The 57,671-nt window shown below is 71.3% G+C and carries 48 protein-coding genes, 1 tRNA gene and 1 pseudogene (1 of these 50 running past the window's edge); 8 read left to right on the plus strand and 42 right to left on the minus strand.

What is annotated here, in order from left to right:
- Positions 1-41: 41 nt before the first annotated feature.
- The 7 genes from ispG to H489_RS21565 form a co-directional block, all read right to left on the minus strand.
- Positions 42-1,196, minus strand: a complete 1,155-nt coding sequence (ispG, locus tag H489_RS21540) for a flavodoxin-dependent (E)-4-hydroxy-3-methylbut-2-enyl-diphosphate synthase (protein ID WP_171907786.1) — start codon at positions 1,194-1,196, stop codon at positions 42-44.
- A 56-nt stretch (positions 1,197-1,252) separates the two neighbouring features.
- Positions 1,253-1,813, minus strand: coding sequence for a cysteine hydrolase family protein (locus H489_RS21545; protein ID WP_017885726.1), 561 nt, complete (start codon positions 1,811-1,813; stop codon positions 1,253-1,255).
- Complete coding sequence (locus tag H489_RS21550; protein WP_017885727.1) at positions 1,810-3,306, minus strand: purine-cytosine permease family protein; 1,497 nt, start codon at positions 3,304-3,306, stop codon at positions 1,810-1,812. Before H489_RS21550 ends, H489_RS21545 begins: the two co-directional genes overlap by 4 nt.
- A gap of 25 nt (positions 3,307-3,331) precedes the next feature.
- On the minus strand, positions 3,332-4,660 hold the full coding sequence (locus H489_RS21555; RefSeq protein ID WP_017885728.1) for a M50 family metallopeptidase: 1,329 nt from the start codon (positions 4,658-4,660) through the stop codon (positions 3,332-3,334).
- Between the two features lie 128 nt (positions 4,661-4,788).
- A complete protein-coding gene (gene dxr / locus H489_RS21560; protein WP_017885729.1) occupies positions 4,789-5,901 on the minus strand; it encodes a 1-deoxy-D-xylulose-5-phosphate reductoisomerase in 1,113 nt (370 codons plus the stop codon).
- 2 nt (positions 5,902-5,903) lie between these two features.
- A complete protein-coding gene (locus tag H489_RS0118210) occupies positions 5,904-6,875 on the minus strand; it encodes an FKBP-type peptidyl-prolyl cis-trans isomerase (protein WP_017885730.1) in 972 nt (323 codons plus the stop codon).
- A 6-nt stretch (positions 6,876-6,881) separates the two neighbouring features.
- The gene (locus H489_RS21565) at positions 6,882-7,391 is read right to left on the minus strand and encodes an OsmC family protein (protein WP_017885731.1); all 510 of its coding nucleotides are present in this window, start codon (positions 7,389-7,391) and stop codon (positions 6,882-6,884) included.
- Positions 7,392-7,425: 34 nt separating this feature from the next.
- On the opposite strand from H489_RS21565, the gene H489_RS21570 reads away from it, so the two are divergent.
- Positions 7,426-8,418 carry an asparaginase gene (locus tag H489_RS21570; protein ID WP_051067348.1) on the plus strand — a complete coding sequence of 331 codons (993 nt, stop codon included), beginning with the start codon at positions 7,426-7,428 and terminating at the stop codon, positions 8,416-8,418.
- A gap of 47 nt (positions 8,419-8,465) precedes the next feature.
- On the opposite strand, the gene H489_RS21575 is transcribed toward H489_RS21570, so the two are convergent.
- From H489_RS21575 to H489_RS21675, 23 genes and pseudogenes are all read right to left on the minus strand, one after another.
- Positions 8,466-9,221, minus strand: coding sequence for a hypothetical protein (locus tag H489_RS21575; protein WP_017885733.1), 756 nt, complete (start codon positions 9,219-9,221; stop codon positions 8,466-8,468).
- Between the two features lie 65 nt (positions 9,222-9,286).
- Entirely contained in the window at positions 9,287-11,014 is a 1,728-nt protein-coding gene (locus H489_RS36565; RefSeq protein WP_200860505.1) for an FHA domain-containing protein, read from the minus strand.
- 123 nt (positions 11,015-11,137) lie between these two features.
- Positions 11,138-11,206, minus strand: a pseudogene (locus H489_RS38800) (zinc-ribbon domain-containing protein); the annotation flags it as partial.
- Entirely contained in the window at positions 11,203-13,680 is a 2,478-nt protein-coding gene (locus H489_RS21585; RefSeq protein WP_017885734.1) for a DUF3488 domain-containing protein, read from the minus strand. The gene H489_RS21585 and the pseudogene H489_RS38800, both read right to left, overlap by 4 nt.
- Positions 13,677-14,990, minus strand: coding sequence for a DUF58 domain-containing protein (locus tag H489_RS21590; RefSeq protein WP_040418733.1), 1,314 nt, complete (start codon positions 14,988-14,990; stop codon positions 13,677-13,679). Before H489_RS21590 ends, H489_RS21585 begins: the two co-directional genes overlap by 4 nt.
- A 98-nt stretch (positions 14,991-15,088) precedes the next feature.
- The gene (locus H489_RS21595) at positions 15,089-16,060 is read right to left on the minus strand and encodes an AAA family ATPase (protein WP_017885736.1); all 972 of its coding nucleotides are present in this window, start codon (positions 16,058-16,060) and stop codon (positions 15,089-15,091) included.
- Positions 16,061-16,121: 61 nt separating this feature from the next.
- Entirely contained in the window at positions 16,122-21,983 is a 5,862-nt protein-coding gene (locus H489_RS21600) for an Ig-like domain-containing protein (protein ID WP_017885737.1), read from the minus strand.
- Complete coding sequence (locus H489_RS21605) at positions 21,980-23,392, minus strand: serine/threonine-protein kinase (protein ID WP_031259111.1); 1,413 nt, start codon at positions 23,390-23,392, stop codon at positions 21,980-21,982. The genes H489_RS21600 and H489_RS21605 overlap by 4 nt, the downstream gene beginning before the upstream one ends.
- A gap of 131 nt (positions 23,393-23,523) precedes the next feature.
- Positions 23,524-24,345: a PP2C family protein-serine/threonine phosphatase gene (locus H489_RS21610; RefSeq protein WP_017885739.1), complete on the minus strand. Its 822-nt coding sequence runs from the start codon at positions 24,343-24,345 to the stop codon at positions 23,524-23,526.
- 3 nt (positions 24,346-24,348) lie between these two features.
- Positions 24,349-25,164: an FHA domain-containing protein gene (locus tag H489_RS36570; RefSeq protein ID WP_152427141.1), complete on the minus strand. Its 816-nt coding sequence runs from the start codon at positions 25,162-25,164 to the stop codon at positions 24,349-24,351.
- 25 nt (positions 25,165-25,189) lie between these two features.
- Positions 25,190-25,747, minus strand: coding sequence for a hypothetical protein (locus tag H489_RS21615; protein ID WP_017885741.1), 558 nt, complete (start codon positions 25,745-25,747; stop codon positions 25,190-25,192).
- Between the two features lie 108 nt (positions 25,748-25,855).
- Positions 25,856-26,626 (minus strand): YaaA family protein, encoded by a 771-nt coding sequence (locus H489_RS21620; protein WP_326997933.1) that lies wholly within the window; start codon positions 26,624-26,626, stop codon positions 25,856-25,858.
- On the minus strand, positions 26,623-26,886 hold the full coding sequence (locus H489_RS21625; RefSeq protein ID WP_017885743.1) for a F0F1 ATP synthase subunit epsilon: 264 nt from the start codon (positions 26,884-26,886) through the stop codon (positions 26,623-26,625). The genes H489_RS21620 and H489_RS21625 overlap by 4 nt, the downstream gene beginning before the upstream one ends.
- Before the next feature lies 1 nt (position 26,887).
- A complete protein-coding gene (gene atpD / locus H489_RS21630) occupies positions 26,888-28,342 on the minus strand; it encodes a F0F1 ATP synthase subunit beta (protein WP_017885744.1) in 1,455 nt (484 codons plus the stop codon).
- 47 nt (positions 28,343-28,389) lie between these two features.
- Complete coding sequence (locus tag H489_RS21635) at positions 28,390-29,292, minus strand: F0F1 ATP synthase subunit gamma (RefSeq protein ID WP_017885745.1); 903 nt, start codon at positions 29,290-29,292, stop codon at positions 28,390-28,392.
- Positions 29,293-30,921, minus strand: coding sequence for a F0F1 ATP synthase subunit alpha (gene atpA, locus H489_RS21640; RefSeq protein WP_017885746.1), 1,629 nt, complete (start codon positions 30,919-30,921; stop codon positions 29,293-29,295).
- A 108-nt stretch (positions 30,922-31,029) separates the two neighbouring features.
- A complete protein-coding gene (locus tag H489_RS21645) occupies positions 31,030-31,824 on the minus strand; it encodes a F0F1 ATP synthase subunit delta (protein WP_031259114.1) in 795 nt (264 codons plus the stop codon).
- 2 nt (positions 31,825-31,826) lie between these two features.
- The gene (locus H489_RS21650; RefSeq protein WP_017885748.1) at positions 31,827-32,381 is read right to left on the minus strand and encodes a F0F1 ATP synthase subunit B; all 555 of its coding nucleotides are present in this window, start codon (positions 32,379-32,381) and stop codon (positions 31,827-31,829) included.
- A gap of 9 nt (positions 32,382-32,390) precedes the next feature.
- Positions 32,391-32,633: an ATP synthase F0 subunit C gene (gene atpE / locus H489_RS21655; protein WP_017885749.1), complete on the minus strand. Its 243-nt coding sequence runs from the start codon at positions 32,631-32,633 to the stop codon at positions 32,391-32,393.
- Positions 32,634-32,694: 61 nt separating this feature from the next.
- The gene (atpB, locus tag H489_RS21660) at positions 32,695-33,555 is read right to left on the minus strand and encodes a F0F1 ATP synthase subunit A (protein WP_017885750.1); all 861 of its coding nucleotides are present in this window, start codon (positions 33,553-33,555) and stop codon (positions 32,695-32,697) included.
- 107 nt (positions 33,556-33,662) lie between these two features.
- Positions 33,663-34,154, minus strand: coding sequence for a hypothetical protein (locus tag H489_RS21665; protein ID WP_017885751.1), 492 nt, complete (start codon positions 34,152-34,154; stop codon positions 33,663-33,665).
- Positions 34,151-35,377, minus strand: coding sequence for an MraY family glycosyltransferase (locus tag H489_RS21670; protein WP_017885752.1), 1,227 nt, complete (start codon positions 35,375-35,377; stop codon positions 34,151-34,153). The genes H489_RS21665 and H489_RS21670 overlap by 4 nt, the downstream gene beginning before the upstream one ends.
- Positions 35,374-36,048: an L-threonylcarbamoyladenylate synthase gene (locus H489_RS21675; RefSeq protein WP_017885753.1), complete on the minus strand. Its 675-nt coding sequence runs from the start codon at positions 36,046-36,048 to the stop codon at positions 35,374-35,376. The genes H489_RS21670 and H489_RS21675 overlap by 4 nt, the downstream gene beginning before the upstream one ends.
- A gap of 37 nt (positions 36,049-36,085) precedes the next feature.
- On the opposite strand from H489_RS21675, the gene H489_RS21680 reads away from it, so the two are divergent.
- Positions 36,086-36,736 carry an HAD family hydrolase gene (locus H489_RS21680; protein WP_167578280.1) on the plus strand — a complete coding sequence of 217 codons (651 nt, stop codon included), beginning with the start codon at positions 36,086-36,088 and terminating at the stop codon, positions 36,734-36,736.
- 154 nt (positions 36,737-36,890) lie between these two features.
- Here H489_RS21680 and prmC read toward each other — a convergent pair whose 3' ends face one another.
- The 9 genes from prmC to argS all read right to left on the minus strand — a co-directional run bounded on the left by prmC (position 36,891) and on the right by argS (position 49,028).
- Positions 36,891-37,766, minus strand: coding sequence for a peptide chain release factor N(5)-glutamine methyltransferase (prmC, locus tag H489_RS21685; protein WP_042540885.1), 876 nt, complete (start codon positions 37,764-37,766; stop codon positions 36,891-36,893).
- Between the two features lie 25 nt (positions 37,767-37,791).
- Positions 37,792-38,874 carry a peptide chain release factor 1 gene (gene prfA, locus H489_RS21690; RefSeq protein WP_017885756.1) on the minus strand — a complete coding sequence of 361 codons (1,083 nt, stop codon included), beginning with the start codon at positions 38,872-38,874 and terminating at the stop codon, positions 37,792-37,794.
- Between the two features lie 3 nt (positions 38,875-38,877).
- The gene (rho, locus tag H489_RS21695) at positions 38,878-41,208 is read right to left on the minus strand and encodes a transcription termination factor Rho (protein WP_017885757.1); all 2,331 of its coding nucleotides are present in this window, start codon (positions 41,206-41,208) and stop codon (positions 38,878-38,880) included.
- Between the two features lie 179 nt (positions 41,209-41,387).
- Complete coding sequence (gene thrB / locus H489_RS21700; protein WP_031259116.1) at positions 41,388-42,326, minus strand: homoserine kinase; 939 nt, start codon at positions 42,324-42,326, stop codon at positions 41,388-41,390.
- A gap of 77 nt (positions 42,327-42,403) precedes the next feature.
- Positions 42,404-43,483, minus strand: coding sequence for a threonine synthase (gene thrC, locus H489_RS21705; RefSeq protein ID WP_017885759.1), 1,080 nt, complete (start codon positions 43,481-43,483; stop codon positions 42,404-42,406).
- A gap of 92 nt (positions 43,484-43,575) precedes the next feature.
- On the minus strand, positions 43,576-44,883 hold the full coding sequence (locus H489_RS21710) for a homoserine dehydrogenase (protein ID WP_017885760.1): 1,308 nt from the start codon (positions 44,881-44,883) through the stop codon (positions 43,576-43,578).
- A 65-nt stretch (positions 44,884-44,948) separates the two neighbouring features.
- Positions 44,949-46,370 (minus strand): diaminopimelate decarboxylase, encoded by a 1,422-nt coding sequence (gene lysA / locus H489_RS21715; RefSeq protein WP_017885761.1) that lies wholly within the window; start codon positions 46,368-46,370, stop codon positions 44,949-44,951.
- Between the two features lie 59 nt (positions 46,371-46,429).
- On the minus strand, positions 46,430-47,185 hold the full coding sequence (locus tag H489_RS21720; RefSeq protein WP_017885762.1) for an LmeA family phospholipid-binding protein: 756 nt from the start codon (positions 47,183-47,185) through the stop codon (positions 46,430-46,432).
- A 172-nt stretch (positions 47,186-47,357) separates the two neighbouring features.
- Positions 47,358-49,028 (minus strand): arginine--tRNA ligase, encoded by a 1,671-nt coding sequence (gene argS, locus H489_RS21725; RefSeq protein ID WP_017885763.1) that lies wholly within the window; start codon positions 49,026-49,028, stop codon positions 47,358-47,360.
- Positions 49,029-49,087: 59 nt separating this feature from the next.
- Here argS and H489_RS21730 point away from each other — a divergent pair, with 59 nt between their 5' ends.
- From H489_RS21730 to H489_RS21745, 4 genes are all read left to right on the plus strand, one after another.
- Positions 49,088-49,663 (plus strand): hypothetical protein, encoded by a 576-nt coding sequence (locus H489_RS21730; protein ID WP_017885764.1) that lies wholly within the window; start codon positions 49,088-49,090, stop codon positions 49,661-49,663.
- 242 nt (positions 49,664-49,905) lie between these two features.
- A tRNA-Arg gene (locus H489_RS21735) sits at positions 49,906-49,977 on the plus strand.
- 262 nt (positions 49,978-50,239) lie between these two features.
- Entirely contained in the window at positions 50,240-54,136 is a 3,897-nt protein-coding gene (locus tag H489_RS21740) for a Pls/PosA family non-ribosomal peptide synthetase (protein WP_017885765.1), read from the plus strand.
- A gap of 14 nt (positions 54,137-54,150) precedes the next feature.
- On the plus strand, positions 54,151-55,470 hold the full coding sequence (locus H489_RS21745) for a M1 family metallopeptidase (RefSeq protein WP_231564085.1): 1,320 nt from the start codon (positions 54,151-54,153) through the stop codon (positions 55,468-55,470).
- Between the two features lie 18 nt (positions 55,471-55,488).
- Here H489_RS21745 and H489_RS21750 read toward each other — a convergent pair whose 3' ends face one another.
- Positions 55,489-55,758: a helix-turn-helix domain-containing protein gene (locus tag H489_RS21750; protein WP_031259117.1), complete on the minus strand. Its 270-nt coding sequence runs from the start codon at positions 55,756-55,758 to the stop codon at positions 55,489-55,491.
- 32 nt (positions 55,759-55,790) lie between these two features.
- Between H489_RS21750 and map the strand changes: the two genes are divergently transcribed.
- Positions 55,791-56,558 (plus strand): type I methionyl aminopeptidase, encoded by a 768-nt coding sequence (gene map, locus H489_RS21755; protein ID WP_031259118.1) that lies wholly within the window; start codon positions 55,791-55,793, stop codon positions 56,556-56,558.
- Here the strand turns inward: map and H489_RS36575 are convergent.
- Positions 56,542-57,096: a 4'-phosphopantetheinyl transferase family protein gene (locus tag H489_RS36575; protein WP_017885769.1), complete on the minus strand. Its 555-nt coding sequence runs from the start codon at positions 57,094-57,096 to the stop codon at positions 56,542-56,544. The genes map and H489_RS36575 overlap by 17 nt on opposite strands.
- A gap of 72 nt (positions 57,097-57,168) precedes the next feature.
- On the minus strand, positions 57,169-57,372 hold the full coding sequence (locus H489_RS21765) for a hypothetical protein (RefSeq protein ID WP_017885770.1): 204 nt from the start codon (positions 57,370-57,372) through the stop codon (positions 57,169-57,171).
- A gap of 284 nt (positions 57,373-57,656) precedes the next feature.
- On the opposite strand from H489_RS21765, the gene H489_RS38720 reads away from it, so the two are divergent.
- Positions 57,657-57,671: the start of a TPM domain-containing protein gene (locus tag H489_RS38720; RefSeq protein ID WP_017885771.1), read on the plus strand. Its footprint extends 1,911 nt past the window's final position; only the first 15 of its 1,926 coding nucleotides appear in the window; its start codon is at positions 57,657-57,659; its stop codon lies beyond the right edge, outside the window.

The following is a 57,671-nucleotide window of genomic DNA, read 5'->3' on the forward strand; positions in this document are numbered from 1 at the left end:
GCCAGCTGGCACCGGGCCTCCGGTCAGGATGGTGGTCGCGCCTACGGCGCCATGATCACCTGGGGCGTGCCGGTGGCGGCCGCGGGACCCATCTCGTCCGCGATGCGGTTCGCCTCGTTGATGAGCGTCTGGACGATCTCGGCTTCGGGCACGGTCTTGACGACCTGGCCCTTGACGAAGATCTGCCCCTTGCCGTTGCCGGAGGCGACGCCGAGGTCGGCCTCGCGCGCCTCGCCCGGACCGTTCACGACGCAGCCCATGACGGCGACGCGGAGCGGGACGGTCATGCCCTCGAGCCCCTTCGTGACGTCGTTCGCGAGCTGGTAGACGTCGACCTGGGCGCGGCCACAGCTCGGGCAGGAGACGATCTCGAGCTTCCGCTCGCGCAGGTTGAGCGACTGCAGGATCTGCAGGCCGACCTTGACTTCTTGCGCGGGCGGGGCGGAGAGCGACACGCGGATGGTGTCGCCGATGCCCTCGGCCAGCAGGATGCCGAACGCGGTGGCGCTCTTGATGGTGCCCTGGAACTCCGGCCCGGCCTCGGTCACGCCGAGGTGCAGCGGCCAGTCACCAGCGGCGGCCAGCTGGCGGTAGGCCTTCACCATGACGATCGGGTCGTTGTGCTTGACCGAGATCTTGAAGTCGTGGAAGTCGTGCTCCTCGAACAGGGAGGCTTCCCACACGGCGGACTCGACGAGCGCCTCGGGGGTGGCCTTGCCGTACTTCTGGAGCAGGCTCGGCTCGAGCGACCCCGCGTTCACACCGATGCGGAGCGAGACGCCGGCGTCCTTGGCAGCCTTGGCGATCGCGCCGACCTGGTCGTCGAACTTGCGGATGTTGCCCGGGTTGACGCGGACCGCCGCGCAGCCGGCGTCGATCGCCTGGAAGACGTACTTCGGCTGGAAGTGGATGTCGGCGATCACGGGGATCTGCGACTTCTTCGCGATGATCGCCAGCGCGTCGGCGTCGTCCTGCGTGGGCACGGCGACCCGGACGATGTCGCAGCCCGACGCCGTGAGCTCGGCGATCTGCTGCAGCGTCGCGTTGATGTTGGTGGTCTGCGTCGTGGTCATCGACTGCACGGACACCGGGGCGTCGCCGCCCACGAGCACCTTGCCGACCCGGATCTGCCGCGACTTGCGACGCGGAGCGAGGGTTTCGGGGGACTTGGGCATACCGAGGTTGACTGCGGGCACGTGAGCACTCTACGCGCTCGGTCTGACCATGCCGGCTCTGGTCCCCGTGGGTCCGTTCAGAGCTCCCTGACCGAGTCCACGACCGTGATGAGCGGGGCGTAGAGCCGCATCACCGCGAGGGCCCGGTCGTGGTCCGCGTCGCTGGCGCCGGCGCAGGCGTCGGCCACGACCGTCACCGTCGCGCCGGCATCCGCCGCCGCCAGCGCGGTCGACAGCACGCAGCAGTCGGTCGACACCCCCGTGAGCACCAGGTGCGGATGGTCGCCGACGACGGCCTGGAGGCCCGTCCCCCACTTGCCGAAGGTCGGTTCCGTGACGACGGGGTCGTTCCGGTCCGCGGCAGCAGACGCGAAGGGCTCGGTGAGCGCGTACAGCGGGTCGGCGTCCGGGAGCAGAGCGAATGGCCATTCGCGGTAGTACGGCACCCACGCACCCTCGGGCTGGACCGGGGCGACGAAGCGGGTGAAGACCGTGCGACCGGTGAACCGGGGCAGGAGCCGTTCGATGCCGGCGCCGGCGTGGTCGAAGCGCGGTGCCGCCCACGGGTTCTCGCCCGTGAAGACCTGCTGCATGTCGATGACGACGAGCCAGGCGTCGTCGGGGACCTCCGCGCTCATCGCAGGTCGTCCGGGGTGCCGAGTGCTTCCGGGGTGCTCAGTGCTTCCTGACGGCGGGTCGACCCACGCGCGAACAGCAGCGTGCCGAGGAACCCGACCAGCAGGGCGACGAGGACGCCGAGGTTCGCGTACGCCCAGGCCCCTCCGCGTCCGCCGAGTCCGAACGGGCCGAGCAGGTAGCCCTGCCAGTTCAGCCACGCGGGGACGCCGTACGTGTTCGTGACCAGACCCCAGCCGAGCACCGTGCCGAGCACGACGAGCGCGATCGGCAGCCACCGGACGTCTCCGTAGCGCCCGCGGCGATCGTCGAGCTCCGCCTCGGCGTAGGCGCGACGACGGAGCAGGACATCGGCGACGAAGATGCCGGCCCACGCGGCGATCGGCACGCCGAGGGTCACGAGGAACGCCTGGAACGGCTTCACGAAGCTCTCCGAGAAGAAGGCGATGTACACGGCGCCGGCGACCATGAACGCACCGTCGACCCCGGCGGCGACCGGCCGTGGGATCTTCACGCCGGCGCTGAGCAGCGCGAGGCCCGACGAGTAGATGTCGAGGACGGCTCCCCCGACGAGCCCGAGGATCGCCACGATCGCGAACGGGATGAGGAACCAGATCGGCAGGATCGTGGTGAGCGCGCCGATCGGGTCGTCCTGGATCGCCGCGTTCAGGTCCGGCGAGGACCCGGCGAGCAGGACGCCGAAGACCACGAGGATCGCCGGCGCCAGTGCGCCGCCGAGGGTCGTCCACCCGACGACACCACCGGTGGACGCGCCTCGCGGCAGGTACCGCGAGTAGTCGGCGGCGGCGTTCACCCAGCCCAGGCCGAACCCGGTCATCACGAGCACGAGCGCCCCGATGACGTTCTGGGTGCTGCCGGACGGCAGGGCACCGAGCGCCGCGAAGTCGATCGTCGGCGCGGCGAGCACGATGTAGACGACGGTCAACACGGCGGTGACGACGGTGATCACGGTCTGCAGGCGCATGATCACGTCGAACCCGGCGATCCCGGCGCCGACCACGAGCGCTGCGACGACGATCAGCGCGACGACCTTCGTCAGCACCCCGCCGTCCCAACCGAGCTCGGTGAAGACCGTCGAGGTCGCCAGGACCGCCAGCGCGGCGAGCGAGGTCTCCCACCCGACGGTGAGGACCCAGCTGAGGAACGAGGGCACCCGGTTGCCGCGGACCCCGAACGCCGCTCGGCTCAGCACCATGGTCGGCGCCGAACCGCGCTTGCCGGCGATCGCGACGATGCCGCACAGCAGGAACGAGAACACCACCCCGATGACCGAGACGATCGTCGCCTGGGCCAGCGAGATACCGAACCCGATGACGAACGACCCGTACGCGATGCCGAGGACGGAGATGTTCGCCGCGAACCACGGCCAGAACAGCCCCCTCGGGGAGCCCTTCCGATCCGACTCGGCGATGACGTCGAGCCCCTGTCGTTCGACGGCGCGAACCTCGGGAGGGTTCGTGGCGGCTGTGCTCATGCGCTGAGCGTAGTGGCTCCGAGCGCTACCCGAACAGGTTCACAGGTCGGACGATGTCGGCGTAGATGAGCAGCGCGCTCATGCCCGCCAGCAGCACCACGACGACCATCGTCAGCGGCATCGTCTTCGCCAGGTCGATGGGCCCCGGGTCGGCCTTGCCGACGAGCTTGAACGACCGTCGTTTGATCGCTTCCCACAGCGCGCCCGCGATGTGCCCGCCGTCGAGCGGCAGCAGCGGCACCATGTTGAGCACGAACAGGCCGATGTTGAGCGAGGCCAGCAGCCCGAGGATCGTGTACGCCTTGTCGACCACGGGGACACCGCTCATCGACGAGACCTCCCCGATCGCACGACCGACACCGACCACCGACACGGGGCTGTCCTGCGACCGCTCCTGCGCACCGAACGCGGCGTTCCACACCGCGACCAGACGCTGCGGCAGGTCGATGATCAGGTGCGCCGACGCGGCGATCTGGGCGCCCGTCGCGGGCAGGACCGCGGCCGGGGACTGCCGCACCAGGGACTGACCGATGCTGACGCCGACCACGCCGACGCGCTGGGTCTTCGTGGTGCCGTCGTCGTTCTTGACGACCTTCCCCTCGGCGTCGTAGACGTCACGGGTGGCGGTCGTCGGGGTGATCTCGAGCGTCTTCCGCGCGCCGTCGCGGTCGACGACCACGGTGACCTGCTCACCCGCGGACTCCTGGAAGACCTGGGAGACGCGCGTGATCGTGGGGTCCTGCTCGCCGTTCACCGAGAGCACGACGTCGCCGGAGGCGATGCCGGCCTGCTTCGCCGGGGACACGGCGTCGCCGGGCGAACACTCGGTCGTCCGGCTGTTCGGCAGGACGCAGCCGACACTCGACGTGAAGGTCGTGGTCGGTGCCCCGAACCCGCACAGCAGCACGCCGAACAGCACGATGCCGATCACCAGGTTCATCGCCGGGCCGGCGACCATCACGATGATCCGCTTCCACGGCGTCAGGCGGTAGAAGGCGCGGGAGTCGTCGCCGCCGGAGTCCGCGATCTGCTCGGCGCTGGCCTGACGGGCGTCCTGCACGAACGCGCTGTACATCCCCGTGTTCGTGATCTCGCGGCCCGAAGCGCGCGGCTTGAGCATGCCCACCATCGAGATGTACCCGCCCAGCAGGATCGGGCGGATGCCGTACTCGGTCTCACCCCGCTTGAACGACCACATCGCCTTGCCGAAGCCCAGCGAGTACTGCGTCACCTTGACGTTGAAGAGCTTCGCGAAGGACAGGTGCCCCAGCTCGTGGAGTCCGATCGAGACCAGCAGGCCGATGATGAAGACGACCACGCCGAGGACGAAGAGCAGGACGGATTCGACGGTCACCGGGAAAGAGTACGGGACTGATTCCATGACGGAGCCGAGCGCCGTCTGAGAGGCGAGCTGGGCCTCCAGGCCGGTGCGTCACGTCCGCGGTCTGCCGCCTCCGCGTCGGACGGGAGGCGCGACCCGCGTCAGCGGGTCAGTGCGCGGTCCGCAGCGGTGCGCGCCCACTGCTCCGCAGCGAGCACGCCGTCGAGTGACGGCTCCCCCGCGGTGTGCTCCTCGACGATGCGCTCGACCGTGTCGACGATGTCCAGGAAACCGATCGCGCCGGCGTGGAACGCGGCGACGGCCTGCTCGTTCGCGGCGTTGAACACGGCCGGGAACGTCCCCCCCAGTTCGCCCACGCGCTTCGCGAGGGCAACGGCTCCGAAGGCGTCCTGGTCGAGGGGCTCGAACGTCCACGTGCTCGCGGTCGTCCAGTCGAGCGGGACGCCGACGCCGGGCACGCGGTCCGGCCAGGCCAGGCCGAGCGCGATCGGCAGCCGCATGTCCGGCGGCGATGCCTGGGCGATGGTGGAGCCGTCGACGAACTCGACCATCGAGTGCACGATCGACTGCGCGTGCACGGTGACGTCGATGCGGTCGTACGGCACGCCGAAGAGCAGGTGCGCCTCGATGACCTCGAGCCCCTTGTTCACCAGGGTCGCGGAGTTCGTCGTGACGACGAGTCCCATGTCCCAGGTGGGGTGCGCCAGCGCCTGGGCGGGGGTGACGTCGCGGAGCTGCTCACGGGTGCGCCCGCGGAAGGGACCGCCGCTCGCGGTGAGGACGAGCCGCTGCACCTCGGTGTCGGCGCCGGAACGGAGCGCCTGCGCGATCGCGGAGTGCTCGCTGTCGACGGGCACGATCTGCCCGGGCGCCGCGGCCTGCTGCACGAGCGAGCCGCCGACGATCAGGCTCTCCTTGTTGGCGAGGGCCAGTGTGGCACCGCTCTCGAGCGCCGCGAGCGTCGGACCGAGGCCGACGGAGCCCGTGATGCCGTTCAGGACGACGTCGGCCTCGACGCTGCGGACGAGCTGCTCCGAGTCGGCCGCACCGAACGCCGTGTCGCGGACGCCGAACCGGGCGGCCTGCTCGGCGACCAGTGCACGGTTGCTGCCGGCAGTGAGCCCGACGACCTCGAACCGGTCGGGGTTGCGGGCGACGACGTCGAGCGCCTGGGTGCCGATCGAGCCGGTGCTGCCGAGGACGACGATGCGCCGACGCTCCGGACCGGCGCTGCCGACGCGGTCGTCCGTCACGGTCAGCCCTTGGCGAGGATGTCGACGACGAAGACGAGCGTGGCGTTCTTCGGGATGCCCGAGCCCTCCCGCGGGTTGGCGCCGTAGGCGTCCTCCGGCGTGGCGACGATGAGCACCTGCGAGCCGACCTTCTGGCCGACGAGCCCGGTGACGAAGCCCTTGATGAGCGCGCTCTCCGAGACGGTGAAGGTGGTGGGGACGCCCTTCGACCACGAGGAGTCGAACTCCTTGCCGGTGTCGTAGACGACGCCCTTGTACTGCACGAGCGCGGTGTCGCCGTCGGCGATCGCGGCGCCGTCGCCCTGCTTCAGCACCTCGACCGTGGTCTTCGTGGGTGCCTTCACGCCCTTCGGGACCGTGATCTCCGGCTCACCGGAAGCCTTGTCCTTGACCGTGGGCAGTCCCGGGTCCTGGTCCTGCGGGGTGCCGTTCGCCTTGGTCGGGGTCTGCGCGACGACGTCGGCGACCACGACGATCTCGCCGCCGGTGTTGAAGCCGAGTGCGGAGGACTGTCCGACCGCGGCGATCCGGTCGCCGACCTTCGAGCAGGCCAGGAGCGCGCCGAAGCCCTTGCCACCGACGGAGAGCACCTGCGGGTTGCCCTCGTCGAAGCCGACGGTGCCGAGCTTCTTGGCGTCGGACGCCTCGTACACGCTGTAGGAGACCTGCGCGTAGTCGCCCTCGTCGAGGGACGCGCCCTTGCCCTGCACGAGCCGGGTGGCCTGCGGGGTCTTGGCGGACAGACCGGACGCGAACTTCACGGTCGGCGCCTGCGCTCCCCCGAACGCCCCGGTCGCCTTGATCGAGTCGGACGACTTGCCGGGGTCGGGGCACGAGGTGATCGCCGAGGCCGTGGCACTGGCCGACGGGGTCGGCGAGGCCGAGGGCCCGCTCGAACCGGAGCCGGAGCAGGCGGCGAGTCCCAGCACGACGGCGGGGACGATGGCGATCGGGAGCAGGCGGAGACGCTTCACGGGAACCTAGTCTGCCCCACCAGCCGAAGAGTCCCCTGCCAATGACGCAGGTCGGACGACCAGCTGCGGCTCGTGGTGCACCGGGAACGCCACCGACCGCGCGATGAAGCAGAGCTCGTTGGCCGTGGTGTGCGCGGCCTCGGCGTCCGCCACCCGGTCGGCCTCGAGGATCGTGACCACCGGGTGCAGGGTCGCCTCGGTCAGCTCGCCCGACCCGTCGCGGTTCAGGCGGAGCGACGCGGTCGCGGTGTCCCGGTAGTCGACGACGGTGAAGCCCTTCGTGACCGCGACGTGCAGGTAGCTGAGCATGTGGCACTGGGCCAGTGCCGCGACCACCATCTCCTCGGGGTTCCAGCGATCTCGGTCCCCGCGGAACGTCGGGTCGGCGGAGCCGGGGACGTCGGGCTTGCCGGTGGCCGAGACGACGTGTTCGCGGCCGTAGTCGCGGTACCCGGAGGTGCCGGTCCCGCGGTCGCCGGTCCAGCTGACGGAGACCTCGTAGGAGTGGTCGTGCACGGGTGCGCCCCTTCGCCTTGGCTAGCATGGCGGCATGACGGTGAGCCCCGAAGTCCGCAGTGATCGCCATCCTCTCACCGCCGACGGTTCCGTCGAGTTGGCGGTGCTCGAACGCTCAGGGTTCGACGAGAGCCGACACGTCGGCGCCGGCGTCGTCGTCGACGCGACCGGCACGGTGATCGACTCCGTCGGCGACGTGACCGCGAGCATCTACCCGCGTTCCACCATGAAGCCGTTCCAGGCGCTGGCGGTCCGACGAGCCGGTGCGCTGTTCTCCGACGAGGAGCTCGTCCTCACCACCGCGAGCCACGCCGGCACCGCCGCGCACCAGGCGCTCGCCCTGCACATGCTCGAGTCCTTCGACCACGTCGAGGCCGACCTCGGTTGCCCGCCGGACATGCCCTTCGACCGCGGGACCGCCCGCACGATGGACGGCCCCCGCCGACTGGCCATGAACTGCTCCGGCAAGCACGCCGGCATGCTCGCCGCCTGCCGGGTGAACGGGTGGGACGAAGCCACGTACCTGGACACGGAGCACCCGTTGCAGCAGCGGGTGCGTTCCGTGGTCGAGGAGTACACGCACGAGTCCGTCGACCTGGTCGGCACGGACGGCTGCGGCGCTCCCGTGTTCCCGCTGAGCCTGACCGGGCTCGCGCGCGGGTTCGCCGGGGTCGTGGCACGGGCCGACGACGACTCCGCCGCCCTGACCGACGCGGTCCTGGCCCACCCGTGGGCGATCGACGGCGTCGGACGTGCGAACACGGTGACCATCGAGCGGCTGCAGGTGCTCGCGAAGTTCGGTGCCGAGGGCGTCATGGTCATGGGGTTGCCCGGCGGTGCGGCGGTCGCGGTGAAGGTGCTCGACGGCTCACAACGGGCCGGCACCCTGGCAGCCCTGGCCCTGCTCGAGCGCAACGGGCTCGTCGCGGCCGACGGGGTGGCCGACGTGCTCGAGGCGACCGGTGAGCGGGTCCTCGGTGGCGGTGTGCCCGTCGGGACGGTGCGCGCGGGCGCCGGGCTGCGCTGATGCTCGGTCGTCGCTGATCGATCGGCGCCCCCGTCTGGCGCGCTTCCTCAGCCGGTGCCGACGGGGTCGAGGTCGAGCAGCGGGAGCGCCGGGGCGACCCGGACGACGTCGTGGTCGTCGGATCGGCGGACGGAACAGCCGTACCGCGTGACCTCGACTGTGACGTCTCGTTGTCGGGGCACCGATCCGAGTCCGGCCACGAGCACCACGGTGCCGAGCGGTCGGCCGCCCTCGTCCATCCACACCGCGACCGAGGTGCCCCGCGGCAGGGTGCACGGCGAGGGCTCGTCGCTGGTCGGTCCCCCGGCGTCGAGGAGTCCGGGCGCGACGGCCCACCGCAGGTCGTCCCCGTCGTGGACGGCAGCGGCACGGAGCTGCTCGGCGAGCCCGCGGAACACCGCGAGAGCCAGTGCCCCGGTCCCGACGACCGCGACGTGTGACGCCGCATCGACCCGGACCACGTGATCGCCGGGACCGTGTCCGAGGACGAGTGTGGGTGACCCACCATCGGCGTCGGGGACGAGGGCCGCCGGCGGTTGCAGCACGTGGAGGCGTTCCGACGTGTCAGGAGGTGTGCCCGGAGCACCGACCCGGTCGGGGATCGACGGCGCGACGACCACGACCGGACGGTCCGCCGGGAGCGCCGACGCGGAACGGTGGAGCACCACGTCGACCAGGGCGCAGCACGCGCCTGCGCCGAGCAGGACACCGTGCCCGACGCCGCTGAGCGGCGCGAGGACGCCGACCACGACGAGCGCGACCGCGGCCCCCACGACCACGCAGCGAGCGGTGAACCGGGACATGTCCCCATCGCACCAGGAACCGGGTGCCCCGCGCTGGTCAGGGAGCGGATCTGTGGAGAAGTGCCCTACTGCACCAGGAAGAACTGCTCACCGATGTCGACGCGCGCGCCCCGCTCGACGCGGTACCGGCGACCGGGCTCGCAGCGGCGGATGGATCCGTCGATGTGCCGGACGACCGTGCCGTTGCCGGAGAACCGGTCCGAGACCCACAGGTCATCGCCGTCCCGGCCGAGCTCGAGGTGGGTCTTCGACACGGACTTGCCCGGATCGTGCACGGTCAGCAGGTCGTCGTAGCGCTCCCCCGGCTGCGGTCGGGGCAGTCGACCGAGGAGCCCGGTGCCGTGCACGCCGAGCCGCTCACCCGTGCTGAAGTGCAGCACGAACGGAGCCCGGGTCGGGGTCTTCGCGACGATGCGGGTCTCGTCGACGTCCTCGTCGAGGTCGTCGACTCCGGCGTTCGAGTCCGGCCGGTCAGCAGGTTGCAGGGGCAGCGCCGGTCCGGTCACGCCCGGGATCGGGGGCAGGGGCGCAGCGAGCGGTGCGCCCGTGGTCGTGGTGGACGGCGCCGAGGACGGCGCGGCGACGGAACCCGGCACGGGTGGGATCGGCGAATCCGCGACGAAAGGCGCCCCGCGCGGTGTCTCCGATTCGGTCTCCGGTGCAGCGTGCGCCCCGCGGGGGCGTCCGCCCGGACTCGACTGCTCCACGTCGGCGGGGACGGACTCGTCGTCCGCCTGGATCTCGTCATCCGGCTCGTCGAGTGCTGCGTCGTCGGCAGACCCGTCTGGGTCCGCGGGCTCGTCCGCACTGCTGTCGTGCCCGTCGTCCCGGTTCGTGGCGGTGCTCGCCTCGGACGGCTCGGTGCCGGCGGTGTCGTCCGCTGCCCAGTCGGGCCGGGTCATCGGCAACGGCATGACCGGGCCGGTGAAGGCCGCGGTCACGGCGGGCCGGACCGCCCCGCACTCACCGCAGAAGATGTCGTCCGGCTCGAGCCGGTTGCCGCAGACGTGGCAGATGGTCGTCTCGTGCATGCCCGGTGTGACGAGCGGGGCCGGACGCGGCGGACGGCGGTCGATCAGCGGTTCGACCACGGCGGTGTCCCCGGGCTGCGGGGGCGACACGACGGGCGACTGGTCGTCGTCGGCAGCGGTCTCCGAGGCGGCGACGGTCAGGTGGTCCGGCTCCGGCGCGGAAACGACCGGCGCCTCGGACGCACGCGCGGAAGCCGGAGCGTCCTGCTCGGCGACCGGTTCGGACGGTGCTCCTGGCATGGGCGGGACGACCGGCTCGGCGGGTGCCTCGGCGGCGGCAGGTGCGCCCCGGCCCACCCACCAGGACGGACCGGCGGCTGCTGCCGGCGGTGCGGAGTCGGCTGGCGGTGCCCAGACGGGCAGGGAGGGCTCGGGCGCGACAGGCGCGACGGGAGCGACAGGAGCGGCTGGCGGAGACGGCACCGGCTGTTGCACGGTGGGCGCATCGGCGTCGTTCGCCGGCGCCGCGGGTGTCGCGGGTCGACCGGATGCCGGGGCGATCCGGGTCCGCTCGGGGTCGTCGGCGTCGAGCGGGTCGGACGCGTAGGCGTCGGGGTCCAGGACCGGCTCGGCCGCTGACCGGTCCGCCGCACCCGACCAGTCGTCGAGCCCCGACCCGGCACCGTGCACGTGCGAGGGCGCCTGTCGTGGGGCGAGGTCATCGGGACGCTGCACCGGCACGGGGGCCGGCGGTTCCTCGCCGCGGCGGTCGGCACCGGTGAGCCAGGCACGGGTCGCGGGGTCGAGCGTGGATTCGGGCAACCAGGCGTCGGAGGCGGGGTCGGATCGTCGGCCGTGCGCGTCGGGCTGCTGCAACGGCGGCGGCGGTGCCTGCTCGACGGGGGTCGGCGCGACCGGGCGACGGCTCGCCGCAGCGGTTACCGCGCGGCCGCACTCACCGCAGAAGATCGCCCCGTCCGGGAGCATCGATCCGCAGTGTTCGCATCTGATCACGTGGTGCCTCTGTCCTCACTCGGCCGACCACGACGCTCGTCCGGCCTCTGGACATCGTAGTCGCCGCGCCCCGGTGCACCCTGGCCGCCGGTCCCCCGACGAGCCCGCGCCGTCGGACGCCGCAGCGTTCCCCGCAGGGACCGGAGCGAGACCGCCGTGCGGAACCGCTCCCGGCGGGTGCGGTCGCGGCGCAACGAGCCGATCGCGTCGTCGGTCGCGGACCACATGCGGTCGGCGGTGGTCTGGTCGGGGTCGCTCGGTCCGAACACCGCGCGGTCGGCCAGCGCAGCGAGTCCGGTACCGCCCTCGCCGGGTGCGCCGACGACGGCTTCACGACGAGTGGCGGAACGCCGCACGTCGTGCCCACGGTCGAGCAGCTGGTCACGGTACTCGTCCCAGGCACCGACGATGCGGCCCCGCGGCGAGGCGGCGTTCCGCCGTCGGCGCCGTCGCAGTCGCTTCAGCAGCACGATCACGGCGAACGGCAGGAGCACGAGTGCGACCACGCCGAGGGTCCCGAGTGCCCAGGGCAGCACCGCGAGCAGGATCTGGAGCCAGAGCGGCTGCACCGGCGGCGTGTTCCGGTCGCTCTCCGGAGGCGCCTGCTGGTCCTGGTCCTGCTGGTCCACCGGAGGCGGCGGCACGACGGTCTCCGGCCGGGTCACCGGCTGCGGGGTCTGCTGCTGCTCGTTCGGGATGTCGCGCACCTCGGGGTTCGGGTTGAGCATCACCCATCCCCACTGCGCGGTGTCCACCTCGATGCGAGCCGTCACGTCGGACCCGCGGAAGGTCGTCGTCCCCCCGCGCTGTGCGGTGCCGTTCCGGCCCGAGTCTCCCCCGGCGGTGAAGCCCATCACGACCCGTGCGGGGAACCCGATATCGTCCGCCATGAGTGCGGCCGCCGCGGCGTACTGCTCCTGGTCGCCGATCATCAGGGGTGCGGTCAGGAGTTCCTGGACCCGGTCGGCGCCGTGGCCCGACCGGCTCTTCCGGTCGTCACCGACACCGTGGCTGACGTACCCGTTCCGCTGCAGCGCCTGCAGCGCGGCGAGGAGCTTCGCCCCGGGCGCCGACACGTCCTTCGTGGTCGACTCGACGGTGTCGCGGACGGCGTCGGGGACGTCCCGCGCGGTGGGCACGGCAGCGCTCCCCGGCCGGGCGGTGGCGAGCTGCCGTTCGGTCGGCTGGTCGGGCAGCACCGCGGTGAGGTCGTAGGAGGTGCCGTCGCCGACGCCGCCCACCACCGCGCCGGTGCTGGTCGACCTGTTGTAGAAGAACGCGCCGCGCTCGTCGTCGGCGTCCTTCCCGGTGAACTGCACACGTTCCAGGTCGCCGACGGTGGGCAACCAGACACCGCGGTAGCCGTCGACGGTCACCCCGACGTCGACCGTGGTGCCCCGGACACCCCGGACGTCGACCGCGGTCGGCACCCGTTCGAAGGTGCCCGAGCCGGCCGAACCGTCGGACCCGCCGACGCGGTAGACCACGCCGTCGTACGTGTCGAGCGTCGCGACGCGGACGAACCCGTCCTTCGGCAGACCGGTCACCCGGAGCTGGGTGGCGTCCGATGCCGTCGACTCCTCGTAGGCACGGAACCCGCTGAGCGGACTGACGTAGTCGCGGGGGTCGAACGGCTTCACGACGTCGGTGCGCGCGACCGTGCGGTCCCCGGACGGCGGAGCGACCAGGCCGAGACCGGTCGCCACGACCGCCGCGGCCACGATGGTCCCCGTGCCGACGAGCGCCGGACGGACGATCGATCGCGCGACCGGCACACGGGAACCGATGGTGGTGGCCACCGCGACCGCGCGACGCGCGTGCCGCACCGTCAGCGCCCAGACGAGCGCGATGCCGACCAGGACGACGGCCGTCACGATCGACGTGTCGAGCCGGCTCGGCCCGACGACCACGCCCACCGCGAAGAGCACGAGTGCCGGGATGCTCGCGAGTTCCTGCCTGGAGGCGCGGGTCGCCACGCTCACGGCGGTCACCGTGGCGACGAGCAGCGTCACGAAGTACGGCACGAGCAACGCTTCGTACGACCCCACGGGCAGGCTGATGGTCACCAGCTGCTTCCAGCCGAGGGCGACGCCCGCGAAGAGGTCGAGGAATCCGCGCCCGGTGGGCAGCAGGCCGTTGGCCTGACTCGGCACGGCGGCGGGGACACCGCTCACCGTGAAGGCGGCGACCGTCGCGATCGCCACGACGGCCGTCGGCAGCCGGAACAGGGTGCCGAGGAGCGCGACGACCGTCCCGATGACGATCGCGGTGACCGCCGCGGTGAGCATCGCTGAGTCGCGGTACACCGGCCACCACGACGCGCTCGCGACGGCCAGCAGCAGCCAGACCGCCAGGGTGCCGCCGGCGAGCCGGAACGGGACGAGCCGTCGGGCATCGCGACGGTCCGACCGTCGCGTGGAACGCCTCGCCCGGTCCGCCGAGGGTGCCGGGGTGGTCACGGGTGCGGCGCTCACGCTGCCGACGCCGATCGGTGCAGGGCGTGCCGGAGGTCGTCCAGGTAGCCGATGGTCATCACGGTCAGGCCGGCGACCCGCAGGAACCGGGGCTGGGCCTCGGGCTCGCAGATCACCGCGACGACCTCCACCCCGACGGGGAACCGGGTTGCGGCGAGCCGCAGGGCGGGCAGGCCGACGGTGGACCCCACCACGAGGAACGCGACGGAGATGCCCTCGGTGTCGCTGCCGACGATCCGCGAGACCTCGGCGATGGGCAGGCAGGCGTCGGCGAGGCCGACCGAGGCGAAGTCGTCGAGCAGGCGCGTGGGCGTCACGGTCGGGAGCGTCCGCACGGCGTAGACGGCGCGCTTGGCGAACTCCGGGGTGCGCTGCGACACCACGACCGAGACCTCACGGCCGTCACGGATCGCCCGGGCACCGAGCGACGCCGCGGCGCTCACCGCGAGCTCGAACTCCTCGTCGTCGGCGAACTCGCCGCGGGCGATGCCGAGCGCGACCACGAGGTGCGAGCGTCGGGTGTCCTCGAACTGCCGGACCATGAGCGCGCCGGACTTGGCGGTCGACTTCCAGTGGATGGTGCGGGGGTCGTCACCGGGCATGTACTCGCGGATCGCGTGGAAGGCGATGTCCGACGGCGACAGGTCGGTCGTCGCCTGCCCCTCGAGGTCGCGCACCAGGCCCGTGCTCGTCGACGGGATCGCGATCGTGCGCGGGTGCACGATGACCTGCTCGCGGGCGGTCCAGACGACCTCGCGGCGGACGAGCCCGACCGGGTCGGCGCGGACCCCGGTCACGGGACCGACGTCGAGCACCCCGCGGCGGAGCGTGGGGACGGGAACCTGCCGCTCGAACGTGCCCTGCGGCCCGATGGCGGGGATCGCCACGTCCACGAGGCCCGATCCGACCGGCACCTCGACGGTCGTCGGCACCGACGGCAACCGTGTGGGGTTCTCGGCCGTGACGATCACACCGGCCTCGTCGCCGACCGCGACGCGGTGCTGCGGCAACCGCATCCGGATCGCGAGCCGCGACCGGCCGATCAGCGCCACCGCAGCGACGACCGCGAGCACCGCACCGGCGAACCCGACGACGACGATCTCCCGCAAGCCGAACCGGTAGCCGGCCACGAACGCGACGAGCGTCAGCGCGGCGACCGTCCACCCGAGCCCGGTGACGACGGACGAGACCTCGCCCCAGAGACGCAGGACGAACCTCCAGGCCGTTGCCCAGATCCGGACGATCCCGATCACCGCATCCGCTGCGACGCCGTCGCGGTCACCGACGATGCGCGTCCGGACGTTGGTCATGCCGGTGACGGTCCCCGTGCGCTCGTACGCCGTCGTGCCACGACGCGACCGCGTCGAGGACGGACGGCGCGAGCGCGTGGAGACGGACCGGCGGTCCGTCACGTCGTGACTCGGTCGGCGGGCGGCGGGGTCTCCACCAGCAGCTGTGCGATGACGCTCGGTGCGCTGACGCCGTCGAACTCGGCCTCGGCGTCGAGCACCAGGCGGTGTGCGAGGACGGGGACCGCAAGCGCCTTCACGTCGTCCGGGGTGACGTAGTGCCGGCCGCTCAGCGCCGCGAAGACGCGGGACGCACGGATCAGGCCCATCGCACCGCGGACGCTGACGCCGAGTCGGACCTCGCTCGCCGAGCGGGTCGCGTCGACCAGGCGGGCGACGTAGTCGGCGATCACGGCGTCGACGTGCACGGTGCGCGCCAGGGCCGCCATCTCGGTGATGGTCGCGGCGGGCACGACGCTCGCCAGCGGGACCGACGCCGAGGGAGCCGACGAGGTCTCCAGGATCTTCACCGTCGCGGCGTGGTCCGGGTAGCCGATCGACGTCTTCATCAGGAAGCGGTCGAGCTGCGCCTCGGGCAGGCGGTACGTGCCGGCCTGCTCGATCGGGTTCTGGGTCGCGATGACCATGAACGGCGCAGCGAGACGGTGGTTGACGCCGTCCACCGTGATCGCGGACTCCTCCATCGCCTCGAGCAGCGCGGACTGGGTCTTCGGGCTGGCACGGTTGATCTCGTCGGCGAGCACGATGTTCGCGAAGACCGGCCCGCGGTGGAAGTCGAACTCCTGCGTCCGCTGGTCGTAGACGCTGATGCCGGTGATGTCACCCGGCAGCAGGTCGGGGGTGAACTGGATGCGGTTCGTGGTGCCCTGCACGCTCTGCGCCATCGCCCGGGCCAGGCTCGTCTTGCCCGTGCCGGGGACGTCCTCGAGGAGCAGGTGTCCCTCGCTCAGCATCGCCGTGACCGCGAGGCGGATCACGAACGTCTTCCCGAGGAGCACCTGCTCGACGTTGGTCACGATGCGGCCTGCGACGTCGGCGAACCAGGTGGCCTGCTCCGGGGTCATGCTCATGCGGGATGGTCCTTCGGTCGTGGCGGGAGGTGCGGCAGAGGGCTGGTCGGGGCGGCGGGGGTCAGCCGCCGGGGGCGGGTTCCGGGGCCGGTTGCTCTGGCGGAGGTTCCGGGGCGGCTGCGACCGAGAACGGTTCGGTCGCTTCGCCGGCCTGGGTCGAACCGGATCCGTCCGTCGCGCTGACGTACGCGCGGACCTTGACGGACTTGGCGAAGAACGGTGGTTCGGGAGGAGTTTGCCCAGCGTCCCAGCTCGATGTCGTGGGGAATCCGTCACCGTCGTCGCTCGCGTACCAGTACGCGGTGTACCGCACCGTGATCCCACTGCCGCTGGGGCCCGTCACGGCGATCGCCTGTCCTTGCTGGGCGGTCGTGACCGTCAGGTTCGCATCGAACGCGGTGGCGTTCCCCGTCCAGGAGTCAGCATCAGACGTGCAGAAGCTGCTCCCTGGGCCGCCGCATGCGCGGAGGGTCAGGGGTGCTGAGACGTTGCGGGCGCCGGACCCGGGCACGCCCGTCCACGTCTGGCCAGGCTGGAGCGTGATCGGCTGTCCGCCGGTCTCGAGCTGGTAGTGATGTGCAGGCCGCGACGGGGCGGTGACGCTCACGTTCCAGAGGTTGGTGCCAGCCGGCACGACGTCAACCGAGGGTCTGCCGGTTCCCGACGGGCGTTCGTAGGTCACGGCGTCGACGTACTCGACGTTGCAGAAGTAGCCGTTGGTCACGGTCACCGCGTACCGGGTCGACCCACCGCCGACACCCGAGTCGCGCGTCGGACTCGAGCTGCCGAGTGAGTTCGAGGAAGGCGAAGCGCAGTTCACGTTGCCGGAACGGAACACGGCGTAGCGGAGCCCCGAGCCGCCCGCGGCATCACCGGCGCTCCAGGTCACGGTCACGGTCGACCGACCCGAGGAGTCTGCCTGGTCTCCGGCGACCGCCTGCAGGTTCGTCGGCTTGCCGGGCGTCCCGACAGCGCTGCCGGTCGCGGACGCGGAGTTCCACTGCACGACGGTGCCGTTGCGGTCGGCGTCGTTGCGGGCCGACACGGTGACCTTGTACTGGGCAGCACTCTGGGCACCGGTGAACGAGGTGTTCGTGGCGGTCCCGGTGTGGCGAGTGGTCGACAGGCCCGGGCCCTCGATCGACACGATGTAGTCGTCGACCGCGCTGCCGTTGTTCGGCGCGGACACCTTGCCCCACTTGACGTCGAGCTGGTTCGGCGTCGACTTGCTCGGCGTGACGGTGATGCCCTTCGGCGGTGCCGGCACGAAGTCCGCGCTCACCGGGGCCGAGCGGGCCGAGGGCTTCGAGTCGCCGATCGCGTTGGTCGCCACGACCTGGAACCGGTAGGACGCCTTCGGGTCGAGTCCCGTGAGCGTGCACACCGTCGCGGTGCCGCAGTTCTTCGAGACACCGTTGGTCCCGACGACGCGGTAGCCGGTGATGGGCGAGTTGTTGCCCTGCGGCGTCGACCAGGTGAGGGTGGCCTGGCCACCGTCGTAGGAGCCGGTCCGGCTGGGCGCACCGGGGGCATCGGGAACGTCCTGCACCGAGATCGTGACGTCGCCCCAGACGTAGCGGTCGGGATCGTTCGTCGCGTCCGCCACCTGGTACTGCAGGTGCGCGTCGCCGGGCTTCGCGGTGGCTGCGACCGAGACCTGCAGGCGGGTGCGGTCACCGCTCGGGGTGACGGTGACACCGCTCGGCAGCCCGCCGGACAGTCCGCGGATGTTCACCACGCGCAGACGCTCACCCGGGAACGGGTTGGTCGGCTGGTCGTTCGTGAGCACGTCGATGGTGGTGGTCGCCCCGCGTTTGGTCACCGAGCGGTCGGCGCCGGGCTGCACCACCGGTCGTGTGGAGGCGACGACACCGACGGTGACCGTCCCGGCACGCCCGGCGTTGGCGTCGTCGGCGACACCGATCCCGACGGACGCCGTCGTGTTCTTCTTCGCGGTGTCGGCGACCGAGATCGTGAGCTGCTGCTTCGCGATCGACGCGGTCGTCCCCGCTGCGGGCCGCCCGACGATCGAGTACCGGAGTTCCGGCAGGTCCTTCGGGTACGGGTAGTCGGTCAGCTTCGTGAGGTCGATCTTGCGGGTCTCCCCCGGCTGCATCTCGACCGAGGAGCCCGTGAACGCCGGCGGCTGGTTCGACCGGGGCGTCACCGTGATCGGCAGCACGAGTGTGGCGACGCGTCCCTTGCCGCCGTTCGCCGACGACCCGTCGGTGACCTCGAACGAGATCGACGCCCTGCCGTAGTAGAGCTTCGCCGACGTGAACTGCAGCGTCGACGAGTCCACCACGAGGCTCTGCCCGTTGGCGTGGGTGGCCTTGACCGTGCCGCGGTCGGTGATCTTCGCGGTCTTGCCGTTCGCGGTGACGACGAAGTCCTGCAGCGGGATGCGGACGGTCGCCTCGCTCTTCACCGTGACCGCGCCCGCGCTGCGGTTGATCTGGGGCAGGGCATCGTCGAAGCCCGGCACGTTGATGAAACCGTAGGACACGATGTCCGGATGGTCGATCCGAGCGACCGAGAACGGGATCACCTGCGAGTCGTCGGTCAACCGCACGGTGATGCGGCCGTCGTCGGTGGGCTTCGCCGTGTCGCCGTAGCCGGGGACGACGCCGACCCGCAGGTCGGCCGCGGTGCCCTCGGCGAAGAAGACGTTGTCGAGCACGTCGACGGTCACGCTCTGCCGGTGCAGGATGTCCTGCAGGTCGAGGGTGGTGTCGTCGACCTCGGGCCGGAGCGGCTGGGCGTCCGGGTCGACGGTCACCGTGAGGAAGGCCGTGCTCGATCCCCCGCTGGTGTTCGCGACGGTGTACAGGACCGCGAAGTCACCGCTCTTCGCCGACTTCGGGGGCGTGACGCGGATCTGCTGCTTGCGGAGGATCTTCGCGGTGACGTCCTCTGCCGTGGGCTCCGCCTGTGCGACGGTGAGCTGCCCACCCTCGGGGTCGGAGTCGTTCTGCAGGACGCGCACCGTGACCGAGCCGCCCGGCCGGATGGTGACGTGGTCGGCCTCGGCCACGGGGTTCGACGCCTGCTCGGCGCGCGGCGCGATGCCGACGCGCACGGTGCCGCTCGCACGGGCGCCGAGAGCGTCCACCACGGTGTAGGTGAACTCGTCGGTGCCGGCTGAGTAGTCGCCGGCCTCGTAGGTCAGGGCGTCCGCGGCCACGTCGGTGACCGATCCCTTGTCGGGGTTGGAACCCACGCCGACGAGCTGGACGGAGTCGCCGTCCGGGTCGATCCCGTTCAGGGGCACGCTGACCCGCACCGACGACCCGGCGACGACGCGCGCGGTGACGGTCTGCGGGACCGGCGGGTTGTTCGTGGCGGCGTCGCGCTCGCGCACCGAGATCGACACGGCGGCGTCGGCGTACTGGCCGTCGGGCCCGGCGACCCGGTAGACGGCGGTGTAGTTGCCCGGCGTCTTCGGGGCGAGGTACCGCAGGTGGTCACCGGAGACGAACAGCAGCCCGCCGTCGCCCGGCACGTTCTGCACCAGCTCGGGCTGCAGCGTCAGCGGCTCGCCTTCTGGCTGGGTGTCGTTGTCGAGCACGTCGATGTTCGCGACGTCGCCCACACGCACCGTGGAGCTGTCCGGTTGGGCGACCGGTGGCTGGATGCGGTCTGGCTTCGGGATCTCGACGACGGTGATCGTGCCAGGGGACGACGCCAGGCCGTTGGTCTCGGTGTACCCGAACGAGACCGGTCCGTCGAGCGGTGCCGTGAGGGTGACCCGGACCGTGTGCTGGTCGAGGATGCTCGCCTGCACGCCGCTGCCGCGTCCGGGGCCGTCGAGCGCCGTCACGAGCAGCACGCCGCCCGCCGGGTCGATGTCGGTCGCGGTGACGTCGGTGTCCTTCGAGGACAGGGTGTTGACGAACACCGTCTTCGGCGTGGTGATCGGCGCCGTCGACGCGTCCGGTGGCGCGAGGACGGTCACACGGACGATGCCGCTCGACGTCTTCACGCCGTCGGTCACCGTGTACTCGAGCTGGTGGTCGCCCGCCCGTTCACCCTGCACGCGGAACGTGCCGGCGTCGTAGCTCGGGGTGACGGTGAGGCCGGACGCCGAGGACACACTCGTCAGCGTCACGGTGCCGTTGCCGCCCCGCACGTGGTCGAGCGGCTCGACCGTGAACGCCTTGCCCGCGTAGCCGGACACGGGGAACGGATCGGCACGCAGCGGGACGGTGCCCTGCTTGGCCACCCGGACCGTCACGGCGCCCCGGCCGTCCGCGCGTCCGTCGCTCACGACCAGCTGCACGGACCGTTCGCCGGTCCGACCGCTGTCGTTCCGGAAGTCGAGCAGACCGTCGGGCGTGGTGGACACCCGGTCGCCGTTCGACGCCGTGGCCGACTCCAGGTACACCGGGTCGCCGTCCGGGTCGACCCAGTCGCCGAGGACGTTCGTCACGACGTGCCCGTTCTGGACGACGTCGGCAGAGGTGTCGCGCACCTGCCGCGGTGCTTCGTTCTGGCTGTCGGGACGGACGGTGACCCGGACGGTCGCGGTGTCGGAGCCGCCGTTGCCGTCGGTGATCGTGTACGGGAACGTCACGGTTCCGGTGGCGCGCGACGACAGCGTCACCTGCAGGCGTTGGCCGTCGCCGACGATCGCGACGCGGCCGGCGGACTTCGAGATGGTGCCGACCTTGCTCACGATGATCGGGTCACCGTTCGGGTCGTAGTCGTTGAGCAGGACCGGGAGGCTCGTGGTGCGTCCCGGACGAGCGCCCAGTTCGTCGTCGACCGCGACCGGCGGCTTCTGGTCCTTGTCGACCTCGGGGTCGTCGTCGGAGACCTGCTCCCGTTGCTGCTGGTCGTCCCGCTTGATCAGGTCGGCCCAGTTGTCGATGAGCTGACCGCTCCGGTCGATGGCCCAGGAACGGCCGCTCGTCGGGTCGTTGGCGACGACGGTGTCGCCGTTGTGCAGGATCTGCAGTTCGCTCGTGCCGCCGGTGCTCGCCAGCCGCTGCAGCGCGTTGCCGTCGCAGGTGTCGATCGCCTCTCCGCCCGCCCATGCCGCGTAGGTGCACGATCCGTCGACGTAGGGCCGGGCGGCGCGTCCGGAGACCTGGAGCGCGGTGGCGTCCACGGCACCGGAGGCGCTGACCCGGACCAGGCCCGCTGTGCCGGCGACGGTCACCTGGGCCGTCGTGTCCGACGAACGCTGCAGCGCCGGCGACGAGCCCACCCGGTCACCGAGCTCGACGGTGCGGCCGTCGACCGACAGGGCACCGCTCGTGCGGTCGAGCACGGCGAGGTGCCCGTCGAAGGTCGCGACCTGGAAGTCGTCGCCGCGGTCCATCTTGACCTTCCACCGTTGGTCGACGGTGAGCGTCGTGCCGACGTCGACGAGCGATGCGGTCCCGGTCTTCGCGGAGTAGACCGCGACGTGCCCGTCGGAGGCGTCGAAGACGGTGTCGGCGCCGAGGGTCAGGTCGGCCTTGGCCGACGCGTCGAACTCGGCGAGGTCGCTCGCGGGTGTGGCCCAGAGCTCGCCCGTGTCGGCGTTGCCGATGACCGCGGTGTCACCGGCGAAGAAGACGTGTGGCGTCCCCGCCGGCAGGGTGATGGCGTCGCCGACGGTGGCGTCGGCGACGTTGACCTGTGCGACGGTGCCCTTCGTCTCGTCGACGCTGTAGACGGTGGATCCACGCTGCAGCACCGAGAGGTCGTCGCTGGCCGTCTCGACCGCGGTGTTGAGCTGCAGGATGCCGGTGTTCGCCCGTCCGACGGCGCCGTACTTGGCAGAGGGCACCCACACGGTGCCGTCCCCGAGGTCGACGCGCTGCGTGTGGTACCCGGTGGACACGATGGCGGTGGTCGCGACGACGGCGGCGACGAGCACCGAGACGCCCGTCGTCACCGCGGCGGAGCGGTGCTTCGCGAGGAGGGCGCGGATCACCCGGCGCTCCCGATCGTCGCGCACTTCTGCGCACTCGCAGCGCCCGTCTTGCCGTCCCGGTTCACCGCGACGGCGATGCACTCCTCGTCGCCCCGGTCACCGGAGACGACGAAGGTCGTGCCGGTCTGCTGGCTCGAGGAGCCGTTCGACGAGATGACGTAGGTGTCGCCGCTGCGCAGGCCCGGGTCGGTCCAGCTGAACGACACCGACTGCGGGGACGTCTCGGCGCGGAGTTCGGCGACGACGGGGATCGCCCCGGCGCCGAGTCGTCCGACGACGACGACCGTGGCGACGGCGAGGGCGGCGACCACGACGACGGTGAGGGAGGTCGCCCAGACCAGGGTCGAACGGCTCCGGCGGCGGCTCCGCGTCACGGAACCGGTGCGGTGCACCGTGCCGACGCTGTGGCCGCCGCCGGCCACGACACCGCCCTGCACGGCGCGTCGGGTCCGGCGGCGGCCACCGACACGGGTCGGCGGCTGCAGCTCACGGATCATCGTGCGGTCGCCGTGTGGGGTCGGTGTGGAGATCGCCCAGGCCTCGACCGCGACGTCGGCGGACGTCTGCGGGATGCCGAGCTCGGCCTCGACCTGCTGGAACCCGCGCACGAGCTCGATCACCGACGCCGGGCGCCCCTGCGGCTTGCGCGAGAGTGCCGAGGCGAGCAGGCGCTCGAGCGAGGGCGGCACGTCGGTGCGTCCGGTGGGCTTCACCCCGCCCTTGTCGATCCGGTGCATCAGGTCGTTCGCGCCGTTCTTGCCGCCACGGACCTCGAACGGGCTGCGCCCCGCCAGGAGCGAGTAGACGGTGGCAGCGAGCGAGTACACCTCGGACTGGATCGTGCCGCGCGACTCGTCGATCAGGACCTCGGGGGCCGACCACGGGATCGACATGCCGATCGGCTCGTCCGGGTCGGTGCCGCCGATGGTCGCGGCGATGCCGAAGTCGGAGAGCACGGGGTTGCCGTAGGCGGTCAGCAGGATGTTCGACGGCTTGATGTCGCGGTGCAGCACGCCCTCGCGGTGTGCGGTCTCGAGGGCGGATCCGATGCGGATGCCGATCGACAGCACCTCGGAGACCGGGATCGGTTCGCGACGGTACCGCTCGCTGAGCGACGACGAGCAGAGCTCCATCACGAGGTACGGGCGACCGTCCGCCGCGACGCTCGCCTGCAGGACGGTGAGGATCGACGGGTGCGTGCTCAGCCGGGCCATCAGGTTGGCCTCGGCCTGGAACATCTGCCGGACACGGTCGTCGACGACCTCGTCCAGCAGCACCTTGACCGCGACCTGGCGCCGGGGCATGTCCTGCTCGTAGAGGAAGACGTCGGCGAAGCCACCGGACCCGAGGACGTGCACGGGACTGAAACCGCCGATCACGGGCGGGTTGGACGGCAGGCGTCTCGCCATGGTCCTCTCCTCCCCCCGGCCGAGCGGCCAGCTCTCTCGACGTGGCCATGTCATTGTACGAAGCGTGGGTGACCGACATTCCGCACGTCGGTCCCCCACCGGTCGACGTGTTCCCCCAGTTCGGGGGCCAGCTAGTGCCGCGGCAGCGTGTCCTCGAGGTCACCGTCGTCCGGTGCGGCGTCGACCTGCAGCACCACCACGGTGACGTTGTCACGGCCCCCGGCCACGACGGCGTCGCCGACCAGGCGCTCCGCCAGGTCCTGCGCGCCCGGCTCGCGTGCGGCGATCCGGGCGATGCCGGCGTCGCCGAGCTCCTTGGTCAGCCCGTCCGAGCAGACGATGTAGCGGTCACCGGCCCGCAGGGGCAGGGTCCACCAGTCCGGCGCCGGCGGCTCACCGAAGCCGACGGCTCGCGTGATGACGTTGCTGTCGGGGTGCTGTTCGGCGTCCTCGGCCCGCAACAGGCCGGCGTCCACCATCTCCTGCACCACCGAGTGGTCGACGGTGACGCGACGGAGCACGCCGTCCTCGATGCGGTAGGTACGCGAGTCGCCGACGTTGAACACGAGCGCCGCGGGCTGCCCGAGCGACGCCACGAGTGCGATCCCGGTGACCGTGGTACCTGCGCCGATGGCGTTGCCGCCGGCTGCACGCTCGATGTCGGCCGTCGCCAGGAGCAGGGCACGCTGGATGCCCTGCCGCGTGGTGAACGGTTCCGCGGTGACCTGTTCGAGCCGACGCACGACCGCGTCGCTGGCGCGGTCGCCTGCCAGGTGCCCGCCCATGCCGTCGGCGACGACGAAGAACGGCGCACCGACGATGTAGCTGTCCTCGTTGTGGTCACGCCGTCGACCGACGTCGGTCGCGGCTCCCCACGAGAGCGTCAGGGTGGCGCCGTCGGCACCGGGGACGTCGATGGCGTGCGCAGTGGCTGCTCGGCCGAGTTCGGTCACGTGTCAGGATCGCTCTCTGGTGGGTCGGGGCGTGCCGTGTGCTGTCTGATCGGAGGGCAACGGGAGAACCGGAGGCGCCCCATCTGCCGTCGGTGCGACCCGGAGGTACGGCGAGAGGACCTCGATGGCGTTGCCGTCACCGATCTCGACTACCGTACCCGTCAGCGCGACGATCGACGCACCCGACGCCATGCGGTAGGCGGGTGCACCGGCCGGGCGGACGACCGTCCCGTTGGTGGACCGGAGGTCCTGCACGACGACGGCCTCGCCCTCGGCGTGCATCCGCACGTGCGATGAGGACACCTGTCCGTACACCGACCGCACGGTCACGAGTTCGGGCTGCGGACCGCGGGTGACCCGCGGCAGCGACGGCCGTCGGCCGATGACCACCGGGTGGTCGAGCCGGAAGGTGCGGTCGCCGATGCGGATGGACGGCACGCGTGCCGTCGGCGCTGCGGGGACCGACGGCACGGTCGGGAGGCCCGGGGCAGCGCCCACGGACGGGCCCGGCCCGGCGCCCGGTCGCGCTGGCAGCCGGACGACGGTGTCCTCCGGATCGGCGTCGTCAGCCGGCGCCGGCACCCGGACGGCGCCGTCGTGTCCGGGCCGGATGACGGTGTCGCCGAGGACCCCGTCGTCGGACTCGGACGCCGGGTCCGCTCCGGTGCCGGAACCGCCCGGTGCTGCGCCACGGATGACCGTGTCGCCGATGGCGTCGGCCGTCCGGTCACCGCCCGGCGATCGTCGGGGTCGCCGGATGACGGTGTCCTCGATGTCGTCGTCGCGCAACCGGAGCCCTCCCAGTGTGGTCTCCCCCACCGTAGACGATCCTGTCGACCCCAGGTCATCGCCGCTCCCACGACGGCCCACTGCCGGCGATGACCGAGCGCAGGACCAGCCCCGCGAGCGGGTCGTCCGCGCGGGTCTCGAGGGCGTAGCGTGCCCGGGTCTCCGCCCGTGCCCACGATCCGAGCGCCCAGGCGCACCACGCCCCGAGCGACAGGGCACCCGCAGCGCCCGACGAGCCGTCGAACGGGCCGTCCTGTGCCCGCCACAGCCGCCAGGCATCAGCACACCGATCCCCTGCGAGCCGGACCCTGGCACGGTCGGGCGCTGGGCCGAACCCGTGGAGCGCCGGCGGCGTCGGATCGGCGAAGGGGTCGAACACGCGGATCGACCGGGGATCCGGTGCGCCCTGTGCCGCGATGAAGGGGACCAGGGCCATCCGGGGCGCGAGCGCGCCGCACGCTGTCACCACGGCCGTCGCAGCGGCCGTCGACAGGTCGGCACGACCGGGCGCGACCAGCGCGGCCGCCGCGGCGGGGAGGGTGACCGCAGCGGCGATCTCGCGAGGGTAACGGACTGCGGAACCGGGGTCGGACTGTGCCGTGAGAGGGATCATGCACGTCATCGAAACGTGCTGCGGGCCTCCAGGCAGGGGCGCCCCGGCCATCTGTGGACCGGAGCGCCGCTGACGACGCGTGTGGAGGACGGACCGGGCGGGTCCGGCTCAGGCCGTGACGGGCTCCAGGCTCTCGGCGACCAGATCCCAGCCGCCCTCGTTCGGTTCGACGACGACACCGTGCGCAGCAGCCCACTCGACCAGGTCGCCCATGCTGCCGATGCTCGCACCGGTGCGGGCGAGCAGCGCCACCAGGCGACCCTTCGCCGTCTTGTTCCAGTGGTTCAGGGCTCGACGACGGCCGGAGCCGTCGACGCTCACCACCCGTGGTGCCACCGCTCCGGGCACGGGGCCGAGCTGCCGGTACCCCTCGGACCGCAGGTCGAGCACCAGGCCGTCCGCACGGGTCAGCAGGGAACGGGTCGACACCGCCGGCCAGTGCGCGGCCAACCGGATCGAACCGAGCCGCGAGTCGTGCGACAGCCGGTACGCCGGGATCGGGTCCCCCGCACCGATCGGCCCGAACATCGCGGACTGCACGATCACGTGCTCCGCCCACCACTCCCGGGTCGCAGCGTCCGCGTCCTGGGCACCCAACGGGTCGAACAGGACCCCCGTGTACCGCTCGATCGCAGGCATGGTGCCCGAGGTCTCGAGCTCGAGGTTCCGGAGACGCTCGGCGATCGACTTCGGACCGAGCTTGAGTGCCGTCCTGGCCGAGGACTCCTCGGAACTGACGAAGCGGGCCGCGGTGATCACCGCGGCCCGCTCATCGGCCAGTTCCGGGAACGAGAGCGCACGCAGATCGAGCGTGCGACTCGTGTCCCCGCCCTCCCGCTTCGTCTCCGAAGGCGGGAGCAGGACGGTCAGTCCGGTCAGGACGCCAGCGCGGCCTGCCGCGCGACGATCGTCACCGTGTCGTGCTCGACCGACAGGAAGCCGTCCTCGGCGTCGACCGCGACGGTCGACCCATCGGCCCGCGTGATGCGGACCTGACCCTGCGCCAGGATCGCGAGCATCGGCTCGTGTCCGGCGAGGATGCCGATCTGGCCCTCTGTCGTCCGTGCGACGACCATGGTGGTGTCGCCCGACCAGACCTCACGGTCAGCCGAGACGACGCTCACGTTGAGACCCGCCATGTCAGCGGTTCTCCTTCTGGATCTGCGCCCACTTCTCTTCCACGTCGTTGATGCCACCGACGTTGAAGAACGCCTGGGTCGCAACGTGGTCGAACTCGCCGTCGGCGATGGCACGGAAGGACTCGATGGTGTCCTTGAGGGGCACCGTGGAGCCCTCGACACCCGTGAACTTCTTCGCCATGTAGGTGTTCTGCGAGAGGAACTGCTGGATACGACGAGCGCGCTCGACGGTGATCTTGTCCTCTTCGGAGAGCTCGTCGACACCGAGGATGGCGATGATCTCCTGCAGTTCCTTGTTCTTCTGGAGGATCTGCTTGACGCGCGTGGCCGTCTCGTAGTGGTCGGCACCCAGGTAACGCGGGTCCATGATGCGCGACGTCGACGCCAGCGGGTCGATCGCGGGGTACAGACCCTGCGACGCGATCTCACGGGAGAGCTCGGTCGTCGCGTCGAGGTGCGCGAACGTGGTGGCCGGAGCCGGGTCGGTGTAGTCGTCAGCCGGCACGTAGATCGCCTGCAGCGAGGTGATCGAGTGACCACGCGTCGAGGTGATGCGCTCCTGGAGCACACCCATCTCGTCGGCGAGGTTGGGCTGGTAGCCCACGGCGGACGGCATGCGACCGAGCAGCGTCGAGACCTCGGAGCCGGCCTGCGTGAAGCGGAAGATGTTGTCGATGAAGAGGAGCACGTCCTGCTTCTGGACATCGCGGAAGTACTCCGCCATCGTCAGCGCCGACAGGGCCACGCGGAGACGCGTTCCCGGCGGCTCGTCCATCTGGCCGAACACGAGGGCCGTCTTGTCGAAGACACCCGCCTCTTCCATCTCACCGATGAGGTCGTTGCCCTCACGGGTGCGCTCACCGACACCGGCGAACACCGACACACCGCCGTGGTCCTGCGCGACGCGCTGGATCATCTCCTGGATGAGGACGGTCTTGCCGACGCCCGCACCACCGAAGAGGCCGATCTTGCCACCCTGCACGTACGGGGTGAGGAGGTCGATGGACTTGATGCCGGTCTCGAACATCGAGGTCTTCGACTCGAGCTGGTCGAAGGCCGGGGCCTTGCGGTGGATCGGCCAGCGCTCGGTGATCTCGAGCTTCTCGTCCGTGTTGAGCACGTTGCCGAGGACGTCGAAGACCTTGCCCTTGGTGACGTCGCCGACGGGGACCGAGATCGGAGCGCCCGAGTCACGGACCTCCTGGCCACGGACCAGGCCGTCGGTCGGCTTCAGGGAGATGGCACGAACGAGGTCGTCGCCGAGGTGCTGCGCGACCTCGAGGCCGATCTCCTGCGACGAGTCACCGATGGTGATGGTCGTGAACAGGAGGTTGTACATCTCCGGGATTGCGTCGTGGGGGAACTCGATGTCGACGACGGGGCCCGTGACGCGGGCGATCCGGCCGACACCGGGCGCCGACGACGTCTCGACCGCGGTGGTTGCGGTGTCGGTCATGGCTGGTGCCTTCCTGAGGGTGGGTATCTGTCCGCGAACGACGCGGACTACTTCTTCTTCGACGAGAGGGCGTCGGCGCCGCCGACGATCTCGGAGATCTGCTGGGTGATCTCCGCCTGACGCGCGTTGTTCGCGAGTCGGGTGAAGTCACGGATCAGCGAGTCGGCGTTGTCGCTGGCCGCCTTCATCGCCTTCTGCCGTGCGGCGTGCTCGGAAGCAGCCGACTGCAGCATGGCGTTGAAGATGCGGCTCTCGATGTAGACCGGGAGCAGCGAGTCGAGCACCGCGTCGGCGTCCGGCTCGAACTCGTAGAGCGGCAGGGGCTCGTTGCCCTCGGGCTCATCGATGCCCTCGACGACCTCGAGGGGCAGCAGGCGAACGACCTGGGGCTCTTGGGTCGCCAGGCTGATGAACCGGTTGAACACGATGTGGATCTCGTCCACGCCGCCCGCAGCGGTGTCCTGGAGGAACTTCGCCACGACGGCGTCGCCGATCTCCTTGGCCGTCGAGAACTCCGGCTGGTCGGTGTTGCCGACCCACTGCTGCTCGGACGGACGCTCACGGAACGCGAAGTACCCGACGGACTTGCGACCGACCAGGTAGTAGACGACGTCCTTGCCCTCGCTGCGGAGCAGGGAGGCGAGCTCCTCGCCCTGCTTGAGGACGTTCGTGCTGAACGCACCGTTCAGGCCGCGGTCCGAGGTGAAGAGCACGACGGCTGCACGGGTCGACGACTCCGGCTCGGTGGTCAGCACGTGGTCGACGTTCGAGAACGTCGCCACGGCCGACACCGCACGCGTGACGGCCCGCGAGTACGGACCGGACGCAGCCATACGGGCCTGCGCCTTCTGGATCCGCGACGCCGAGATCAGCTCCATCGCGCGGGTGACCTTCTTCGTGGTCTTCGCCGACTTGATCCGCTGGCGGTAGACCCGGACCTGCGCTGCCATCTAGCGACGACCCTTGACGATCTGCTCCTGGTCGACGTCCTCGGCCTCGGCCGCGTCGAACTGCTCGGAGCCGAGGGTCTTGCCGTCGCTCGTCTGGAAGCTCTTCGTGAACTCGTCGATCTGCTTGTCCATCTCGGCGACGGTGTCGTCGCTGAGCTGGTTCGTCTCGCGCAGGGTCGTGAGCACGTCGGAGTTGCGACGCAGGTGGTCGAGCAGCTCGGACTCGAAGCGGAGCACGTCCGGCACCGGGACGGTGTCGAGCTTGCCGTTCGTGCCGGCCCAGATCGAGACGACCTGCTCCTCGACCGGGTACGGCGAGTACTGCGGCTGCTTGAGGAGCTCGGTCAGACGTGCACCGCGCTCCAGCTGACGACGCGACGCCTGGTCGAGGTCGGACGCGAACATCGCGAACGCCTCGAGCGAGCGGTACTGCGCCAGCTCGAGCTTCAGCGTGCCGGAGACCTTCTTGATCGACTTCACCTGGGCGTCACCACCGACGCGGGACACGGAGATGCCCACGTCGACGGCCGGACGCTGGTTCGCGTTGAAGAGGTCCGACTGCAGGAAGATCTGGCCGTCGGTGATGGAGATGACGTTGGTCGGGATGTACGCCGAGACGTCGTTCGCCTTGGTCTCGATGATCGGGAGACCCGTCATCGAGCCCGCGCCGAGCTCGTCGGACAGCTTCGCGCAACGCTCCAGCAGACGGGAGTGCAGGTAGAAGACGTCACCCGGGTAGGCCTCGCGGCCCGGCGGACGACGCAGCAGGAGCGACACCGCACGGTAGGCCTCGGCCTGCTTCGACAGGTCATCGAAGATGATGAGGACGTGCTTGCCCTGGTACATCCAGTGCTGGCCGATGGCCGAACCGGTGTACGGGGCGAGGTACTTGAAGCCGGCCGGGTCGGAGGCCGGGGCGGCGACGATGGTGGTGTACTCCATCGCACCGGCGTCCTCGAGCGCACCCTTGACGGAGGCGATCGTGGAGCCCTTCTGGCCGATGGCGACGTAGATGCAGCGGACCTGCTTGTCCTCGTCGCCGGACTCCCAGTTGGCCTTCTGGTTGATGATCGTGTCGATCGCGATGGCCGTCTTGCCGGTCTGGCGGTCGCCGATGATCAGCTGACGCTGACCACGGCCGACGGGGATCATCGCGTCGATGGCCTTGATGCCGGTCTGCAGCGGCTGGTGGACCGACTTGCGGGCCATGACGCCGGGGGCCTGCAGCTCGAGGGCACGACGGCCTTCGGCTGCGATCTCGCCGAGACCGTCGATCGGGGCGCCGAGCGGGTCGACGACGCGACCGAGGAAGGCGTCGCCGACGGGGGCGGAGAGGACCTCACCCGTGCGGGTGACCTCCATGCCCTCTTCGATGCCGCCGAACTCGCCGAGCACGATGGCGCCGATCGAGTCCTCATCGAGGTTCTGCGCCAGGCCGAGCGTGCCGTCCGCGAAGCGGATGAGCTCGTTCGCCATGACGCCGGGGAGACCCTCGACGTGGGCGATGCCGTCACCGGCGTCGGTGACGTGCCCGACCTCGGCCGTGGAGGCCTTCGTCGGCTCGTAGTTCGAGACGAAGTCCTTCAGGGCATCACGGATCTCATCGGGGCTGATGGTGATGTCTGCCATGGGATTTTCCTTGTGGTTTTCCGGGGCCCTTCGGCTCCGAGAGGGTGACGCTGCCGAACTCGGCAGTTCCCGTTGTGGACTTGGGGAGGAGCGGCTTCGACCGTACGCCTAGCCGGCGAGCTGGAGCCGGAGCTCCGAGAGTCGCGTGGACACGGTGCCGTCGATGACGTCGCCGCCGATCTGCACCCGGACCCCGCCGACGACCGTGGGGTCGACGACCTGGTTGATGCTGATGTCCTTGCCGTACCGCTCGGACAGACCGCGCGTGACGCGGGCCGACTGGGCGGGGGTCAGGTGCGTCGCCGTGACGACCGTCGCGACGAGCTTGCCGGCCTGCTCGGCCACGATGCGCGATGCGTCGCGGACGATCTCACCGATGCGACGACCACGGGGCTGCTGCACCAGGGACGACACGATGATGACCGTCTGCTCCGACGCCTTGGCACCGAGGAGCCGCTCGACGAGCGCGCCCTTCTGCTCGGGGCTGCCGAGCTTGGTGCCGAGCGCCAGCTCGAGTCCGGCGTCCGAACGGACGGCGGTCTCGAAGGCGAACAACTCCGACTCGATCGACGAGTCCGGACCCGCGGTGGCGGCGACGGCGCGGATGCCCGCGTCCTCGATGCCGGCGAGCAGGTCCTGCTGGGAGGACCAGCGCGAGCCGGCCACCGCGGTCAGGACCGCACGCGTCGCGTCCGACTGTCCGGCGAAGACACGGTCGATGAGGACCTTCTTGCCGGCCGCGTCGGCCGTGGGGTCGGACAGCAGCCCGAGCAGCTGCGGCGCACCGGCGATCGCACGCCCGGAGGCGAGGATCTCGGCACCCGCGACCAGGCCGGCGCTCGGACCGAGGTCCGAGAGCACCGCCCTGGTGGACGCGAGTGCTTCTCTGGTAGCGCTGCGCATGCTCAGTGCTCCCCCGTCTTCGTGGCCTGCGAGGCCTCGAGGTCGGCGAGGAAGCGGTCGACCACTGCGGTGGACTTGGCGTCGTCCTTGAGGGACTCACCGATCACGCCGGACGCGAGGTCCAGCGCGAGGGTGCCAACTTCGGACCGGAGTGCCTGGACGGCGCTCTGGCGCTCGGCCTCGATCTGCGCCTGGGCGTTGGCCGTGATGCGTGCTGCATCGGCGGTCGCCTGCTCGCGGACCTCGTTGCCGATCGCCGTGGCGTCGGCGCGGGCCTGCTCACGGATGCGCGATGCCTCGGCACGTGCATCAGCGAGCTGCTTGTTGTACTCCTCGAGCGCAGCAGCGGCCTGCTCCTGAGCGGCCTCGGCCTTCTTGATGCCGCCCTCGATGGCCTCGGTGCGCTCATCGAGCATCTTCGTGATGCGCGGCGTGACGACACGCCACATCACCAGGAAGATGATGACGAAGGCAAGCGCCGACCAGACGACGTCGTACAACGGCGGGATCAGCGGGTTGTGCGTCTCCTCCGCCGCGATGATGAGTGCGTTGTGCATCGAGGAGCCTTAGTTGGTGCCGGTGAAGATGAAGTACGTGGCGATACCGATGAAGGCCAGGGCCTCGGTGAAGGCGATACCGATGTACATGAGGGTCGTCAGGCGGCCCTGGAGCTCGGGCTGGCGAGCGACGGACTCGATCGTCTTACCGACGACGATGCCGACGCCGATGGCCGGGCCGATCGCTGCGAGGCCGTAGCCAACCGTCGCGATGTTGCCGTTGATCTCCGCGAGAACGGTCGTTGCGTCCACGTGTTTTCCTTTCGAGGTGCGGGTCCGACGGTCGTCGGTCCCGTAGGGGGTCAGTGAGGAATCAGTGCTCGTCAGCCAGCGCCAGCTGGATGTAGACGGCGGTGAGGAGCATGAAGACGTAGGCCTGCAGCAGCGCGACGAGGACCTCGAAGAAGCTGAACGCGATGCCGAACGCGATGGTCCCGACGCCGAAGGCCTTGAAGCCGAGCGAAGCGTCGAAGAAGAAGAACTGCGTGGCCGAGAAGAACAGCACGAGGAGCAGGTGCCCCACGACCATGTTCATCAGGAGTCGCAGCGTCAGGGTGACGGGACGGAGCACGAAGGTCGAGACCAGCTCGATCGGCGTCACGATGATGTAGAGGAACCACGGCACACCGGGCGGGAAGAGCGAGTTCCGGAGGAACGTGCCCGGGTGCTTGCGGAGACCGGCGTAGATGAACGCGACGTACGCGACGATCGCCAGGATCATCGGCATCGCGATGCGACTGGTCCCGCCGAGGTTCATGAACGGCACCAGACCGGTCAGGTTCATGAACAGCACGCCGAAGAAGATCGTCGCCAGGAGCGGCAGGAAGCGCTTGCCGTCCTTCTCGCCGAGGTTGTCGAAGGTGTTGCGGCGGACGACGTCGAACGCGTACTCGATGAACGCCTGACCGCGGTTCGGCACGAGCTTCAGTGCACGGGTACCCACGAACGCGAACACCAGGAGCACGGCGACGGCGAAGAATCGGATGAGGACGAGCCGATCGATCTCGAACGGCGTCCCTGCCCACAGAAGAGCATCGGGGAAGAACTCGTTGATCGACGGACCATGGAACTCGGCGGCCTTGCTGCTCCCCGCCGCGACGGTGTCAACCGCAGCGGAGAGGGACAGGGGAAGAGCGTGGGATAGCAGCGCTGTCTCCTGTGTCGGCGCGCGCACATCATGGCACGCGATGGTGGACGTTGTGGAGGCTCGCCCGCCCCGAGCGAAAGGCTCCGGTAGCGGACTTCGAGAAGCCTATCAGGTGCGAGAGGCTTCCCGGCTTCTCAGACGCGGGGGGTCGGGTTCCCAGCGTCCGCGGAGTCGTCGAGACCGTCGCCCGGCAGCCGGACGTCGATCGGGGTGCGGGCCTTCGCGACCGCGACGACGTCGATCACCAGGGAGCCGACGACCCCCGCGATGATCACGATCGCCAGCACCGGGAAGTCGACCCAGTCGCGGTCCCTGAGCAGGACCAGCAGCACGATGAAGACGATGAACTTCAGCAGCCAGGTGCCCATCACGATCCCGAAGAACGCACCCGAGATCATCTGGCCCTTCGACACCCGCAGCGCGACGAGGACACTGACCGCGGTGAGGCCGAGGAACACGACGCTCAGCACCGCGCCGAGCAGTCCCCCGACCAGCCCGGGGCCGTCCGCGACGAGGAACCCGATGAGTCCGCCGACGACCGCCAGGGCGACGGCGAGGACCGCTCCCCAGGTGATGATGCGGCGGAACACTGGCCGGACGTGGTCGAGCGCGTTCGGTGCGGTCACGTGATGTCTCCAGGGATCGTGCGGTCGTTGGCGGCCCGGTCGAGCGGGTCGAGGCTCGCGTCCACCACGGCGGCGGAGCGGTTGGCGGTCTGCGCGGCGATCTCGGCGCGCTTCCGTCCGAGCGGCGCGAACGTCGCGACGGCGCAGACGGTGAAGCCGACGGACACGAAGACGACGACCCAGTACCAGTCCACGAAGAGGAACAGCAGGCACCCGAAGGCGACGGTCGCGGTCCAGGCGTAGAAGATCAGCACCGCGTGGAAGTGCGAGTGCCCCATGTCGAGCAGGCGGTGGTGCAGGTGCTTCCGGTCGGCCGAGAACGGCGACTTCCCCGCGCTGAGCCGTCGGGTGACCGCGAGCCCGAAGTCCAGGATCGGGACGATCAGGATCGCGAACGGCAGCAGGATCGGGATGAACGCCGGCAGCAGCGCCTGGCGTGTCTGGACCGCCGCCGGGTCGATGTTGCCCGTGACCGAGACCGCACTCGTGGCCATCAGGAACCCGACGAGCAGCGCGCCGGCATCCCCCATGAAGAGCTTCGCGGGGTGCCAGTTCAGGATGAGGAAGCCGAAGCAGGCCCCGACGAGGACCGCGGTGAGCAGCGACGGCAGGTTGAAGAAGAACTCGGTCTGCACGACCACGCGGTTGATGAAGAACGTGTAGAGGAAGAACACGCCGCCGGCGATGATCGCGACACCGGCCACCAGCCCGTCGAGCCCGTCGATGAAGTTCACCGCGTTCATCACGAGCACCACGGCCAGCACGGTGAAGATCAGGCTCATGTACGACGACCCGACGCCCAGCGTGTTGCCGATCGGCAGCGACACGATCGCGACGCCCTGCCAGGCGAGGATGCCCGCCGCGATGATCTGCCCGGCGAGCTTCGTCATCCAGTCGAGGTCCCAGATGTCGTCCGCGACGCCGAGGACCACGATGATCGTCGCTCCCCCGAGCACCGCGAGCACACGGCCCGGCTCGGAGAACACCAACCGGAAGTAGTCGGTCCCCGCGATCGACGGGAACAGGAACCAGGCCGCCAGCAGCGAGACGATGACGCCGATGTACATCGCGATGCCGCCGAGCCGCGGCGTCGGGGTGCGGTGCACGTCCCGCTCGCGGACCTGCGGGTACCACTTGTACTTCAGCCCGAGCTTCCAGACGATCAGGCTCATCACGAAGCTCACGACCGCGGCGATGGCCCCCGCGAGCAGGTAGTACTTCATGTGACGAGGTCGGCTCCGACGACCCGGATGATCTCCTCGTCGGGGATCACCCCGTGCCGGACGATGCGGAGCTTCCCGCCGTCCGACAGCCCGGTGGCGTCGACGATGGTCGACCCCGTGCTGGCCTCGAAGCCGTCGTGCACCTCGATCGGCCCGCCGTCCAGGTAGATCGCGACGCTGTCACCGAGCATGCGTTCGGCGGCGTCGACGTCCATCGCGGCCGGGTCGCCCGTGGAGTTCGCGGACGAGACCGCCAGGGGCCCGACCTCCTGCAACAGCTCGAGGGCGATCCGTGAGTCCGGCATCCGCAGGGCGACCGTGCCCCGCGTCTCGCCGAGGTCCCAGTCGAGCGACGGCTGGGCGTGCAGGATGACGGTCAGCCCGCCGGGCCAGAACTCGGCCACCAGGTCGCGCACCGGCTGCGGGACGTCGCTGGCGAGGGCGTCGAGCGTGGGCGGACCGGGGATGAGCACGGGCGGCGGGGACTGCCGTGTGCGGCCCTTCGCGTCGAGCAGCCGCTGCACGGCGGTCGCGCTGAAGGCGTCCGCGGCGAGGCCGTAGACGGTGTCGGTGGGGACCACGACGAGCTCTCCGCGTCCGAGGGCGGCGCGTGCGAGCCGCATCCCGGTCAGGAGCCCGTCGGAGTCGGTGCAGTCGTATCGGGATGCCATGACTCGACGATGATAGTGCGACACAATGGTGGACATCGTGAACGAGACGCCTGCACCCCCGCTCCTGTTCCTCTTCGACATGGACGACGTCCTGGTCCGGTACGACTGGAAGGTGCGCATGGACGCACTCTCCGAGTTCACCGGACACGCGTTCGAGGAGCTCCGACGCCGCTGGTGGGACTGCGGTCACGAGATGCGCGCCGAGGCCGGTGGGTTCGCGGACGGCGACGAGTACCTCGCTGCGTTCGAGCGCGCGATGGAGTGCGACGTCCCCGAGGCCGACTGGGCCCGGATCCGCGGCGCCGCGATGACCGAGCTGCCGGAACGCATCGAGGCGGTCCGGATCGCGAGCGAGCACGGGCGTGTCGGGCTGCTCACCAACAACGGTCCGCTCGCCGGCCGGTGGATCCACGAGTGGGCACCGTCCCTGCCCGAGGTCTTCGGCGAGCACCTCGACACGACGAGCAACTTCGGCGCCCGGAAGCCCGAACCCGAGGTCTTCCAGCGTGCGATCGCCCACCACGGGGTCCCCGCGGAGCGCACCTTCTTCGCCGACGACATGCCCGAGAACATCGCGGGTGCGCGGAGCGTCGGCATCCACGCGGTGCTGGTCGAGCACGACACCGACCTTCGCGAGCACGTCCGCGCCTTCGTCGCGGCGCAGCGCGAGACCTCCCCCGTCGCCTGACGAGCGCTCACACCCGCCGACACGCCGTCGTCTTGTCAGGACGCCGCCAGACACCGCGGCGTCTCGCGCACATCGCGGCGTCTCACCGACACGACGGCGTCTCACCGCAGCCGACGGCGGGCGAGGACGGCCTGGAGGCGCGGCTCACCCCCGCCTAGCGCGTCGCGGTGGTCGTGCGGTCGCGACCCGTCAGGTCGACGTGCGTCTCCGGGGTGCGGAACCCCCGGCCCGCCAGGACCTGCCGGACGCCGGCGCCCTGCGGCTCGGCGTGCTCGATGACCAGTGCTCCCCCGGGCACCAGCAACCGCCAGGCCGTCTCGGCGAGGGCGCGCACGGCGTCGAGGCCGTCCGGCCCACCGTAGAGCGCCATCGCCGGGTCGTGGTCGCGGACCTCGGGGTCGACCGGGATCGCGTCGTCCGGCACGTACGGCGGGTTCGACACGACGACGGAGACGGTGCCGTCGAGTTCCGGCAGCGCGTCGGCGAGGTCGCCGTCGACGAGCCGCACGGTCCCGCCGTGGGCATCGACGTTGCGCCGGGTCCAGGGCAGTGCCTCGGGCGACCGCTCGACCGCGTAGACCACGGCGTTCGGCACCTCGGTGTCCATCGCGATCGCGATCGCACCGCTTCCGGAGCCCAGGTCGACGGCGATCGGCTCGGGCACGGCGGTCGCGCGCAGGGCGTCGATGCCGAACTGGACGACGCCCTCGGTCTCCGGACGGGGCACGAACACGCCCGGTCCGACCGCCAGGGTGAGCGCGCGGAAGTACGCATGCCCAGTGATGTGCTGCAGCGGCTCACGGGTGGCTCGGCGGGCGACCGCGTGCCGGAAGCGCTCGACGTGCTCCGGGGCGATGCCGCCGCCGATCAGCGCCCGGGCCTGGACAGCACCGCGCGAGGTGTCGGTCGCCCACGCGAGCAGCAGCTCGGCGTCGACCCGGGGCGTGGGGACGCCGACGGCGACGAGCGCCGCGGTCGCCTGCTCGAGCAGGCGATCCGCGGCGTACGTGAGGGGCGTGTCGGCGGTGATACGGGCCTCCAGGCTGGGTGTGCGGTTACGCGTCCTGGTCGCCGATGGCGGCCAGCCGCGCCTCTTCGTCCGCCTGGATGGCGGACTGGATGACGGGCTCGAGGGCACCGTTCATCACGCGGTCGAGGTCGTACGCCTTGTAGCCGGTGCGGTGGTCCGCGATCCGGTTCTCCGGGAAGTTGTACGTGCGGATGCGCTCCGAACGGTCCATCCCGCGGATCTGCGACTTGCGCGCGTCCGAGGCGATCGCGTCGAGCTCCTCCTGCTGGCGCGCGAGGATGCGTGCACGGAGCACGCGCATGCCGGCCTCACGGTTCTGCAGCTGCGACTTCTCGTTCTGCATCGCCACCGTGATGCCCGTGGGCAGGTGGGTGATGCGGACCGCGGAGTCCGTCGTGTTGACCGACTGGCCGCCCGGACCGGAGGACCGGTAGACGTCGATCTTCAGGTCGTTCTGGTTGATCTGGACCTCTTCGGGCTCGTCCACCTCGGGGAACACCAGCACGCCGGTGGTCGAGGTGTGGATGCGCCCCTGCGACTCGGTCTGCGGCACACGCTGGACGCGGTGCACACCGCCCTCGTACTTCAGGTGTGCCCAGACGCCCTGGGACGGGTCGGTCGTGTTCGACTTGATCGCGACCTGGACGTCCTTGTAGCCACCCAGGTCGGACTCGGTGCGCTCGAGGAGCTCGACCTTCCAACCCTTGGTCTCGGCGTAGTGCGAGTACATGCGCAGGAGGTCGGCCGCGAACAGCGCCGATTCCTCGCCGCCCTCGCCGCCCTTGATCTCCATGATGACGTCGCGGCCGTCGTCCGGGTCGCGCGGGATGAGCAGCCGCCGGAGACGCTCCTGGCGCTCCGACAGCTGCTCCTCGAGCCCGGGGACCTCGTCCGCGAACGCCGCGTCCTCACGCGCGAGTTCCTGGGCGGCGGCGAGGTCGTCCCCCGCCGCCTGCCAGGCCTCGTACGCGGACTTGATCTGGTTGAGCTCGGCGTACCGCCGGTTCACCTTCTTCGCCCGGGCCGCATCGGCGTGGAGCGCGGGGTCCGACAGCTGCTGCGTCAGGTCCTCGTGTTCCGCCAGCAGCCCCGCTACCGACTCGAACACGCGTTACTCCTGGTGGCCGTTGTGGTGGGCGCCGGTCGAGGGGACCGACTTCTGCACCTGCACCAGGAACTCGACGTTCGACTGCGTCTCCTTGAGGTTCCGCAGCACGATCTCGAGGGCCTGCTGCGGGTCGAGCCCGGCGAGGGCCCGGCGCAGACGCCAGGTGATCTTGACCTCGTCCGCGGAGAGCAGCTGCTCCTCGCGACGGGTACCAGAGGCGTTCACGTCGACCGCGGGGAAGATCCGCTTGTCGGCGAGGTGACGGTTCAGGCGGAGCTCCATGTTGCCGGTGCCCTTGAACTCCTCGAAGATGACCTCGTCCATCTTGGAGCCGGTCTCGACGAGCGCGGTCGCGAGGATGGTCAGCGAGCCGCCGTCCTCGATGTTGCGCGCGGCGCCGAAGAAGCGCTTCGGCGGGTAGAGCGCCGCCGAGTCGACGCCACCGGAGAGCACGCGGCCCGACGGCGGGGTCGACAGGTTGTACGCACGGCCCAGGCGGGTGATCGAGTCGAGCAGCAGCACGACGTCGTGGCCCAGCTCCACCAGGCGCTTCGCACGCTCGATGGCGAGCTCGGCGACGGTGGTGTGGTCCTCGGCGGGACGGTCGAAGGTCGAGGCGATGACCTCGCCCTTCACCGTGCGCTGCATGTCGGTGACCTCTTCGGGCCGCTCGTCGACGAGGACGACCATCAGGTGCGCCTCGGGGTTGTTCTTGGCGACGGCGTTCGCGATGGCCTGCAGCACGACGGTCTTGCCGGCCTTCGGCGGGGACACGATGAGACCGCGCTGGCCCTTGCCGATCGGCGACACGAGGTCGATGATGCGGGTCGACAGCTTGCCCGGCTCCGTCTCGAGGCGCAGGCGCTCGTTCGGGTACAGCGGGGTGAGGTCGTTGAAGTCGACACGGGCCGCGGCCTCGTCGGCGGACTGGCCGTTGATCGACTCGACGGCCACGAGCGCGTTGTACTTCTGACGGCTCTGCTGCTCGCCGTCACGCGGCTGCTTGATCGAACCGACGACGGCGTCGCCCTTGCGCAGGTGGTACTTCTTCACCTGGCCGAGGGAGACGTAGACGTCGCTCGGGCCCGGCAGGTAGCCGGTGGTGCGGACGAACGCGTAGTTGTCGAGGACGTCGAGGATGCCCGCGATCGGGATCAGGACGTCGTCCTCGGTGACCTCGGGCTCGAAGTCGTCGTTCTGGCCGCCACGGCCGCGCTTGCGGTCACGCTGGCGACGGCTGCGGCCGCTCTCGGCCTCGTCGGCGTGCTGTTGCTGTTGCTGCTTCTGCTGGCCGCTGGTCTGCTGCTTCTGCTGACCGGCGTTCTGCTGCTTCTGGTCGGACTTGTCGTCCTGCTTGGCGTCGGCCTGCTTCGGCTGGTCGTTCTGCTTGCCGTTCTGCTGCTCGCCGCCGTTCTGCTTCTGCTGGTTCTGCTGGCCGCCGTTCTGCTGGCCGTTCTGCTGGCCGTTCTGGTCGGCGCCGTTCTGCTTCTGCTGGCCGCCGTTCTGGCCACCGTTCTGCTGGTCGGCGCCGTTCTGCTGCTCGCCGTTCTCGGCGTTCTGCCCACGGCCACGACCGCGACCACGGCTGCGACGACCGCGGCGCGAGCCGCCCTCGCCCTGCTCGGAGTTCTGGTCGCCCTGGTCGTTCTGGTCGCCGGACTCGTTCTGGTCCTGGTCGGCCTGCACGGCGGACGTCGGGGCCTGCTGGCTCTGCTGGCCCTGCTGCTGGGCAGCCTGGTTCGGCTGCTCGGCCTCGGCAGGTGCCGACGCCTGCTGGCCCTGCTCGGCGCCACGCTGCTCGGTGCGCTGCTCGGCGTTCCGCTGGCCACGGCCGCGGCGCTGCGAGCCGGACTGCGCGGCTTCCTGCGCGTCCTTCTCGGCACGGACCTGGTCGAGCCCGGCGAGGAGGTCCTCGGTGCCGGTCTGACCGTGGTTGGTGTGCTCGGCGGCCGAGGTCGGTGCGGCGTTCACGGTGCCACCGGACGACGCACGGCGCGAACGACGGGCACGGCTCGGGGCTGCCGACTCGGCGGGTGCCTCGGAGTCGGCGACGGGGGCCTCGGCAGCGGGCTGCGCGGGCGTCTCGGCGGGTTCCGGCAGGGTCGGCTGCTCGGTGGCGGCCGGCTCGGCGGGGGTCTCGGGGACGACGGCGGCCGGGGCGGCCGGCGTCTCGTCGACGGGGCGCTTGTCCTCGATGGAGGCGATCAGGTCGCCCTTGCGGAGCTTGGAGAGCCCGGTGATGCCGAGCGAGGAGGCGATGCGCTGGAGCTCCGGAAGACGGAGGGCACGCAGGTCGCTGGGGATCTCCACGTGGGCGGAGTTGTTGTCGGTCAAGGTCGGTGTTTCCTTTCGAACCGCAGAACGCGGAGAGTTTCCACCGTCCCGGATGCAGTGAGCATCGACCGCCGTTCAGACGACGGATCGGGATTCGGTGATCAGAAAGAGATGCACACTCGCGCACCGGACCCTGCGACGTCGTAGGAGCTGTCCTGGAGGACGAGCGATCCGTACGGTTACGCGGGTTCGGCTTCGAGCGCCGAGTGCGCTGCCACTGTAGCACCACCGAGATCGACGGCCAGCATGAGCGGCCGCCAGTCGGATTCGGCGTGTCGCTGGACCAGGTCGGCGGCGGTCAGCCGCTGTGCCGGGTCGCTGCCGAGGACGAGCAGGCTCGGCCCCGCACCGGAGACCACCGCGGCCAGGCCGTGCTGCCGGAGCAGCCGGATCAGGGCGTCGGTCTCGGGCATGGCGCTGGCGCGGTACGCCTGGTGCAGACGGTCCTCGGTCGCGGCGAGCAACAGCTCGGGGCTCTGGATGAGCGCCGCGACGAGCAGCGCCGAGCGGGAGACGTTGAACGCGGCGTCGGCGTGCGGGACCTGCTCGGGCTGCAGGGAGCGCGCGAGCTTCGTCGAGAGCGTCGAGGTCGGCACGAACACCACCGGGGCGACACCGCGGTGCACCAGGAGCCGCTTGTACGCCGGGCCCTCGGCGGTCATCCACGCGATCGTCAGGCCGCCGAAGAGCGCCGGCGCGACATTGTCCGGGTGGCCCTCCATCTCGGTGGCCAGGGTCAGGAGCGTCGAGGCGTCGAGGTCGACGATGCCCTCGAGCAGGCCGCGGGCAGCCATCAGCCCCGCGACGATCGCTGCGGCGGACGAGCCGAGACCGCGCCCGTGCGGGATCGCGTTCGTCGCGTGCAGCTCGAGGCCGGGCTGGTCGACACCGGCGTGTTCGAGCCCTCGGCGGACAGCACGGACGACAAGGTTCGAGTCGTCGGTGGCGACCTCACCGGCGCCGACGCCCTCGACCCTGACGGTCGCGCCGGGTTCGGGGCGCACGCGCACCACGACCTCGTCGTAGAGCGAGAGCGCGAGGCCGAGCGAGTCGAAGCCGGGGCCGAGGTTCGCCGACGTGGCCGGCACCCGGACGCGGACCGTCGATCCGGCCGGCAGTGTCCGGACCGCCCGTCCGGCCGGTACAGCGCTGCGGGCGGTGACGCCCTCCCCCGGTCCGGACGAGCGGTCGGAGATCACTGCTCGCTGACCAGACCGAGCACGTCGGCGATCGACTTCGTGTCGACCGGCACGCTCGTCGGGGTGACCTCGCCGCCGTCCGGCGTGCGGAGGGCCCACTGCGGGTCCTTCAGGCCGTGACCCGTGACCGTGATGACGACCTTCGCGCCCTTCGGCACGACACCGGCGTCGGCGCGCTCGAGCAGCCCGGCGACACCGATCGCCGACGCGGGCTCGACGAAGACGCCGACCTCGGCCGACAGGATGCGGTGCGCGGCGAGGATGGCCTCGTCGCTGATCGCACCGAAGTAGCCGTCGGTCTCCTGCTGCGCCTCGAGCGCGAACTGCCACGAGGCCGGGTTGCCGATGCGGATGGCCGACGCGATGGTGTCCGGGTGCCGGACGACCTCGCCGTGCACGATCGGGGCGGAACCGGCGGCCTGGAACCCGAACATGCGGGGCAGCTTGGTGCTCCGACCGGCGGCGACGTCCTCGCGGTAGCCGCGCGAGTACGCGGTGTAGTTGCCCGCGTTGCCGACGGGCAGGAAGTGGAAGTCCGGTGCGTCACCGAGGACGTCGACGACCTCGAACGCGGCGGTCTTCTGCCCCTCGATGCGGTCGTTGTTGACGGAGTTGACGAGGTGCACCGGGTAGTTCGCCGCCAGGTCGCGGGCGATGTCGAGGCAGTCGTCGAAGTTGCCCTGCACCTGCAGCAGCTGGGCGTCGTGGGCGACGGCCTGGCTGAGCTTGCCCATGGCGATCTTGCCCTCGGGCACGAGCACCGCGGCGGTGATGCCGGCGTGCGTCGCGTACGCGGCGGCCGAGGCGCTGGTGTTGCCGGTCGAGGCGCAGATGACGGCCTTCGCGCCGTGCTCGACGGCCTTCGAGATCGCCATCGTCATGCCGCGGTCCTTGAACGAGCCCGTCGGGTTCATGCCCTCGAACTTCACGTAGACCTCGGCGCCGGTGCGCTCGGAGAGCCGACGAGCCGGGATGAGCGGCGTGCCGCCCTCACCGAGGGTGACGATGGGCGTCGCCTCGGTCACGTCGAGTCGGTCGGCGTACTCGCGCAGGACTCCCTGCCACTGGTGGGCCATCAGGCTTCTCTCTCTGTCCGGTGGGGTGGATCTGGTGGTGGTTCGGCTCGGCTCGGCGAGCCTGCTGGTCGGCCTGGAGGCCCGTGGTCGCGTCAGCGACCGACGACGCGCAGGACGCTGGTGACGTCCAGGACGACGTCCTCGCCGCGGAGGGCGACGACGGTGTCCGCGAGGTCGGCCTCGCGCGCCAGGTGGGTGCCGATGACGAGCGTCGCGGTCCCCTCGGCTGCGCCGGTGGTGGTCTGCTCGACCGTCTCGACGCTGACGCCGTGCTTGGCGAGCACGCCCGCGACGGTCGACAGCACGCCGGGTGCGTCCGTGACGTGCAGGGTGATCTGGTAGCTCGTGCGAACGGTGCCGATCGGGAACACCGGCAGCTCGGACTGCGTCGACTCGGCGACGCCCGGGCCACCGATGACGTGCCGACGAGCCGCGGAGACCAGGTCGCCGAGGACCGCCGAGGCCGTCTCGACGCCACCGGCACCCGCGCCGTAGAACATCAGGTCACCGGCGGCTTCAGCCTCGACGAACACGGCGTTCTTCGCTCCGTGCACGCTCGCGAGCGGGTGCGACTCGGGCACGAGGGCCGGGTAGACGCGGGCGCTGACGCCCTCGCGGCCGTCCTCGTCCGTCAGCCGCTCCGCGGTCGCCAGGATCTTCACGACGTAGCCGGCCTTGCGGGCGGCGCGGACCTGCTCGATCGTGACGTGGGTGATGCCCTCGCGGTGCACGGCGGCGAGCGGCACCGAGGTGTGGAACGCGAGCGAGGCCAGGATCGCGGCCTTCTGCGCGGCGTCGTAGCCCTCGATGTCGGCGGTCGGGTCGGCCTCGGCGTACCCGAGCTCCGTCGCGGTGGCCAGGGCGTCCTCGAACGTGGAACCCTTGCGGTCCATCAGGTCGAGGATGAAGTTGGTCGTGCCGTTGACGATGCCCATGATCCGGACGATGCGGTCACCGGCGAGCGAGTCGTGCAGCGGACGGATGATCGGGATCGCACCGGCCACGGCGGCCTCGTAGTAGAGCTGTGCACCGACCTGCTCGGCCGCGGCGAAGAGCTCCGGGCCGTGGGTGGCGAGCAGCGCCTTGTTGCCGGTGACGACGTCGGCGCCGGACTGCAGCGCCTGGAGCACGAGGGTGCGCGCCGGCTCGATGCCGCCGATGAGCTCGACGACGATGTCCGCGCCGAGGATGAGCGACGCAGCGTCCGTGGTGAAGAGCTCCGCCGGCAGGTCGACGTCGCGCTCCGCGTCCACGTCGCGCACGGCGATCCCGACGAGCTCCAGCCCGGCTCCGGCGCGCGAGGCCAGCTCGTCGCCGTGCTCGAGGAGCAGTCGCGCGACCTGGGAACCGACCGAGCCGGCCCCGAGCAGCGCGACACGGACGTTGCGGTATTCGATCATCTGGTAGCGGTTCCTGTCGATGGGGGCACGCCCTGCGGGGTGGGCGGACCCGGTCGGGTCGGGGGTCAGCGGCCGGTGCCCTCGGCGGACACGGCGGCGACCCCGGTGTCACGGGCGAGCAGGTCGTCGATCGTCTCGCCCCGCACGAGGATACGGGCTGTGCCGTCCGCGACGGCGACGACCGGCGGGCGGCCCACGTGGTTGTAGTTGCTCGACAGCGCCCAGCAGTAGGCACCGGTGGCCGCCACGGCCAGCAGGTCGCCGCGCTGCACGTCGCCGGGCAGGTACTCGTCGTTCACCACGACGTCGCCGCTCTCGCAGTGCTTGCCGACGACGCGGCTCAGCACCGCTGGTGCGTCGGAGGTGCGGGCGAGCCGGGCCGTGTAGTCGGCGCCGTACAGGGCCGGACGGATGTTGTCGCTCATCCCGCCGTCGACCGAGACGTACGTGCGGGTCGCGCTGCCGCCGTCGTCGGTCTCGAGCGTGACGGGCTTGATCGTGCCGACGCGGTACAGCGTCACCCCGGGCGGGCCGATGACGTACCGGCCCGGCTCGACGGCGATGTCCGGCACCGGGATGCCGCGTTCGGCGCAGGCCTCGCCGATGATCGCGGCCAGTGCATCGGCGACGTCCTCGGGGGCGAACGCCGAGTCGGCCTCGGTGTAGTCGATGCCCCAGCCGCCGCCGAGGTTCAGCTCGGGCACCGGGCCGGTGGCGACGAGCGTCGCGTGCACGTCCATCAGCCGACGTGCGGCCTCGCGGAAGCCGGCGTCATCGAAGATCTGCGAACCGATGTGCGAGTGCAGGCCGACGAAGGCGAGCGAGGGCTCGGCACGGACGGCTGCCGCGGCGTCGACGGCCTCGGACAGCGGGATGCCGAACTTCTGGTCCTCGCGAGCGGTCGCCAGGTACTCGTGGGTGGACGCGTGCACGCCGGTGTTGATCCGGATGCGCACACGCTGCACGACCCCGGCGTCGGCGGCGGCGCGGGCGACGCGCTGCACCTCTTCGTGGCTGTCGAGCACGATCGTGCCGACGCCGACCTCGAGGGCACGGGCGATCTCGGCGTCGGACTTGTCGTTGCCGTGGAAGCCGAGCCGACCGGGGTCGATGCCACCGGCCAGGGCGACCGCGAGCTCACCGGCGGTGCAGACGTCGACGCGCAGGTCCGCCTCGGCCATCCACGCGACCACCTGCGTCGTCAGGAACGCCTTGCCGGCGTAGTAGACGTGCGCGTGACTGCCGATGCGTTCGAAGGCCTCGGTGAAGGCGTTCCGCACCCGCACCGCACGGGACTGCACGTCACGCTCGTCGACGACGTACAGCGGCGTGCCGAACCGGGCGACCAGGTCGGTCGCGCTGATGCCACCGATCGCCAGGGTGCCGTCGTCGGTCCGCGTCGCGGACGCGGGCCAGATGCGGTCCACCAGTTCGGAGGCGTCCGTCGGGAACCGCAGCCGCGGCGGTGCAAGGGGGTTCTCGCTCACGGGACCCGATCCTACCGACGCGAGCCACGCCTCCCGGGCCGCGTTACGCACCCGTCCGCTCAGCGGCAGCTGCCGACGGTCCGCAGGCCGTCCTCGGTGAGCGGCAGCGCGTCCGCGGTGATGCGGACCGTCGCGTCCGACTTCGACACGTCGAGTGAGCGCACCCGCAGCGCCTCGGGCAGGAACTGCGCGGTGCAGACCTGCACCGGGACGCCGGTGACGCCCGGGATCGAGTCGACCTTCAGACCGAGGTCGGAGTTCGTGATCCGGACGCTCTCCGGGGTGATCGAGATGCCGCGGCCGTCGTCCTGCGCGACGACGGCACCCTTGGCGGCGTACGTGATGTCGTAGCCGAGCACCGACGACGACCCGGTCAGCTCGACCCCACCGTCGGCCAGGCTGAGGCGGTCGAAGAGCGGGCTGTACTTCGCCAGGTCCTTGACGCTCGACGACGCCAGGGTGACCGTGCCGTCGACGTCGCGGACGTCACCCTTGCCGTCCACCGGGACGTCCTGCGCAGTGACGTCGGCGGCGAGCGGGATGCCGTCGACCGTGAGCTTCTCCGAGGAGATCTCGACGCGATCGAGCGTGCCGCTGATGAGCTGCGGGATGACGATGCCCTCGGCGTGCGCGTCGACCTGGCCGGTCGTGCCGTCGGGCAGCGACTGCTCGACCTGCTGGGCGATGATCCGGTCGACGACGCCGCGCAGCACGAACTCGGCGACGACGACGAGGCCGGCGAGCACCACGACGAGCACGAGCAGGACGACGGGCCAGCGGCGGCGCTTGGTGGGGCGTTCGGTGGCTGCAGGCATGCGTCCTAGCCTGCCAGCCCGGTCTGCGGCGCAGCTGCGGCCGGGCGCGGGCAGGCGCGGCCGGGCTGCGGCCGGGCGCGGCCAGGACGCAAAACACCGGTGTTCACGCTCGACACCCCGGGATGCGGGTGTTCCGTGCGCGAACACCGGTGTCTTTCGGAAGGGGCGACCGCTACATGCGGGACGGAGCCGACACGCCGAGCAGGCCGAGGCCGTTCCGGACGACCTGGCCGGTGGCGTCGTTCAGCCACAGGCGCGTGCGGTGCAGGTCGGTCACGGGCTCGTCGCCGAGGGGCGTGACGCGGCAGGAGTCGTACCAGCGGTGGTACAGGCCGGCCAGCTGCTCGATGTAGCGCGCGATGCGGTGCGGCTCGCGCAGCTCGGCGGCGTGCCGGACGACCCGCGGGTACTCGGCGAGGGCTCCGAGGAGCGCGCTCTCCGACTCGTGGGTCAGCAGCGAGGCGTCGAACACCGACCGGTCGACCCCGGCGGCCGCGGCGTTCCGGGCCACCGACTGCGTGCGGGCGTGGGCGTACTGCACGTAGAAGACGGGGTTGTCGTTCGTGCGCTTCGTGAGCAGGTCGAGGTCGATGTCGATCGCGGTGTCGCTGGCGAAGCGGACCAGGGCGTAGCGGCCGGCGTCGACACCGACGGCGTCGACCAGGTCCTCCATCGTGACGATGGTGCCGTTGCGCTTCGACATGCGCATCGGTTCGCCGTCCTTGAGCAGGTTGACCATCTGCCCGATCAGGATCTCGAGGTTCTTGCCCGGCTCGTCGCCGAACGCGGCGCACATCGCCATCAGCCGGCCGACGTAGCCGTGGTGGTCGGCGCCCAGCATGATCAGGTTGCGCTCGAACCCGCGCTCGCGCTTGTCGAGGTAGTACGCCAGGTCACCGGCGATGTACGCGGGTTCGCCGTCCGACTTGATGACGACGCGGTCGCGGTCGTCGCCGAAGTCGGTGGTGCGGAGCCACTCGGCGCCCTCGGCCTCGTACATCACACCGGCCGACCGCAGTCGGGCGATGGCACGCTCGACGGCCTTCGACTCGTGCAGCGCGTTCTCGTGGAAGTAGACGTCGAAGTCGACGCCGAAGTCGTGCAGCGACGACTTGATGTCGGCGAACATGAAGTCGACGCCCTCGCGGCGGAAGAGCTCCTGCGCCTCGTCACGCGGCAGGTCGCGGACGTCGGTGCCCGGCTCGAGGGTCGCGATGACCCGTGCCGCGATCTCGGCGATGTAGGCGCCGCCGTAGCCGTCCTCGGGCGTCGGCTCACCGAGGGCGCTGGCCACGAGGGAGCGGGCGAAGCGGTCGATCTGCGCGCCGTGGTCGTTGAAGTAGTACTCGCGGGTGACGAGCCCGCCCTGCGCCTGGAACACGCGGGCCAGGCTGTCGCCGACCGCTGCCCAGCGCACGCCGCCCATGTGGATCGGACCGGTGGGGTTGGCGGAGACGAACTCCAGGTTGATCCGGACGCCGTCGTACAGGTCCCCGGTGCCGAAGGACTCGCCGCCGTCGACGATGGTGCGCGCGATCTCACCCGCGGCGGCGGCTTCGAGCGTGATGTTGATGAAGCCCGGGCCGGCGACGTCGACCGAGTCCACGCCGTCGAGCTCGGTCAGCTCACCGGCGATCTCGGTCGCGAGCTCGCGCGGGTTCGTGCCGAGCCGCTTCGCGAGCTGCATGGCCGCGTTCGAGGCCCAGTCACCGTGGGCGCGGTTCTTCGGACGCTCGAGCACCACGTGGGACTCCTCGATCGTCACGGTGTCGGACGCGCCTCGGCGCTCGACGATCCCGGTCAGGATCGACAGGTACGCGGCGGAGAGTTCGGCTGGAGTCACGAGGACCGATCCTACCGGGACGCCCAGGTCCGCACCGATCGATGCAGCATCATGTCGGGATGACCCCCCGCAGCCGTGCCCGGGCGCTCACCGTCGCCACCCTCACCACCGCAGCAGCCGTCGTGCTCGCCGGGTGCTCGGGCGGCGGGGCCAGCACCCCGTCGGCCCGTGGCACCCCCGCGGGCAAGCCGGTGTCGCAGACCTGCGGGGAACTCCTGCCGATGAGCGCCCTGTCCGTGTACGGGCAGACCTTCGAGCTCGACGACTCGTTCACACCGGCGAAGGGCTCCCCCGCCGCGACCATCGCGAAGCAGCAGGGCCGCGTCTGCCGGTTCGTGAGCACCGACGCGGACGCCACGGCGATCACGTTCGCGGTCGCCGACCTGCCTGAGAAGTCGCTCACCAACCTGAAGGACGCCTTGTACGAGCGGGGCGGATCGGTCCCCACCTACCGCGTCGAGGGGTACTTCGCCCTGAACGGTGCCGTCGGCCGGGCGGATGCCTTCGCCGACCCGTACTGGATCACCGCGCAGTCGACGCTGTTCACCGAGCCGGGTGGGGCGCAGCCCGTCGTCGACGCGGTGCGGGCCGCGCTGCAGCCGTCCGCGTCGGGGTCGGCGACGCCTGCGGGCTGACGCGCTCGGGCCGGCACGGTGCGCGGTCCGCCACCCGGTGCGCGGTTGCGTGCCCGGTGCGCGCTTCCAGCGCCGCACGGAACGCGGAACCCCGCACCGGAACGCAACCCGCGCACCGTGCGGACGGGAGGCCCGTGGCGGGCCCGCACCGTGCCTCCAGACCGGCGACCCCCGCGTCCACTGCGCGACACGCGCTGTCCAGGACCACCCACCGGACCTGCTACGGTTGTTCACACCCCTTGGCCCCCATAGCTCAGGGGATAGAGCACTGCCCTCCGGAGGCAGGGGCGGAGGTTCGAATCCTCCTGGGGGCACTGGACACACCCGCGCAAGCAGACGTCTTCGCTGCGCTCTGTCGGCTGCGCACGATGTCGCCTGCGGCGACCTTCCCCCGTTGGGGCTCCTCGTCGAGTGAGCAGAACGCGACGGGTCGAGGCGGGTGACCCGACGTCTTCTGCTCACTCGGCGCGCGACGCCCCGCCCCGCCCCTGCGCTACCCCGTGTTTCCGAGCGGGACACCTCGGTCCCCTAGGATCACGGGCCGGTCGTCCCGCACGCGACCGGGAAGAGGCCTCGATGACCACCGGCACCGGGAACGCGCAGCTCGAACTCGCCCGCGGCGGCGACGCACCCGCCCCACGGACCCTGTTCGACGTCCTTTCGGCGACCGCGGCGACCCATCCGGACGCCACCGCGCTCGAGGACCCCGCCGGCAGCGTCGACTACGCCGCCCTGCTCGACCTGGTGCACGCGCAGGCCGACGACCTCGCACGCCGGGGCGTCCGGCGCGGGGACCGGGTCGGGGTGCGGATCCCCTCCGGCGGGCGCGACCTGTACCTGTCGATCCTCGCCGTGCTGGCCGCCGGAGCCGCCTACGTGCCCGTCGACGCCGACGACCCCGAGGAACGCGCCACCCTGGTGTTCGGCGAAGCCGGTGTCGTCGGGGTGATCGGTGCCGGCGGCGTGCTGCGCGACCGCGACGGCGCCGAACTGCCCGTGACCGACCCTGCGGCGAGCGCCGAGCTCCCCCGCGAGACCGACGACGCGTGGATCATCTTCACGTCCGGGTCGACCGGGGTGCCGAAGGGCGTGGCGGTCACCCACCGCAGTGCTGCGGCGTTCGTGGACGCCGAGGCGCGGATGTTCCTGCAGGCGGCGCCGATCGGTCCGGGTGACCGGGTGCTGGCGGGGCTGAGTGTGGCGTTCGACGCGTCGTGCGAGGAGATGTGGTTGGCGTGGGGGCACGGTGCCGCGTTGGTGCCGGCACCCCGGTCGCTGGTGCGGACGGGGGTGGACCTGGGGCCGTGGCTCATCGCGCACACGATCACCGTGGTGTCGACGGTGCCGACGCTCGCGGCGTTGTGGCCGGACGATGCGTTGGAGCAGGTGCGGCTGGTGATCTTCGGTGGTGAGGCGTGCCCGCCGGAGCTGGCGGCGCGCATCGCGAGTCGTGACCGTGAGGTGTGGAACACGTACGGGCCGACCGAGGCGACGGTGGTGGCGTGCGGGTCCCTGCTCGACGGCAACCAGCCGATCCGGATCGGGTTGCCGCTGGACGGGTGGGACCTGGCCGTGGTGGACGGTGCCGGGCAGCGGGTGGAACCGGGCGGTGTCGGTGAGCTGGTGATCGGTGGGGTCGGGCTGGGGCGGTACCTGGACCCGGCGAAGGACGCGGAGAAGTACGCGCCGTTCCCGGAGCTCGGGTGGGAGCGGGCGTACCGGAGCGGGGACCTGGTGCGGTACGAGCCCGAGGGCCTGGTGTTCCAGGGGCGTGCGGACGACCAGGTGAAGCTCGGCGGTCGGCGGATCGAGCTCGGTGAGATCGATGCGGCGCTGCAGGCCCTGGACGACGTTGCGGGTGGTGCTGCGGTGGTGCAGCGGACCCCGGCGGGGAACCAGGTGCTCGTCGGGTACGTGGCGCCGGTGGCGGGAACGACGGTGGACGTGGCGGCGGCGAACGCACGGTTGCGCCAGGAGTTGCCGGCGGCGCTGGTGCCGTTGGTGGCGGTGGTGGAGTCGCTGCCGACGCGGACGTCGGGCAAGGTCGACCGTGCGGCGCTGCCGTGGCCGTTGCCGGGGGCGACGGACGCGGCGATGCTGCCGGACACGGTGGCGTGGATCGCCGAGCGGTGGTCGGCGATCCTCGGGGTGCCGGTGGCGAGCGTCGACGACGACTTCTTCGCGCACGGCGGTGGGTCGTTGACGGCGGCGCAGCTGGTGTCGGCCATCCGTGAGCGGTTCCCGACGACGACGGTGGCTGACGTGTACGACCACCCGCGGATCGGGGCGTTGGCGGCGGCGCTGGACGAGTCCGGGCCGGTCGAGGCGTCGTCGCGCGACGTGGCTCCGGTCCCCCCGGCGACGGGGCTGCTGATGACGCTGCTCGGGCTGCCGGTGCAGGTGCTCCGCGGGCTGCGGGTGCTGACGTGGACGGCCCTGGTGGCTGCGGTGCTGCACGCGACGACGTTGCCGTTCCTGCCGGTGCTGCCCTGGCCGGTGCTGGTGCTGATGCTCCTGGTGTTCGTGACGCCGATCGGCAAGATGGCGCTGACGGCGGTGCTGGCGCGGCTGCTGCTCGCCGGGGTCGGTCCGGGCTCGTACCCCCGTGGGGGTTCGGTGCACCTGCGGGTGTGGTTGGCCGAGCGCATCGCCGAGGCGGTGGACGGCCCGTCGACCGCGGGTGCCCCGTGGATCAGCTACTACGCACGGGCGCTCGGTGCGCGGATCGGGCGGGACGTCGACCTGCACACACTGCCGCCGGTGACCGGGATGCTGACGATCGGCAAGCGCGCGTCGATCGAACCCGAGGTCGACCTTGCCGGGCACTGGCTCGACGGCGACGTGTTCCACCTGGGGCACGTCCGCATCGACGACGACGCCGTGGTGCGGAGCCGGACGACGCTGCTGCCGGGGGCGCACGTCGGCGCGGGTGCCGAGGTGACGGCGGGTTCCGCCGTCGGCGGTCCGGTGCCGGCGGGCGAACGCTGGGCGGGGGCGCCGGCGGAACGCGTCGGGTCGGCTCGCGGCGACCGGGAGGCCCGCCCTGCGGTCCGTCGCCGCTGGCTGCTCGCGTACGGGGCCGGGTCCCTGGCGGTGGCCGGGTTGCCGGTGGTCGGTGTCGCGGTCGGACTGCTGGTCGCCCTGGCCCTGGTGGGGCGGGCGTCGGCCCTGGGCGACGCGGTGCTCCGCGCGCTGGTGACGGTCCCCCTGGCGACGGTCGTCGCCGGTGCGGTGTACGCGCTGCTGGTGGTGGTCGCGGTGCGGTTGCTCGGCGTCGGCCTGCACGAGGGGCGGCACCCGGTGCGCTCCCGGATCGGCTGGCAGGTGTGGTCGACCGAGCGGGTGCTCGACGCGGCGCGGACCCTGCTGTTCCCGCTGTACGCCTCGCTCGTGACGCCGGTGTGGTTGCGCCTGCTCGGCGCCCGGGTCGGTCGGGACACCGAGATCTCCACGGTGCTGCTCATCCCGGCGCTGACGCAGATCGCGTCGGGGGCGTTCCTGGCCGACGACACCATGGTGGCCACCTACGAACTCGGCGGCGGTCGGGTGCGGATCGGTCGGTCGAAGGTCGGCCGTCGGGCGTTCCTCGGCAACAGCGGGATGACGGGCGCCGGACGCTCGGTGCCGCGCGAGGCCCTGGTGGCGGTGCTGTCCGCCGTGCCGAAGAAGGCCAAGCGCGGGTCGTCGTGGCTCGGGTCGCCCCCGGTGCGGCTGCGGCGTGCGGCGACGGAGTTCGACGAGGCGCGCACGTTCCGTCCGTCCCGGCGGCTGAAGGTCGCCCGCGGCTGCTGGGAGCTGCTGCGCCTGGTCGCCCCGATGGTGTCCGCCGCGATCGCGCTCGGCGTGGCCGGCACACTGCTGGCGCTGTGGTCGGCCGTCGGGATCGGGTGGACGGTGCTGCTCGCCGGTCCGGTGCTCATCGCCGCCGGTGCCGTCGCCGCCGTGGTGTCGACGATCGCGAAGTGGGCGTTCGTCGGCCGGATCACCGCCCGGGAGCACCCGCTGTGGTCGTCGTTCGTGTGGCGCAACGAGGTGCAGGACACCTTCGTCGAGACCGTCGCCCGGCCGTGGTTCGCCGAGCAGGCCACCGGCACCCCTGCTCTGGCCGTCTGGTTGCGGAGCCTCGGCGCGACGATCGGGCGCGGGACCTGGCTCGAGACGTACTGGCTGCCCGAGGCCGACCTGGTCACGATCGGGTCCGGGGCGTCGGTGGCGCGGGGCACGGTCGTGCAGACGCACCTGTTCCACGACCGCGTGATGCAGCTCGACACCGTCCGGCTCGACGCTGGCGCCACGCTCGGGCCGCACAGCGTGGTCCTGCCGGCGGCCGGCATCGGTGCCGGGGCGACCGTCGGACCGTCCTCGCTCGTGATGCGCGGTGAGCAGGTGCCGCCGGGGTCCCGCTGGGCCGGCAACCCGATCGCTCCGTGGACAGCGGTACCGCCCTCGGTGACAGCCCCACCGGCACCATGAGGTTGACTGTCCCCGTGCCCACCGATCCCGCTGCAGACCCCTACACCCCGCACAGCGGCGACCGACGGTGGAGTGCGGAGCACTACGAGCTCCGGCTCGACTACCGCGTCGCCACCAACCGCCTGGACGGCACCGCGACGATCACCGCGCGCGCCCTCGAACCGCTCGACAAGGTCGTCATCGACCTGCACGGGCTCACGGTCGACCGTGTCGACGTCGACGGCCGACGCGCCAAGAAGGTGTCGACCGCCACGCACAAGGTGACCGTCACCCCGGCCGAACCGATCGCCGCCGACACCGTGTTCAGCGTGCACCTGCGGTACCGGGGCACCCCGCACCCCGTGCGCAGCGCATGGGGGCAGCTCGGGTGGGAGGAACTCTCCGACGGTGTGATCGTCGCCGCGCAGCCCACCGGGGCGCCGTCGTGGTTCCCGTGCAACGACCGCCCCGACGACAAGGCCACCTACCGCATCGAGATCGCGGCCGAGGCTGCGTACGACGTCCTGGCGAACGGCGAGCTGCTCGCCAAGGAACGTGACCGCGTCGGCACCCGCTGGACCTACGCCACCACCGAGCCGATGGCGACGTACCTGGCGACCGTGCAGATCGGCCGCTACCGCACCGCGAAGCTGCGCACGAGCGGCGTCCCCGTGACACTGCACCACCCCGCCGACCTCGCCGCCGCCGCGAAGACCGACTTCGGCCAGGTGCCGGAGATGCTCGCGCTGTTCGGTGACCGGTTCGGCCCCTACCCGTTCGCGGCGTACGCCGTCGTGGTGACCGACGACGACCTCGAGATCCCGCTCGAGGCGCACGGCCTGGCGGTGTTCGGCCGAAACCACGTCGACGGCGAGCACGGCACCGACCGTCTCATCGCCCACGAGCTCGCCCACCAGTGGTTCGGCAACTCCGTGACCGTCACCCGGTGGCAGGACATCTGGCTGCACGAGGGGTTCGCCTGCTACGCCGAGTGGCTGTGGTCCGAGGACCGCGGCGACGACACCGCCGACGTGTTGGCCGAGCGGTACCGGCAGGGACTGCTCGAGCAGCCGGAGGACCTGGTGGTCGGTGACCCGGGCGCAAAGGACATGTTCGACGACCGCGTCTACAAGCGCGGCGCCCTCGCCCTGCACGCCGTCCGCCGCACGTTCGGCGACGACGCCTTCTTCACCGGGCTGCGGAGCATCACCGAGCGGCACCGGCACGGATCCGTCACCGTGCAGGCCGTGCTCAGCGCCTTCGCGGACGCCGCCGGCCGCTCCGTCGCGGACGTCCACGCGGTGACCGGGCCCTGGGTCGACGAGGTGTCCGTGCCGGCGCTGCCCGCTGGCTAGCAGGCTTCGCCGCGTCGACTATCCCGCCAGCTCGCCGTCGACCGGGTCGCAGCTGACCTCGGACCACACCGCGTCGAGCGACAGCCCGACCACACCGGCGACCGACGCGATCGTCGAGAACGCCGGCGTCGCGATGCGCCCAGTCTCGATCTTCCGGAGCGTCTCCGGCGAGATCCCCGCAGCCAGGGCGGTGTCCACGATCGACCGCGGACCCCGGGCACGACGGAGCAGCGCACCGAGGCGACGACCGCGCGCGACCTCGTCCGGGCGGAGTGGGAGACGGACCATGACCACATAGTAATACCGGTATGATCATCCGCGTGATCGAGATCCTGACCCCCGCCGAGGTCGACAAGGGCCGCGCCACCGGAGCCCTCGTCGGCACGATCCTGCAGACCCTGCGCGAACGCACCCGCGTCGGCACGAACCTGCTCGAGATCGATCGGTGGGCGAAGGAGATGATCGAGGCCGCCGGCGCCGACTCCTGCTACGTCGACTACGCCCCCTCGTTCGGCCGCGGCCCCTTCGGCCACCACATCTGCACCGCCGTGAACGACGCCGTCCTGCACGGACTGCCCCACGATCAGGCGCTGCGTGACGGCGACCTGCTGACCCTCGACCTCGCGGTCTCCCTCGACGGCATCGCCGCCGACGCCGCGATCAGCTTCGTCGTCGGCACCGCGCGCCCCGAGGACACCGCACTCATCGACGCCACCGAGCGAGCGCTGGCCGCGGGCATCGCCGCCGCCGGACCCGGGGCACGCATCGGCGACCTGTCGCACGCGATCGGCACCGTGCTCGAAGCCGCGGGCTACCCGGTGAACGTCGAGTTCGGCGGACACGGCATCGGCTCCACCATGCACCAGGACCCGCACGTGTCGAACACCGGCCGCCCGGGCCGCGGCTACACGCTCCGACCGGGGCTCCTGCTCGCGCTCGAACCGTGGGTGATGGCGGACACCGACGTCCTGGTCACCGACCCCGACGGCTGGACCCTGCGGAGTGCCACCGGAGCGCGGACCGCCCACACGGAACACACCATCGCGATCACCGAGGACGGCGCCGAGGTGCTCACGCTCCCCCGCTGACCGTCCCGACCACGTCGACGGGCAGGCCACCCGCCGCGACGACGAGCACCACGTCCGGCGCGGGGAACAGCACGGTGAGCGGTTGTCCGACACCCTCGAAGCGGGCCGTGCCGCCGACCACGTCGACGTCCACCGCGAGCGGGTCGACGCGCAGCCCGCGTCCGTCGCGTTTCAGCACGGCCTCCTTGGCCGCCCACGCGCCAGCGAGGAGCGCCGGGTCCCCGCCGGCCCGGAGCAGTTCCCCCGGCGTGAAGGCGTCGAGCGGCGCGGCGGCGACCCGGGACACCCGTTCGACGTCGACACCGAGTGCCGACGGTCCGACCGCGAGGGCGACGACGCCCGGTGCGCGCGACAGGCTCACGCCGACCGGGACGCCCGCGGCACTCGCCCACGGACGGCCGTGGTCGGTCTCCGCGCAGTGCGGGCACACGCGCCCCGCGCGCACGGCGACCGGCTCGGCACCCGTCGCCGACGCGACGGCGGCGACCAGTGCCTCCCGGTCGTCCGCGCGCGCAGCGCCCGGTGTCCGGATGGTCACGGTGACGGCCTGGAGGCGCGGCTCACCGAACCGGGCAGCGCCCGTCGGTCGTGTGGCCCGGCCCAGAGCGGATCAGGCGTGCGTCAGCGCGATGAGCGCGACGTTCATGGTGCTGTACTGACCCTCGGAGCGGGTCGCCTGGCGGACTCGTCCGCGCAGGACCTCGTAGCGGCCGTCGTGCTCGCGCACGAAACCGATCACGCCCGTCGCCGGAGTCGACACCCGGTGGTAGCCGTCCTCGAGCGGGACGACCTCGGTGCTCGTGGTGCGTTCCATCGTTCTTCCCCTTCCGTTCATCCTCGAACAGTGGCGCCAGCATACCCCGGTACGGGGGACAAGACGTCCACAGGAAGCACCCTCCGGAGCGTTCCCCCAGAGTCTGGCGGTGCCCCTGCGTGGCCTGGATAGACTCCGGGCGACAGCGCCCTCGTGGCGCGGTCCGGGGCGGTGCCACGGGGTACCGACCGGCGACGGACGGAGGACGGATGCGAGCGGTCCAGCACGGATCGGACACGGACGGATCGAGCGGGCACAGGGGGACAACGCGGCTGTGGAGCCGTGTGACGGCCGCCCTC

Source organism: Curtobacterium flaccumfaciens UCD-AKU (genome assembly GCF_000349565.1).
GTDB lineage: Bacteria > Actinomycetota > Actinomycetes > Actinomycetales > Microbacteriaceae > Curtobacterium > Curtobacterium poinsettiae.

What these genes read in the sequence shown, in the direction of transcription:
- H489_RS21720 (WP_017885762.1), bottom strand. Translation starts at nt 47,185, where the DNA reads ATGCCTGCAGCCACCGAACGCCCCACCAAGCGCCGCCGCTGGCCCGTC.
- H489_RS21570 (WP_051067348.1), top strand. Translation starts at nt 7,426, where the DNA reads ATGACGGTGAGCCCCGAAGTCCGCAGTGATCGCCATCCTCTCACCGCC.
- atpA (WP_017885746.1), bottom strand. Translation starts at nt 30,921, where the DNA reads ATGGCAGACATCACCATCAGCCCCGATGAGATCCGTGATGCCCTGAAG.
- H489_RS21545 (WP_017885726.1), bottom strand. Translation starts at nt 1,813, where the DNA reads ATGAGCGCGGAGGTCCCCGACGACGCCTGGCTCGTCGTCATCGACATG.
- H489_RS21550 (WP_017885727.1), bottom strand. Translation starts at nt 3,306, where the DNA reads ATGAGCACAGCCGCCACGAACCCTCCCGAGGTTCGCGCCGTCGAACGA.
- H489_RS21615 (WP_017885741.1), bottom strand. Translation starts at nt 25,747, where the DNA reads ATGATCCCTCTCACGGCACAGTCCGACCCCGGTTCCGCAGTCCGTTAC.
- H489_RS21605 (WP_031259111.1), bottom strand. Translation starts at nt 23,392, where the DNA reads ATGGCGAGACGCCTGCCGTCCAACCCGCCCGTGATCGGCGGTTTCAGT.
- H489_RS21595 (WP_017885736.1), bottom strand. Translation starts at nt 16,060, where the DNA reads ATGAGCATGACCCCGGAGCAGGCCACCTGGTTCGCCGACGTCGCAGGC.
- H489_RS21590 (WP_040418733.1), bottom strand. Translation starts at nt 14,990, where the DNA reads ATGACCAACGTCCGGACGCGCATCGTCGGTGACCGCGACGGCGTCGCA.
- thrC (WP_017885759.1), bottom strand. Translation starts at nt 43,483, where the DNA reads ATGGCCCACCAGTGGCAGGGAGTCCTGCGCGAGTACGCCGACCGACTC.
- H489_RS21765 (WP_017885770.1), bottom strand. Translation starts at nt 57,372, where the DNA reads ATGGAACGCACCACGAGCACCGAGGTCGTCCCGCTCGAGGACGGCTAC.
- H489_RS21650 (WP_017885748.1), bottom strand. Translation starts at nt 32,381, where the DNA reads ATGCACAACGCACTCATCATCGCGGCGGAGGAGACGCACAACCCGCTG.
- H489_RS21730 (WP_017885764.1), top strand. Translation starts at nt 49,088, where the DNA reads ATGACCCCCCGCAGCCGTGCCCGGGCGCTCACCGTCGCCACCCTCACC.
- H489_RS21575 (WP_017885733.1), bottom strand. Translation starts at nt 9,221, where the DNA reads ATGTCCCGGTTCACCGCTCGCTGCGTGGTCGTGGGGGCCGCGGTCGCG.
- H489_RS21675 (WP_017885753.1), bottom strand. Translation starts at nt 36,048, where the DNA reads ATGGCATCCCGATACGACTGCACCGACTCCGACGGGCTCCTGACCGGG.
- H489_RS21625 (WP_017885743.1), bottom strand. Translation starts at nt 26,886, where the DNA reads ATGGCGGGTCTCAACGTGAGCGTCGTCTCGGCTGACCGTGAGGTCTGG.
- H489_RS21670 (WP_017885752.1), bottom strand. Translation starts at nt 35,377, where the DNA reads ATGAAGTACTACCTGCTCGCGGGGGCCATCGCCGCGGTCGTGAGCTTC.
- H489_RS21645 (WP_031259114.1), bottom strand. Translation starts at nt 31,824, where the DNA reads ATGCGCAGCGCTACCAGAGAAGCACTCGCGTCCACCAGGGCGGTGCTC.
- atpD (WP_017885744.1), bottom strand. Translation starts at nt 28,342, where the DNA reads ATGACCGACACCGCAACCACCGCGGTCGAGACGTCGTCGGCGCCCGGT.
- H489_RS21750 (WP_031259117.1), bottom strand. Translation starts at nt 55,758, where the DNA reads ATGGTCCGTCTCCCACTCCGCCCGGACGAGGTCGCGCGCGGTCGTCGC.
- H489_RS21710 (WP_017885760.1), bottom strand. Translation starts at nt 44,883, where the DNA reads ATGATCGAATACCGCAACGTCCGTGTCGCGCTGCTCGGGGCCGGCTCG.
- H489_RS21635 (WP_017885745.1), bottom strand. Translation starts at nt 29,292, where the DNA reads ATGGCAGCGCAGGTCCGGGTCTACCGCCAGCGGATCAAGTCGGCGAAG.
- H489_RS21740 (WP_017885765.1), top strand. Translation starts at nt 50,240, where the DNA reads ATGACCACCGGCACCGGGAACGCGCAGCTCGAACTCGCCCGCGGCGGC.